General features: G+C 69.8%; 47 protein-coding genes, 1 tRNA gene, 1 other RNA gene and 2 pseudogenes. 28 read left to right on the plus strand and 23 right to left on the minus strand.

Features of this window, described 5'->3' with window-relative positions; genetic code table 11:
• The first annotated feature begins 65 nt into the window (after positions 1 to 65).
• The 3 genes from R3F55_22600 (at position 66) to R3F55_22610 (ending at position 3,079) form a co-directional block, all read left to right on the plus strand.
• Entirely contained in the window at positions 66 to 1,250 is a 1,185-nt protein-coding gene (locus R3F55_22600; GenBank protein ID MEZ5670167.1) for a serine hydrolase domain-containing protein, read from the plus strand.
• Positions 1,247 to 1,987, plus strand: coding sequence for an SDR family NAD(P)-dependent oxidoreductase (locus R3F55_22605; GenBank protein MEZ5670168.1), 741 nt, complete (start codon positions 1,247 to 1,249; stop codon positions 1,985 to 1,987). The genes R3F55_22600 and R3F55_22605 overlap by 4 nt, the downstream gene beginning before the upstream one ends.
• Before the next feature lie 102 nt (positions 1,988 to 2,089).
• Positions 2,090 to 3,079: an endonuclease/exonuclease/phosphatase family protein gene (locus R3F55_22610; GenBank protein ID MEZ5670169.1), complete on the plus strand. Its 990-nt coding sequence runs from the start codon at positions 2,090 to 2,092 to the stop codon at positions 3,077 to 3,079.
• Positions 3,080 to 3,095: 16 nt separating this feature from the next.
• Here R3F55_22610 and R3F55_22615 read toward each other — a convergent pair whose 3' ends face one another.
• Genes R3F55_22615 through R3F55_22630 form a run of 4 tightly spaced genes read right to left on the minus strand, consistent with a single transcriptional unit; the run spans position 3,096 to position 5,864 of the window.
• On the minus strand, positions 3,096 to 3,569 hold the full coding sequence (locus tag R3F55_22615; protein ID MEZ5670170.1) for a molybdenum cofactor biosynthesis protein MoaE: 474 nt from the start codon (positions 3,567 to 3,569) through the stop codon (positions 3,096 to 3,098).
• Positions 3,570 to 3,573: 4 nt separating this feature from the next.
• A complete protein-coding gene (moaD, locus tag R3F55_22620; protein ID MEZ5670171.1) occupies positions 3,574 to 3,825 on the minus strand; it encodes a molybdopterin converting factor subunit 1 in 252 nt (83 codons plus the stop codon).
• On the minus strand, positions 3,822 to 5,093 hold the full coding sequence (locus R3F55_22625) for a molybdopterin molybdotransferase MoeA (protein MEZ5670172.1): 1,272 nt from the start codon (positions 5,091 to 5,093) through the stop codon (positions 3,822 to 3,824). The genes moaD and R3F55_22625 overlap by 4 nt, the downstream gene beginning before the upstream one ends.
• 30 nt (positions 5,094 to 5,123) lie before the next feature.
• Positions 5,124 to 5,864: a type 1 glutamine amidotransferase gene (locus tag R3F55_22630; GenBank protein MEZ5670173.1), complete on the minus strand. Its 741-nt coding sequence runs from the start codon at positions 5,862 to 5,864 to the stop codon at positions 5,124 to 5,126.
• Positions 5,865 to 6,006: 142 nt separating this feature from the next.
• Between R3F55_22630 and R3F55_22635 the strand changes: the two genes are divergently transcribed.
• Entirely contained in the window at positions 6,007 to 7,119 is a 1,113-nt protein-coding gene (locus R3F55_22635; GenBank protein MEZ5670174.1) for a DUF2336 domain-containing protein, read from the plus strand.
• Positions 7,120 to 7,200: 81 nt separating this feature from the next.
• On the opposite strand, the gene R3F55_22640 is transcribed toward R3F55_22635, so the two are convergent.
• The 5 genes from R3F55_22640 to R3F55_22660 form a co-directional block, all read right to left on the minus strand.
• Positions 7,201 to 8,610 (minus strand): TRAP transporter large permease subunit, encoded by a 1,410-nt coding sequence (locus tag R3F55_22640; GenBank protein MEZ5670175.1) that lies wholly within the window; start codon positions 8,608 to 8,610, stop codon positions 7,201 to 7,203.
• A 2-nt stretch (positions 8,611 to 8,612) separates the two neighbouring features.
• A complete protein-coding gene (locus R3F55_22645) occupies positions 8,613 to 9,368 on the minus strand; it encodes a TRAP transporter small permease subunit (protein MEZ5670176.1) in 756 nt (251 codons plus the stop codon).
• A gap of 112 nt (positions 9,369 to 9,480) precedes the next feature.
• The gene (locus R3F55_22650; protein ID MEZ5670177.1) at positions 9,481 to 10,524 is read right to left on the minus strand and encodes a TRAP transporter substrate-binding protein; all 1,044 of its coding nucleotides are present in this window, start codon (positions 10,522 to 10,524) and stop codon (positions 9,481 to 9,483) included.
• A gap of 149 nt (positions 10,525 to 10,673) precedes the next feature.
• Positions 10,674 to 11,396, minus strand: a complete 723-nt coding sequence (locus R3F55_22655) for a hypothetical protein (protein MEZ5670178.1) — start codon at positions 11,394 to 11,396, stop codon at positions 10,674 to 10,676.
• Between the two features lie 185 nt (positions 11,397 to 11,581).
• A tRNA-Pro gene (locus R3F55_22660) sits at positions 11,582 to 11,658 on the minus strand.
• Positions 11,659 to 11,758: 100 nt separating this feature from the next.
• Between R3F55_22660 and R3F55_22665 the strand changes: the two genes are divergently transcribed.
• On the plus strand, positions 11,759 to 12,169 hold the full coding sequence (locus tag R3F55_22665) for a carboxymuconolactone decarboxylase family protein (protein MEZ5670179.1): 411 nt from the start codon (positions 11,759 to 11,761) through the stop codon (positions 12,167 to 12,169).
• A 4-nt stretch (positions 12,170 to 12,173) separates the two neighbouring features.
• Here R3F55_22665 and R3F55_22670 read toward each other — a convergent pair whose 3' ends face one another.
• Both R3F55_22670 and R3F55_22675 read right to left on the minus strand, forming a co-directional pair.
• Positions 12,174 to 12,473 (minus strand): DUF1330 domain-containing protein, encoded by a 300-nt coding sequence (locus R3F55_22670; protein ID MEZ5670180.1) that lies wholly within the window; start codon positions 12,471 to 12,473, stop codon positions 12,174 to 12,176.
• Positions 12,474 to 12,526: 53 nt separating this feature from the next.
• Positions 12,527 to 13,513 (minus strand): site-specific tyrosine recombinase XerD, encoded by a 987-nt coding sequence (locus R3F55_22675; protein MEZ5670181.1) that lies wholly within the window; start codon positions 13,511 to 13,513, stop codon positions 12,527 to 12,529.
• A gap of 330 nt (positions 13,514 to 13,843) precedes the next feature.
• On the opposite strand from R3F55_22675, the gene R3F55_22680 reads away from it, so the two are divergent.
• The 14 genes from R3F55_22680 (at position 13,844) to R3F55_22745 (ending at position 27,622) form a co-directional block, all read left to right on the plus strand.
• Complete coding sequence (locus R3F55_22680) at positions 13,844 to 14,446, plus strand: shikimate kinase (GenBank protein ID MEZ5670182.1); 603 nt, start codon at positions 13,844 to 13,846, stop codon at positions 14,444 to 14,446.
• A 1-nt stretch (position 14,447) separates the two neighbouring features.
• The gene (gene aroB / locus R3F55_22685) at positions 14,448 to 15,581 is read left to right on the plus strand and encodes a 3-dehydroquinate synthase (GenBank protein MEZ5670183.1); all 1,134 of its coding nucleotides are present in this window, start codon (positions 14,448 to 14,450) and stop codon (positions 15,579 to 15,581) included.
• Between the two features lie 12 nt (positions 15,582 to 15,593).
• Positions 15,594 to 16,865, plus strand: coding sequence for an HlyC/CorC family transporter (locus R3F55_22690; GenBank protein MEZ5670184.1), 1,272 nt, complete (start codon positions 15,594 to 15,596; stop codon positions 16,863 to 16,865).
• A gap of 19 nt (positions 16,866 to 16,884) precedes the next feature.
• The gene (locus R3F55_22695; GenBank protein MEZ5670185.1) at positions 16,885 to 17,784 is read left to right on the plus strand and encodes an AEC family transporter; all 900 of its coding nucleotides are present in this window, start codon (positions 16,885 to 16,887) and stop codon (positions 17,782 to 17,784) included.
• A gap of 101 nt (positions 17,785 to 17,885) precedes the next feature.
• Positions 17,886 to 18,371, plus strand: coding sequence for a hypothetical protein (locus R3F55_22700; protein ID MEZ5670186.1), 486 nt, complete (start codon positions 17,886 to 17,888; stop codon positions 18,369 to 18,371).
• 179 nt (positions 18,372 to 18,550) lie between these two features.
• Positions 18,551 to 20,902 carry a hypothetical protein gene (locus R3F55_22705; GenBank protein ID MEZ5670187.1) on the plus strand — a complete coding sequence of 784 codons (2,352 nt, stop codon included), beginning with the start codon at positions 18,551 to 18,553 and terminating at the stop codon, positions 20,900 to 20,902.
• A 107-nt stretch (positions 20,903 to 21,009) separates the two neighbouring features.
• Positions 21,010 to 21,993 (plus strand): ABC transporter ATP-binding protein, encoded by a 984-nt coding sequence (locus R3F55_22710; GenBank protein MEZ5670188.1) that lies wholly within the window; start codon positions 21,010 to 21,012, stop codon positions 21,991 to 21,993.
• Positions 21,990 to 22,991, plus strand: coding sequence for a dipeptide ABC transporter ATP-binding protein (locus R3F55_22715; GenBank protein ID MEZ5670189.1), 1,002 nt, complete (start codon positions 21,990 to 21,992; stop codon positions 22,989 to 22,991). Before R3F55_22710 ends, R3F55_22715 begins: the two co-directional genes overlap by 4 nt.
• A gap of 172 nt (positions 22,992 to 23,163) precedes the next feature.
• A complete protein-coding gene (locus R3F55_22720) occupies positions 23,164 to 23,454 on the plus strand; it encodes a DUF2282 domain-containing protein (protein MEZ5670190.1) in 291 nt (96 codons plus the stop codon).
• Between the two features lie 70 nt (positions 23,455 to 23,524).
• Positions 23,525 to 24,394: a DUF692 domain-containing protein gene (locus tag R3F55_22725; protein ID MEZ5670191.1), complete on the plus strand. Its 870-nt coding sequence runs from the start codon at positions 23,525 to 23,527 to the stop codon at positions 24,392 to 24,394.
• Positions 24,384 to 25,184: a DNA-binding domain-containing protein gene (locus tag R3F55_22730; GenBank protein ID MEZ5670192.1), complete on the plus strand. Its 801-nt coding sequence runs from the start codon at positions 24,384 to 24,386 to the stop codon at positions 25,182 to 25,184. The genes R3F55_22725 and R3F55_22730 overlap by 11 nt, the downstream gene beginning before the upstream one ends.
• A complete protein-coding gene (locus tag R3F55_22735; GenBank protein MEZ5670193.1) occupies positions 25,168 to 25,662 on the plus strand; it encodes a DoxX family protein in 495 nt (164 codons plus the stop codon). The genes R3F55_22730 and R3F55_22735 overlap by 17 nt, the downstream gene beginning before the upstream one ends.
• 132 nt (positions 25,663 to 25,794) lie before the next feature.
• A complete protein-coding gene (locus tag R3F55_22740) occupies positions 25,795 to 26,838 on the plus strand; it encodes a hypothetical protein (protein MEZ5670194.1) in 1,044 nt (347 codons plus the stop codon).
• Positions 26,839 to 26,947: 109 nt separating this feature from the next.
• Positions 26,948 to 27,622 carry a dienelactone hydrolase family protein gene (locus R3F55_22745; protein MEZ5670195.1) on the plus strand — a complete coding sequence of 225 codons (675 nt, stop codon included), beginning with the start codon at positions 26,948 to 26,950 and terminating at the stop codon, positions 27,620 to 27,622.
• A gap of 10 nt (positions 27,623 to 27,632) precedes the next feature.
• Here R3F55_22745 and R3F55_22750 read toward each other — a convergent pair whose 3' ends face one another.
• Complete coding sequence (locus R3F55_22750; protein ID MEZ5670196.1) at positions 27,633 to 28,325, minus strand: SDR family NAD(P)-dependent oxidoreductase; 693 nt, start codon at positions 28,323 to 28,325, stop codon at positions 27,633 to 27,635.
• Positions 28,326 to 28,410: 85 nt separating this feature from the next.
• On the opposite strand from R3F55_22750, the pseudogene R3F55_22755 reads away from it, so the two are divergent.
• Positions 28,411 to 29,523, plus strand: a pseudogene (locus tag R3F55_22755) (alpha-hydroxy acid oxidase).
• Positions 29,524 to 29,651: 128 nt separating this feature from the next.
• On the opposite strand, the gene rnpB reads toward R3F55_22755, so the two are convergent.
• The 6 genes from rnpB to R3F55_22785 form a co-directional block, all read right to left on the minus strand.
• Positions 29,652 to 30,069: RNase P RNA component class A (rnpB, locus tag R3F55_22760), an RNA gene on the minus strand.
• Between the two features lie 12 nt (positions 30,070 to 30,081).
• Positions 30,082 to 30,771: an N-acetylmuramoyl-L-alanine amidase gene (locus tag R3F55_22765; GenBank protein MEZ5670197.1), complete on the minus strand. Its 690-nt coding sequence runs from the start codon at positions 30,769 to 30,771 to the stop codon at positions 30,082 to 30,084.
• Positions 30,772 to 30,775: 4 nt separating this feature from the next.
• The gene (locus R3F55_22770) at positions 30,776 to 31,669 is read right to left on the minus strand and encodes an EamA family transporter (protein MEZ5670198.1); all 894 of its coding nucleotides are present in this window, start codon (positions 31,667 to 31,669) and stop codon (positions 30,776 to 30,778) included.
• The gene (locus tag R3F55_22775; protein ID MEZ5670199.1) at positions 31,669 to 33,486 is read right to left on the minus strand and encodes an ATP-binding cassette domain-containing protein; all 1,818 of its coding nucleotides are present in this window, start codon (positions 33,484 to 33,486) and stop codon (positions 31,669 to 31,671) included. The genes R3F55_22770 and R3F55_22775 overlap by 1 nt, the downstream gene beginning before the upstream one ends.
• A 3-nt stretch (positions 33,487 to 33,489) precedes the next feature.
• Complete coding sequence (locus R3F55_22780; protein ID MEZ5670200.1) at positions 33,490 to 34,278, minus strand: TerB family tellurite resistance protein; 789 nt, start codon at positions 34,276 to 34,278, stop codon at positions 33,490 to 33,492.
• A gap of 276 nt (positions 34,279 to 34,554) precedes the next feature.
• Complete coding sequence (locus tag R3F55_22785; GenBank protein ID MEZ5670201.1) at positions 34,555 to 35,145, minus strand: TetR family transcriptional regulator; 591 nt, start codon at positions 35,143 to 35,145, stop codon at positions 34,555 to 34,557.
• A gap of 208 nt (positions 35,146 to 35,353) precedes the next feature.
• Here R3F55_22785 and R3F55_22790 point away from each other — a divergent pair, with 208 nt between their 5' ends.
• The 3 genes from R3F55_22790 to R3F55_22800 all read left to right on the plus strand — a co-directional run bounded on the left by R3F55_22790 (position 35,354) and on the right by R3F55_22800 (position 37,459).
• Positions 35,354 to 35,818, plus strand: coding sequence for a DUF1348 family protein (locus R3F55_22790; protein ID MEZ5670202.1), 465 nt, complete (start codon positions 35,354 to 35,356; stop codon positions 35,816 to 35,818).
• Positions 35,819 to 35,977: 159 nt separating this feature from the next.
• Positions 35,978 to 36,745: a cysteine hydrolase gene (locus tag R3F55_22795; protein MEZ5670203.1), complete on the plus strand. Its 768-nt coding sequence runs from the start codon at positions 35,978 to 35,980 to the stop codon at positions 36,743 to 36,745.
• 207 nt (positions 36,746 to 36,952) lie between these two features.
• Positions 36,953 to 37,459 (plus strand): YHS domain-containing (seleno)protein, encoded by a 507-nt coding sequence (locus R3F55_22800; GenBank protein MEZ5670204.1) that lies wholly within the window; start codon positions 36,953 to 36,955, stop codon positions 37,457 to 37,459.
• A gap of 145 nt (positions 37,460 to 37,604) precedes the next feature.
• Here R3F55_22800 and R3F55_22805 read toward each other — a convergent pair whose 3' ends face one another.
• Both R3F55_22805 and R3F55_22810 read right to left on the minus strand, forming a co-directional pair.
• Complete coding sequence (locus tag R3F55_22805) at positions 37,605 to 38,912, minus strand: methyl-accepting chemotaxis protein (protein MEZ5670205.1); 1,308 nt, start codon at positions 38,910 to 38,912, stop codon at positions 37,605 to 37,607.
• Positions 38,887 to 39,411 (minus strand): PAS domain-containing protein, encoded by a 525-nt coding sequence (locus tag R3F55_22810; GenBank protein ID MEZ5670206.1) that lies wholly within the window; start codon positions 39,409 to 39,411, stop codon positions 38,887 to 38,889. The genes R3F55_22805 and R3F55_22810 overlap by 26 nt, the downstream gene beginning before the upstream one ends.
• A gap of 420 nt (positions 39,412 to 39,831) precedes the next feature.
• Between R3F55_22810 and R3F55_22815 the strand changes: the two are divergent.
• The 3 genes and pseudogenes from R3F55_22815 (at position 39,832) to R3F55_22825 (ending at position 45,408) form a co-directional block, all read left to right on the plus strand.
• Positions 39,832 to 43,451: pseudogene (locus R3F55_22815) on the plus strand (hydantoinase B/oxoprolinase family protein).
• Between the two features lie 136 nt (positions 43,452 to 43,587).
• Complete coding sequence (locus R3F55_22820) at positions 43,588 to 44,424, plus strand: hypothetical protein (GenBank protein ID MEZ5670207.1); 837 nt, start codon at positions 43,588 to 43,590, stop codon at positions 44,422 to 44,424.
• Between the two features lie 93 nt (positions 44,425 to 44,517).
• Entirely contained in the window at positions 44,518 to 45,408 is an 891-nt protein-coding gene (locus tag R3F55_22825) for an RNA polymerase factor sigma-32 (protein MEZ5670208.1), read from the plus strand.
• 24 nt (positions 45,409 to 45,432) lie between these two features.
• On the opposite strand, the gene R3F55_22830 is transcribed toward R3F55_22825, so the two are convergent.
• Together R3F55_22830 and R3F55_22835 are read right to left on the minus strand one after the other, a co-directional pair.
• Positions 45,433 to 46,875: a M48 family metalloprotease gene (locus R3F55_22830; GenBank protein MEZ5670209.1), complete on the minus strand. Its 1,443-nt coding sequence runs from the start codon at positions 46,873 to 46,875 to the stop codon at positions 45,433 to 45,435.
• Positions 46,872 to 47,657: a thermonuclease family protein gene (locus tag R3F55_22835; protein ID MEZ5670210.1), complete on the minus strand. Its 786-nt coding sequence runs from the start codon at positions 47,655 to 47,657 to the stop codon at positions 46,872 to 46,874. The genes R3F55_22830 and R3F55_22835 overlap by 4 nt, the downstream gene beginning before the upstream one ends.
• A gap of 91 nt (positions 47,658 to 47,748) precedes the next feature.
• Here R3F55_22835 and R3F55_22840 point away from each other — a divergent pair, with 91 nt between their 5' ends.
• Complete coding sequence (locus R3F55_22840; protein ID MEZ5670211.1) at positions 47,749 to 50,247, plus strand: ATP-dependent DNA helicase; 2,499 nt, start codon at positions 47,749 to 47,751, stop codon at positions 50,245 to 50,247.
• A complete protein-coding gene (locus tag R3F55_22845; protein ID MEZ5670212.1) occupies positions 50,228 to 50,470 on the plus strand; it encodes a helicase C-terminal domain-containing protein in 243 nt (80 codons plus the stop codon). Before R3F55_22840 ends, R3F55_22845 begins: the two co-directional genes overlap by 20 nt.
• A 246-nt stretch (positions 50,471 to 50,716) precedes the next feature.
• Here the strand turns inward: R3F55_22845 and R3F55_22850 are convergent, their stop codons facing one another.
• Positions 50,717 to 54,157 carry a hypothetical protein gene (locus tag R3F55_22850; protein MEZ5670213.1) on the minus strand — a complete coding sequence of 1,147 codons (3,441 nt, stop codon included), beginning with the start codon at positions 54,155 to 54,157 and terminating at the stop codon, positions 50,717 to 50,719.
• Positions 54,158 to 54,222: the final 65 nt, after the last annotated feature.

The following is a 54,222-nucleotide window of genomic DNA, read 5'->3' on the forward strand; positions in this document are numbered from 1 at the left end:
GATGGACGCTCGTCGCGACCTGGGCAACAATCGGGTCTATCAAGCTGCGAGGGGAGCGGAACGGCGTGGACCAGCTCAAACGGGCCTGCGATGCGGTGCTGGCGCGGGCCACTGCGGGAGCGGCGCGCGTGCCCGGCGTGGTCGCCATGGTGACCGGGCGGGACGGCACGCTCTATTCCGGCGCCGCAGGCGTGCGCCGGCTAGGCGGACCGGCGATGACCGAGGACACGGTGCTGGCCTACTACTCCGTCACCAAGGCGATCGGCGGCACGGCCGTGCTGCAATGCGTCGAGGACGGGCTGCTCGACCTCGACGCACCGACAAAGACTTACGTGCCGGAGATCGCCCGGCTGCAGGTGCTGACCGGTTTCGCAGCCGACGGCACCCCGCAGACCCGGCCGCCCCGCCGCGACATCACCACCCGCCAGTTGCTGCTGCACACGGCCGGCCTTGGCTATGACAGCTTCAATCCGATCTATCGCCGGCTCGTAGCCGAACGGGGCCAGTTGTCGGTCACCACCGGCCGCATGGCCGCCTTGCAAGTCCCGCTGCTGTTCGACCCCGGCGAACGCTGGGAATATGGCGCCAACATCGACTGGGCCTGCCTGGCGGTCGAGCGCATCCGCGGCCGGCGTCTGGGCGACGTGCTGCGCGAGCGCGTGTTCGCGCCGCTGGGCATGGCCGACATCGCCTTCACGCGTACCGCGGCGATGAAGGCGCGCACCGCCACCATCCATCGACGCGGCGCCGACGGCGCGCTCGAACCCGACGACGCATTCGGCCTGCCCGACGACCCCGAGGTCGACATGGCCGGCCATGGGCTCTACGGCACCGTCCCCGCCTACATCCGGTTCATCCGCATGTGGCTGAACGACGGGGCCGGACCGCATGGCCGAGTGCTGCAGCCGGAGACGGTGGCGATGGCGGTAACCGACGGCCTGACGCCGCCGCAGCGGGTGGCGGCGCTGCCGGCGGCGAACCCGGAGGTGACCAACGTGGCCGAGTTCTTCCCCGGCCAGCGCAAGTCCTGGGGCTACACCTTCATGATCAACGACGAGGACGCGCCGACCGGCCGACCGGCCGGCTCGGTCGGATGGGCCGGTCTCGCCAACTGCTACTACTGGATCGACCGCCGCAACGGCGTCGGCGGCTTCTGGGGCAGCCAGCTGCTGCCCTTCGCCGACACCGTCGCGCTGCCGGCCTATCTGGACTTCGAGACCGCGGTCTACGACTGGCTCGCCAGCCGATGACCGCACCGAACGCGCACATCGTCTATGACTTCTCCGGGCGCACCGCCATCGTCACCGGCGCGGCGCAAGGCATCGGTGCGGCGATCGCCGACGCGCTGTCCGGCGCCGGCGCGGCGGTGGCGCGGTGGGACCGTCAGTTGGACGACGCGCCGGCCGACGGACGGTTCCATGCCGACATCGCCGACGACGACTCGGTGGCCGCGGCGCTGTCGGCCACGCTGGCCCGCTTCGGTGCGGTCGACATTCTGGTCAACAACGCCGGTTTCGCCGGCCCGACCCAGCCCGTGGTCGAGACCGACCCGGCCGACTGGCGCCGGGTGATCGACGTCAACCTGACCGGCACCTTCACCGTGTGCCGGCTGGTCGCGCCGCACCTCGTCGCACGCGGCTGGGGCCGGATCGTCACCGTCGCCTCGCTGGCCGGCAAGGAAGGAACGCCGAACGCGGCCGGCTACAGCGCCGCCAAGGCCGGCACGATCGCGCTGACCAAGGCGCTGGGCAAGGAGCTGGCCGGCACCGGCGTACTGGTCAACGCGATCGCGCCGGCGGCGGTGCGTACCGCGATCCTCGACCAGATGACGCCCGCGCACGTCGCCACCATGGTGGCCAAGAGCCCGATGGGGCGGCTGGGCGAGCCGGCCGAAGACGCTGCCCTCGCCCTCTGGCTGGCGTCCGACGCATGCAGCTTCAGCACCGGCGCCGTCTTCGACCTCAGCGGCGGGCGCGCCACCTACTGAGCGCTGCGCCCGCTTGCGCGCGTCCCCCTTTCCCGTAAAACCGCTGGGTGCCGCATCGTGGCCGAGTCACGTGCCGGCGCACGGGCGGAAGGTGCGGGCGCGATGGGCGGATTGATCGGATTGCTGTGGCTCGGCGTCGGCGGCGGTGCGCTGGCGATCGCTGCCGCGGAGCTGGCGCCGATCTGGCCGATCGCCGACACCGCCAGCCACTTCCGGCCACATCTTGCCATCTTCGTCGGCACCTTCGCGCTGGCGGCGCTGCCGGTCGGCCGCTGGGCGATCTTCATCGTCGGCGCGCTGGCCAGCGGCTGGGCGACGCTGGCGGTGACGTCGACCGGCTCGTGCGAAGCGCCGGCCGGCGAAGGCGGCGGGCCGGCCTTCAGCGTGCTCAGCTTCAACATCCTGGCCAGCAACCTGGACCTGGAGGACATCGAACAGCGCATCCGCGAGGCGGATGCCGACGCGGTGATCCTGATCGAGTACGGGCCGGTGCACACCCCGCTGGGCACCGCGCTCGCCGACATCTATCCCGGGCAGATCGACTGCGCCCAGACCCGCGGCTGCCGCATGGCGCTGATGGCGCGCCGACCGTTCACCCTGGCGCAGACCATGGGCCGCGACCAGGGCACGCCGCCGATCGTCAGCGCCCGCTTCGCGCTTGGCGAACCCGAGGCGGACTCGGCCGCCGGCGACGGCGCGGCACCGGCCGACGAGGCGGAGCAGGCCGCTGCGGATTCCGTCGGCTTCACGCTGGTCGGCACGCACCTCAGCCGTCCGTTCGACGGCAGCGGTCGCTGGCAGGCACGCGACGTGGATTCGCTCATCGCGGCGATGGCCGGCCTGGACGGCCCGCTGGTCGTGGCCGGCGACTTCAACGCGACGCCGTGGTCGCGGTCCATGCGCACGATCCGCGAGTCGACCGGGCTGTGCGGCGCCGCCGGCTACCGGCCGACCTGGCCGGTATGGCTCGGCGCGCTCGGGTTGCCGATCGACCACATCCTGGTGTCGCCGGACCTGGCGGTGACGGCCGAGACGTTGCCGCCGGCCGGCTCGGACCACCTGCCGATCAGGGCCGTGGTGACGGCGCGTTAGCCCGGCCGGCCCGGCCTCAGCCCGCCTTTGCGGACCAACGCGCCGCCGCCGCGTCGTCGGCGGCACGCGCCTCGACCCAGCTTTCGCCGGCGGCGCCCGCCTCCAGCTTCCAGAACGGCGCCTTGGTCTTCAACCAGTCGATCAGGAAGGCGCAGCTTTCCAGGGCGGCTTGACGATGGGCCGATGCGGTGGCGACCAGCACGATGCGATCGCCCGGCTCGAGACGGCCATAGCGATGCACGATCAGGCTGGCGGCCAGCGGCCAGCGCGCCCGGGCCTCGGCCTCGACCGCCGCCAGCATCTTCTCGGTCATGCCCGGATAGTGTTCCAGCGTCATTGCCGACACGGCGTGCGTGCCGCCCTCGCCGCCGCTGATGTCGCGGACCAGGCCGACGAAGCTCGCCACGCCGCCGACCGCATGGTCGCCCGCGCTCAGCGCCGCCAGTTCCGCGCCGACGTCGAAATCCTCGCGCTGGACCCGCACCGTCATCGGCTCAGCCGCCCGTCACCGGCGGGAAGAAGGCAACCTCGTCGCCCGGCCGGACCGGCGTGTCCATGCCGGCGAACTCCTGGTTGACCGCGACGCGCACCACGTCCATCCGCGCCAGCGCGGCGGCGTGGGCCGGGCTGCGCGCGCGCAGCCAGTCGACCAGCCCCGCCACGTCGGTCACGTCGGCCGGCGGTTCGACCCGCTCCTCGCCCTGGCCCAGCTTCTGCCGCAGCCAGGCAAAATACAGCAGCTTCACGGCATCACCTCGCTCATCGGTATGAAGGGCGCGACCGCGCCGGCGTCAAGCCCGGACACGCCCTCCGCCAGTTCGACAAGACCGTCCGCCGCGACCATCGACATCAGCACGCCGGCGCCGTCGCGCGGGAATCGGCGGGCCACCGGCACGCCGTCGGCGCCGGCCGGGTCCAGCGTCGCCCGGACGAATTCGCGCCGGTTCGCCTTCTTGCGAGCGGCGAAACCGAGGCGGACCGGGAACCGGTGCGGCACATGGTCCACCGCGCCGGCCAGCCGGTCGACCAGCGCGCGGCCGAGGAACAGGAATGTCACCATCGCCGCGACCGGGTTGCCCGGCAGGCCGAGCACCGGCGTCATGCCGTCCGCGCCCGGCATCAACCCCAGTCCGACCGGACGGCCCGGCTTGATCGACAGGCGCCAGACGTCCAGTCGCCCCGCCGTCCGCAGCACCGCCGGCAGGTGATCGTGGTCGCCGGTCGACATGCCGCCGGAGGTGACGACGAGGTCGTGGGCGGCCGCCGCATCGGCCAGCGCCTCGCGCACGGCCTCGCGCCGGTCGGGGACGATCCCGCGGTCGTCGACCGCACAGCCCAACCGCCGCAGCAGGCCGGCAATGAGGCACCGGTTGGAGTCGTAGATCGCGCCCGCTGGAGCTGTCGTGCCGGGCTCGTGCACCTCGTCGCCGGTCGACATCAGCGCCACCCGCAGCGGACGACGCACGGCGACGCCGGTCGCGCCCTGCGACGCCAGCACGGCGACGTCCTGCGGGCGCAGGCGGCTGCCGGCGGCCAGCAGCGGCGCGCCGACGGTGACGTCCTCGCCGGCGAAGCGGCGATTGGCGCCCGCGCGGATGCCATGCGGGATTGTCACGCGACCGTCGGCGACGGTGCAGTCCTCCTGCATCAGCACGGTATCCGCGCCGTCCGGCATCGGCGCACCGGTGAAGATGCGGATCGCCTCGCCGGCGCCCGCCGGCCGGCCCAGCGGCCGCCCGGCAGCGGCAGAGCCGCCGACCGGCAGCGTCGTCGGCCCTGACGCCGCGAGGTCGGCGAACCGCACCGCATAGCCGTCCACGGCGGAATTGTCGGTCGGCGGCACCGCGCGGACGCCGACGGCCGCCTCGGCCAGGACGCGGCCCGGCGCATCGGCAAGGCCGACCCGCTCGGTCGCCGCCACGCACCGTACGCGGGTCCGCAACAGGGCGAGCGCGTCGTCCAGCGGCATCAGGTCGCCGCCGAAGGCAAAGCAGTCGTCCGAGAGCTGGGCCATCGTCGTGGCACGCCGCGGCGCGTGGCCGCGTCAGGCCGGCATGAGCGCCCGCTCGGTCGCGGCCATGACATTGCGGTAGAGCTGGCGCGCCGCCGCCTTGAACTGCGGCATGTTGCGCGCACAGTCCGCGCCGATGCGCGCCAGCCCGTGCGGGCCGAGCGCCCGTTCCAGCGCCGCCCGATATTCCGGAATCGCCGCCCAGTCGGCGACGGTCGTGTCGGTCAGCTCGACATGGTACTGCAGGCTGAACGCCCGCTCGCCGACCGCCATGGCCTGAACCGCGCAGGCCGGCGATTCGGCCAGGACGGCGGCCCCCGCCGGCACGCGCAATACCTCGGCGCTGTGCCACTGCAGGGCCGAGGTGCGCGGCGGAATGCCGGCCATCAGCGGGCTGGCCCGTCCGGCCTCGGTCAGCGTCACGTCCAGCACGCCGATCTCCGGCGTCGCCGCCGGCCCTACCGCGCCGCCAAGCGCCGCCGCCAGCAGCTGGTGGCCGAGGCAGAGCCCGAAATACGGCATCCGGCGCCCGACCACCGCCTGCCGGATCGCCGCCTTCTCGGCGATCAGCCAGGGATGCGCATCCTCCTGCCACACGTCCATCGGGCCGCCCATCACCCACAGGGCGTCGAAGTCGGCCAGGTTGGGAATCGGCGCGCCCTCGTCGAGCTCGACCCCGGTCCAGGCGATGCCGTCCTCGGCCATGAAATCGCGAAAGATGCCGGGGTGCTCGCAGGCGAGATGCTGGAACACCAGGATGCGCGGTCGGGCCATGTTTCACCTCCTGACGAACCCCTGCCGCCGGCTGCGGGGCTTTACGAAGACTTAAGGCGCGTCCGGCAAAGTGGCGGATCGATGGACCCGTGTCGAGGCCGCGTGCGCGAGCGCGCCGCCAACATTGACGAAGCGTGAGACGATGACCCAACGGTTGAGCGAGGACGACGTCAAGCGGCTGCTGACCGAGCGGACCGAAGAGGTTCGCGCGGAGACCGCGCACAAGCTGGCCTCCCAGTACGGCCATGCCGAGATGAGCGAAAGCGAACGCGCGATGGCGGAAGAGATCTTCCGCATCATGGTGCGCGACGCCGCGGTCCGGGTGCGCCAGGCGCTGGCCGAGCAGCTGGCCGAAAGCGGCGTGGTGCCGCACGACGTGGCCCTTTCGCTGGCGCAGGACATCGACGAGGTCGCGCTGCCGGTGTTGCAGAAGTCGTCGGTGCTGACCGACGAGGACCTGATCGAGATCGTGCGCGCCAGCGGCACCACCAAGCAGGTGGCCATCGCCCAGCGCGAGGCCGTGTCCGAGACGGTTTCGGCCGCCCTGGTCGAGACCGCCGACGAGGACGTGGTGGCCGAGTTGGTGGCCAACGACGGCGCCACGCTGTCGGAGGCCTCGCTGCACAAGGTGATCGACGACTTCGGCGACAGCGCCCGCATCCAGCAGCCGATGGTCAGCCGCGGCAGCCTGCCGGTCGGCATCTCCGAGCGGCTGGTCTCGGTGCTGTCCGACAGCCTGCGCGAGCAGCTGGTCGCCAAGCACGAGCTTTCGCCGGAAACGGCCACCGACCTGATCATCCAGTCGCGCGAGCGCGCGATCCTCGGCCTGTCCAAGGGTTCCGACATCCGCGACGTGATGGCACTCACCGCGCAGCTGCACCGCAACGGCCGGCTGACGCCGACGCTGATCCTGCGCGCCACCTGCATGGGCGACGGCCAGTTCCTGGAGGCGTCGCTCGCCACCCTGTGCGACATCCCGCTGTCCAACGCCCAGGCGCTGATCCACGACCGCGGCGGTCTCGGCCTCAAGTCGATCTACCGCCACGCCAAGCTGCCGGACGAGTTCTACCCGGCGATCAAGGTGGCCGTCGACGTGATGCGCGAGACCGACTACGACGGCAACGACCACGACCGCGAGCGCTATCGCCGCCGCGTGGTCGAGCGAATCCTGACCCAGACCGAGGACATCGCGACCGAGGACCTGGACTATCTGCTCGACCGCATGAGCGACATGGGCATGCGCGCCGCCGCCTGACCTCGCCCCGGCCCGGCAGGACGTCATCGCGCCGAACCGCCCGCGCCCCGCGCCGGGCGGTTTCGCTTTAGCGGGGCAATGCTAGCCGCCGACCGGCGCCGGCTGCGCCGAATACCACTCCGGCAGCCACAGCGCGAGGCCCGGGAACAGGATCACCGCGGCCAGCACCAGCAGCTGCAGCAGGACGAAGGGAATGATCCCCAGGTAGATGTCCTTCAACGACACCTGCGGCGGCGCCACCCCGCGCATGTAGAAAAGCGCGAAGCCGAACGGCGGCGTCAGGAACGAGGTCTGCAGGTTGACCGCGATCAGGATCGCGAACCAGTAGGTCACCGCGTTGGCCATCGGCGAATCGACATGGTGGCCGAGGTCGAGGTGGGCGATGATCGGCGTGAACACCGGCAGCACGATCAGCGTGATCTCGATCCAGTCGAAGAAGAAGCCGAGCAGGAAGACGATCAGCATCAGCACGAACAGCAGGCCCCACGGCCCGAACGCCAGATACTCGATCAGGTCGATGACCAGCTGCTCGCCGCCCAGCCGCCGGAAGATGTAGGAAAAGGCGGTCGCGCCGACGAAGATGAAGAACAGCATCGCGTTGGTCAGCGCCGAGCGCTGCACCACCTCGCACAGCGTGCGCCACTTCAGCTTGCGGTTGAACAGCGCCAGCAGCACCGCGCCGGCGGCGCCGACGCCGGACGCCTCGGTCGGCGTCGCCCAGCCGCCGAAGATCGAGCCCAGCACCAGCACGATCAGGAAGACCGGCGGGATGAAGCTGCGCAGCACCAGCAGGAACAGGTCGCGATTGGTGTCGGGCCCGACGTCGGCCGGCAGCCGCGGCGCGACCTTCGGCCGGACCATCGCCAGCACGACGATATAGACCAGATAGACCGCGGCCAGCAGCAGCCCCGGCACGATGGCCGCGACGAACAGGTTGCCCACCGTGATCGACAGCAGGTCGGCCATGATCACCAGCATGATGCTGGGCGGGATCAGGATTCCGAGCGTGCCCGACGCGGCGATGATGCCGGTCGATAGCCTGTTGGAATAGCCGCTCTGCATCATCACCGGCAGCGCCAGCAGCGTCAGCATCACCACCGAGGCGCCGATGATTCCGGTGGTCGCCGCCATGATGGTGCCGAGCAGCGAGACCGCCAGCGCGAGCCCGCCGGGCACCCGGCGCAACAGGATGTTCAGCGTGTTCAGCAGGTCGCGGGCGACGCCGCTTTTTTCCAGCATCGTTCCCATGAAGATGAACATGGGAATCGCCACCAGCACCGGGTTCTCGGCGATGCCGCCCCAGATGCGGTTGGCCAGCGCCTCGTAGTGCGCCGGCCGGAAGACGCCGAACGCCCAGCCGATCAGGCCGAAATAGACGCCGACGCCGGCCACCATCATCGCCACCGGATAGCCGGTGAACAGCAGGAAGCCGAGCGCCAGGAACATCAGCGCCGGCAGCAGCTCGTCGATGGGAACGCCCAGCAGATCCATGGTCAGTCGCCGTCCGAGCTCTGCACCAGCACGCGCTGCTCGAAGCGCTCGACCCGCACGACCAGTTCAGGACCTGCGAACAGGACCAGGAGCTTGCGGATCAGCACCGCGATCGCCGACAGCGCCGCGACCACGAGCCCGAGCGGCAGCACCGCCTTGATGATCCAGCGGTGCGACAGCCCGGTCAGCGCCGACGACACCTCGCCCTGGTCAAACGAGTTGGCGGCGTACTCGGCGAAGATGAAGAACAGCAGCCCGCAATAGGGGATCATGAACAGCAGCGCGCCGAGCAGTTCGATCCACTGCTGCGCGCGCGGCTTCAGCCGCTCGCGGACCAGGTCGACCCGGACGTGGGCGTTGGCGATATAGGCGAAGCCGAAGCCCAGCGCGAAGATCACCGTGTGCAGGTGCCATTCCATTTCCTGCAGCTTGGTGGAGGTCAGATCGGCGCCCTCCTCCATGCCGCGCTTGACCCACAGCAGTGCGTCCTGGATCCACACGCCCCAGGACCAGACCTCGCCCTCGGCGCGCCGGGTGACGACGTCGAGCAGGATGATCAGGATCAGCGGCAGGAACAGCCAGGCCGCCGCCTTGCCGGCGAACACCACCACCGCGTCGAGCCCGCGCGAGAATCGGAACAGGGCGAATTGCGAGCGCTCGCCCAGCATCAGCAGCACCAGCACGACCAGCATCGCGCCCACCCCGGCGAAGAACCAGGGGATGACGACGGCCTGATCGAGGTCGAGCGTGCGGTTCATGACTGCGCGGGCTAGACGCCGGGGCGGCGTTGGCCCGCGCTGACGCGCGGGCCGGAATGCGGATGCCGCTCAAACCCCAGCGGCACCCACGACGCCATCGGTCCGGCTGTCCCTAGTCGAGGTAGCCGAGGTCCTTCCAAACCCGGTAGTTCGCGCGGAAGGTGGAGTAGGACTCCCAGACCTTGGCGAAATTCTCGTTCTCGGCCACCAGTTCGGCCACGACCTCTTCCCAGGCCGCGTTCAGCTGGTCGAGGATATCCTGGGGCCAGCGGTGCAGCGTGACGCCGTTGGCCTGCAGCTCCTGCAGGGCGGCGAACTGGATCGCCTCGCCTTCGGCGATGCCCTCGCGCATCGCGTCGCCGCAGGCCAGCTCGAGGATCGACTGCTGCTGCTCGGTCAGGCCGTTCCAGCTGTCCAGGTTCAGCAGCAGCTCGAAGATCGTCGACTGCTGGTGCCAGCCCGGGAAGTAGTAGTGCTTGGCCACCTGGAAGAAGCCCAGGTTGAGGTCGATCGCCGGCTGCGAGAATTCGGTGGCGTCGATGGTGCCCAGCTCGAGCGCCTGATAGATCTCGCCGCCCGCCAGCAGCTGGGTCGAGACGCCGAGCTTCTCCATCACCCGGGCGCCGAGACCGAAGAACCGCATCTTCAGGCCGTTGAGCTGGTCGATCGAGGTGATCTCGTTCTTGAACCAGCCGGACGCCTCCGGCGCGATGATGCCGCACGGAATCGACTTCAGCCCGTAGCTGCCATAAAGCTCGTCCTGCAGCTCGCGGCCGCCGCCATAGTAGATCCAGGCCAGATACTCGCCCGATGCCGGGCCGAACGGCACGGCGGAGAACATGGCGAAGGTCGGGTCCTTGCCCGCCCAGTAGCCCGGGGTCGACCAGGCCGCGTCGATCGAGCCGCTGGCGACCGCGTCGAAGGTCTCCAGCGCCGGCACCAGGGCGCCAGGCTCGTAGAAGGTGATGTCGATATCGCCGCCGGAAGCGACGCGGATCTTGTCGACCAGGTGCACGCCCAGCGTGCCGAGCTGGGTCAGCGTGCTGGAATAGGTCGAGCCCATGTCCCAGCGCACGGACTGGGCCGACGCCGCGCCGGCGCCGACGGCCAGCCCGAGGGCCGTGGCCCCCGCAAGCAAGACGCTCTTCGTAATCATGTCTGCAGCCTCCCTTTGGGTTCTTGGCTCATCGATCGTGGTGGATATGTCGATGCTCGTGCCGGCGCTGCCAACGCCCGCGCGCCGGAACGGTAGTGGACGGGCGCGGAGGGCACAATGCCAATCTGGCCGGCTGCGGCGGCCGGCCGCTACTCGCAGAGGACGGCGGTCGCCTCGACATAGCCGCGCACGTCGCTGGCGGAAACCGTGAAACGGACTTCCTTCGCGCCCAACAGCACCGAGGTGTGCAACGGCAGGATGCCGGCCGATTCTACCCGCTCGCCGCCGATCACGGCGAACTCCAGCGTCACCGACTGGCCGATGTCGAACCAGCCCTGCGGCAGCCCGGCGTCGTTGCGCGCGGCGGTGCCCTGGCCGGACACGGTGACCTGACCGCCGGCGAAGCTGACCGACTGCGCCTGGCGCGCATTCGCGTCGGTGCCGAGCAGGAAGCGCTTGGCCGACGGCTCGCCGCATTCGCGCTGGGCCGCCGCCGCCTCGACGAACCGCCCGAGGCGTTCCGCCGTCACGCCCAGCGCGAGCTGACGGTCGACCAGTTCCATCAGGCTGGCGCGCTCGCCCAGCGGCACGTCGCGCTCGTAGCGGATCTCCCACTCCTGCGCGGCCGCCTGGGCGGCGGTGACCTGCTGGATCATGCCGGCACGCTCGCGCTGCAGCCGGCCGACGTCGATCTGCAGGGCGTCGCGCTCCTCCCGCAGATTCGCCACCCGGCGCTCGTCCAGCTCCTGCCCGATGCCGTAGCCGAGGATGAAGGTCGCCGCCGGCATGGCGAAGAAGGCGACGACCTGGAACATCCGCGACCAGGTCCGCCGCCGGCGCCGGCGCTCGCGCTCCTGCAAGCTGAACGACATCAGCAACCCCCGCCATCCGACCGCGGACCGCGATCGCCCGCCGCTCGGACTGTCAACCGGCACAAGGACTTAACGGCGATTCGCGCAACCATGTCGCACCGCATATCATATCGGGCGACTCCGATCACAGCCGTGAGCACGGCCCGCGGGCCAAGCCGCGCCGTTCGGCATCGATCGTGTCGGATTGGTCGGAGTGAGTGGATTCGAACCACCGGCCCCCGCCTCCCGAAGACGGTGCTCTACCAAGCTGAGCTACACTCCGACGGGCGGGCTTATAGCGCCTCGGCGCTTGCGCAGCAACCCACCATGTGATCGCCTTCGCGGCACCGATGCGACCACCCGAAACCACCGGAGGAAACCCGATGTCGCTTGCCCGCATGGTCGAGTATGAGGACGCGCCCGACGAGGTCCGCGCGGTCTATGACGACTTCATGGCGACCCGCGGAATCGACTGGGTGCCCAACTTCTGGAAGACGCTCGGCTCGCACCCGCCGCTGCTGCGCGAGGTCTGGACCGGGCTGAAGCAGACCATGCAGCCGGGCCGGCTCGACGTGTTGACCAAGGAGCTGCTGGCGATCGCGGTCAGCGCCACCAACGGCTGCACCTATTGCCTGAACTCGCACACCGCCGCTGCCCGCCGGTTGGGCATGGACGACGCGATGCTGGGCGAGGTGATGGCCGTGGTCGGCACCTTCACCCGCACCAACAAGCGGGCCGACGGCTATCAGGTCGAGGTCGACCCGCCGATCCACAAGGCCGCGCGCGGCGGCTGAGCGGTCAGGGCTGGCCGGCGACCCCCTCGACCAGGATCAGCTGCCCTTCCGACGCCGCCTGGCGCAACGGGACGATCGCCTGGTAGTCGGCGGATTCGTAGAAGCGGCGCGCGGCGGCCATGTCGTCGAATGCCAGCACGACGACGCGGCGGGTCTCCGCGGGCCCCTCCAGCGTCTCCAGAGCACCGCCGCGCACGACGAAGCGGCCGCCATATTTGGCGACCACCCCCGGCGTCCGGTCGAGATAGGGCTGATAGGCTTCGCGGTCGCGGATCGCGACGCGGGCGATGATGTAGGCGCTCATGACCGGTTCCCCATTGCGTGCGCGGGGCACCCTGCCGCCCCGTTCCGCCGGCGTCAATCCCGCCCCGATGCCGTGCGCTGCGCGCTGAGCGGGTGGGCCGATTCGACCAGCCGGCGCATCCGCTCGGCGACGACATGGGTGTAGATCTGGGTGGTCGAGATGTCGGCATGGCCCAGCAGCTGCTGCACCGCGCGCAGGTCGGCGCCGTGCTCCAGCAAATGGCTGGCGAAGGCGTGGCGCAGCACGTGCGGGCTCAGCCGGCTCGGCTCGATCGCCGCATTCGCCGCGACGGTCTTCAGCAGCTGGGCGAAGCGCTGGCGCGTCAGCGGCGCGCCGCCGCGCCGCCGCGACGGGAACAGCCACCGGTTGGCGGCGGCCGGACCGGGGCCGGCGAACGCGGCGCGCAGGGGCAGATAGGCGGCGACGGCCTGCCGCGCCGGCAGGCTCAGCGGCAGCATGCGCTCCTTGCCGCCCTTGCCGCGCACGATCAGGGTGGCGCCGTCGCGCGCCAGCGCGTCCACCGGCAGCCCGACAAGTTCCGACACGCGCAGCCCGGTGGCGTAGAGCAGTTCGAGCAGCGCGGTCATCCGCACGCCGCTCGCGCCCGGCAGCATGGCCGCGGCCGCCAGCAGACGGTCGACCTCGTCCTCGCTCAGGGTTTTCGGCAGCGCGCGCGCCCTGCGCGGGGAATCGACATCCAGCGAGGGGTCGTCGCTGCGCTCGCCCTCCGCGAGCTGGAACCGCATGAACTGGCGGATCGCCGACAGGCGGCGGGCGACAGTGGCGGCCGACAGGCCCTCGCCGTCCATCGCCGCCTGCCAGTCGCGCAGGTCGGCCGCGGTCACGCCGGCGAGCGTGCCGCCGCGGCGGCACAGGAAGGCCTGCAGCGCGTGCAGGTCGCGCCGGTAGGCGGCGAGCGTGTTGGTCGCCGCGCCGCGCTCGGCGGCAAGCATCTCCAGAAACGCCTCGATCCGATAGTCGCGGCCGGGCGCCGGCGCGGCCGGAACCGCACGGCCCGGTTCTTGCTCAGGCGGAGCCAAAGAACCGCTCGTTCGGAATGATCTTCTCGATCTGGCCCTCCGGCGGCGGTATGTCCCATTGGCTGAGGAACGCGCCGCCGCCAATGACCACGAGCAGCAGGAGAACGAGCAGGACCCGCGTAAACCGGCCCCGGCTGGAGCGCGTGTCAAATCGTTGTCGCAACGGCGAACTGACCCTATTGTGCAGCCAGCATCATGTCATCGGCTGCCTTCCGCGGCGCCCCGTCCCCAATACTGGCGAATTGCGACTCAACGCTGTAAAGATTCTAGAGACTGCGATGACCGGGTTCAACGAAAGGATCGTCGGCACCGCCGGTGCCCGAGCGCGCGATGGACGCTGACGCGCCGGACGGCGACGCGCGCCGTGTCGGCCCGATCGACCGGACGATCGTGCTGGTCGGCCTGATGGGCGCGGGCAAGACCGCCGTCGGCCGCCGGCTGGCGTCGCGGTTCGACCTGCCTTTCGTCGACGCCGACCAGGAGATCGAGGCCGCCGCGGGCTGCAGCATCTCCGACATCTTCGCCCTGCATGGCGAAAAGGCCTTCCGCGACGGCGAGCGTCGCGTGATCGCGCGCCTGCTGGACGACCCGCCGCATGTGCTGGCCACCGGCGGCGGCGCCTGGATGGATGCCGAGACCCGCGCCAAGACGGCCAGGTGCGGCCTTTCGGTCTGGCTGCGCGCCGACTTCGACGTGCTGCTGCGCCGGGTTGCCCGCCGCAACCACCGGCCGCTGCTGAACGGCAAGGACCATGGCGAGGTGCTGCGCCGGCTGCAGGCGGAGCGCTATCCCGTCTATGCCCTGGCCGACATCGTGGTCGATTCGGACGACAGCCCGCTCGACGTCACCGTCGATCGCGTGGTTGCGGCGATCGAGCGCCACCTGCAGCGCGCCATGCCGGCCCCGCAGTCGGCCTCGCAGGGAGTGGGCTGAGGTGAGCACCGAAGCCCCGGCGGACGAACGCCTGACCGTCGCGCTCGACGCGCGGTCCTATGACATCGTCATCGGCAGCGGCCTGATCGGCCGCGCCGGCGCCCTGATGCGCCCTGTGCTGGCCGGCCCGCGGGTCGTGGTCGTCACCGACACCGCGGTCGGCCCGCTTTACGGCGACGCCCTGGCCGCGAGCCTGTCGGCCGCCGGCCTTGCCCACGAGACGGTGACGGTTCCGGCCGGCGAGGCCAGCAAGGATTTCGTCACGCTGGCCGGCGTGGTCGACAGCCTGCTCGCGAGCCGGGTCGAGCGTTCGACCACCCTGGTGGCGCTGGGCGGCGGCGTGATCGGCGACCTGACCGGCTTCGCCGCCTCGATCCTGCTGCGCGGCATCGACTTCGTGCAGGTGCCGACCACCCTGCTGGCCCAGGTCGACAGCTCGGTCGGCGGCAAGACCGGCATCAACACCCCGCGCGGCAAGAACCTGGTCGGCGCCTTCCACCAGCCGCGGCTGGTGTTGGCCGACGTCGCCGCGCTCGACAGCCTGCCGCGCCGTGAATTGCTGGCCGGCTATGCCGAGGTGGTGAAATACGGCCTGCTCGGCGATGCGCCCTTTTTCGACTGGCTCGAGCAAAACGGCGCGGCGTTGCTGGCCGGCGACTTGCGGCTGCGCGTCGAGGCGGTGCGCCGGTCCTGCGCCGCCAAGGCGGCCATCGTCGCCGAGGACGAACGCGAGACCGGGCAACGCGCCCTGCTGAACCTGGGGCATACCTTTGGCCACGCGCTGGAGGCCGAGGTCGGCTATGACGGCCGCCTGCTGCACGGCGAGGCGGTCGCGATCGGCATGGCGATGGCGTTCGCCCTGTCGGCACGGCTTGGGCTTGGGCCCGATGCCGCGGCGGTGGCGCGCATCCGCCGCCATCTCGCCGGCGTCGGGCTGCCGACGTCGCCTCCGGCGCTGGCCGGCGTGAGCTGGGACCCCGACCGGCTGATCGACCACATGACGCGGGACAAGAAGGTGCGCGACGGGCGCATCACCTTCATCCTGGCGCGCGCCATCGGCCAGGCCGAGGTCCGCAGCGACGTGTCGGTCGAGGCGGTGCGTGCCGTCCTAGAGGACAGCGCGGAGGCGGCCTGACCGCAGCGGCACATGGCCTACATCATCATCGCCATTTTCGTGCTGCTGGTGCTGTCCGCCTTCTTCTCGGCGTCCGAGACGGCGATGACCGCGGCGTCGCGCGCCCGCATGCACCGGCTGGCCCAGCAGGGCAGCAAGGCGGCCCGGGCGGTCAACGAGTTGCTGGCGCGCAAGGAGCGGATGATCGGTGCGGTGCTGCTGGGCAACAACCTGGTCAACATCCTGGCGTCGGCGCTGGCGACCAGCGTGCTGATCGGTGCGTTCGGCGAGCCGGGCGTGGCCTACGCCACCGTGGTGATGACCCTGCTGGTGCTGATCTTCGCCGAGGTGATGCCGAAGAGCTATGCGATCAACCATGCCGACCGGCTGGCGCTGATGGTCGCGCCGGTGCTGCTGGTGATCGTCAACGTGCTCGGCCCCGCCGTGATCACGATTCAGGCGGTGGTGCGCGCCACGCTCAGCGCGTTCGGCGTCACCATCTCGCGCACCATGACCTCGTCGGAGATCGAGGAGGAGCTGCGCGGTGTGATCGAGCTGCACGGCGCCCACGCCGCGGCCGACGACAAGCAGGCGATGCTGCGCGGCATCATGGACCTGGCCGAGCTCGACGTCTCCGACGTGATGACCCACCGCAGCGACGTGGTCACCATCGATGCCGACCTGGACCCGGACCGCATCATCGATCTGGTGCTCGGCAGCCCCTATTCGCGCCTGCCGCTGTGGCGCGACGAACCTGACAACATCATCGGCGTGATCCACGCCAAGGACCTGCTGCGGCTGGTCCGCCAGGCCGAGGGCACGGTCGGCCGCGAGCAGATCGAGGCGGTCGCCGGCAAGCCCTGGTTCATCCCGGAATCGACCTCGCTGTTCCATCAGCTGCAGATGTTCCGCCGCCGGCGCGAGCATTTCGCGCTGGTGGTCGACGAATACGGTTCGCTGATGGGTGTGGTGACGCTGGAGGACATCATCGAGGAGATCGTCGGCGAGATCGACGACGAGCACGACCCGCATGTGACCGGCGTGCGCGCGCAACCCGACGGCAGCTTCATCGTCGCCGGCACCACCACCGTGCGCGACCTGAATCGCGAGTTCGGCTGGTCGCTGCCCGACGAGGAGGCATCGACCATCGCCGGACTGCTGATGCACGTCGCCCGGCGCATTCCCAAGCCGGGCCAGCGCTTCGACGTCGAGGGATTCGCGGTGGAGGTGCTGCGCCGGCAGCACAACCGCATCACCCTGTTGCGCCTGGTGCCGCCGCCGGCGGCCGCCCCGGCGGGCAAGTAGGCGAGCCCGGCCGCCCCCGATGTCCGCCGAAATCTTCGCGATCATCGCGCCGGTCCTGATCTGCGCCGGCATCGGCTTCGGCTGGGTCAAGCTGAAGGTGCCCTACGACACCGGCTTCGTCACCAACCTGGCGACGACACTGGGCGCGCCGGCGCTGATCTTCTCGACCCTGATCGGCCAGGCCGAAGGCGTGTCCGGCCTGATCGACCGGATGGCCGATATGGCGCTGGCCAGCATCGCCGCGATCGGGGCGATGCTGGCGGTCGGCGCGATCGTGCTGTACGCCCTGCGCCTGCCGTTTTCGTCGTACCTGCCGTCGCTCGCCTTCTCCAACTCCGGCAACATGGGCCTGCCGCTGTGCCTGTTCGCCTTCGGCCAGGAAGGGCTGGCGCTCGCCATCGCCTATTTCGCCGTCGCCGCCATCCTGAACTTCACCGTCGGCGTCGCGCTGGCCTCGGGCACCTGGTCCGTCGGCAGGCTGTTGCGGACGCCGATCATCTGGGCGGTGGCGGCCAGCGTCGCGGTGATCGCCACCGGCACGGACCTGCCGCTGTGGGCGACGCGGACCATCGGGCTGGTCGGCCAGGTCACCATCCCGCTGATGCTGATCACGCTCGGCGTCTCGCTGGCCAGCCTGGGTTTGCGCAACCTGCCGCGCAGCGTGCTGCTGGCCCTCCTCAGGCTCGTCATCGGTTTCGGGGTCGGCCTCGCCATCGCCTGGGCCTTCGACCTGGGCTATCGCGAGGGCGGCGTGCTGATCATCGAGACGACGATGCCGGTCGCCGTGTTCAACTACCTTTTCGCGCAGCGCTATGCGCGGGCGCCGGAGGACGTGGCCGGAATGGTGCTGATCTCGACCATCGTGTCCTTCGCCTCGCTGCCGCTGCTGCTCGCCTACGTGCTGGAGCGGGCGGGATGATGTTGCCCCCGCCGGGCGGCTTTGCCACACTGGACGCCGGATCGGCCCATCGGCGCGCCCGCCCGGCGCGCGACCGGCTCGAAGCATGTTTCGGGGGAATCATGACGCGTCGTCACCTGTCCATCGGCCTGGCCGTCCTGTTGGCCGCCTGCAACACCACCGGCACCGACGCCGATCAGGTGCCGAGCGCGGCCGCGCCGGCTCAGGTCGAGACCCTGGAACCGGCCGCCGGCACCGATGCGGCACCGGCAGCCGCCGTGGCGCCCGCACCGGCGGACGCTGCGGCAAGCGCGGCGGCGGCACCGGCCCTGGCGACGGCGGAAGCCGACACCGGCGAGGCCGACCAGAAGGCGCAGACCTATCTGAACTGCGTCGTCGGCCGCGCGGCGCAGTCGGCCGAGGCGGGCACCGCCCACGACGAGGCGGTCGAGGTCGGCATCGACGCCTGCCGCAACCAGTTCCGCGAGGCGCGCTGGGCCTATCTGGCGACGGGCGTCACCGAAACGCAGGCCGACCGCTATGGCGTCAACCTGCTGGCCTTCGTGCGCACCGAGGCCCGCAGTTTCCTCGACAACCAGGGACAGTAGGCCAAAGTCCCTGACGAACCGAGATACCTCAAATTCGAACAATTTCTCGCCGGGCGCGTTAACCGACTTAACCCGACCCTAAGCCGGCTCCGCTAGCGTAGGAGTCGGCGCCCCAGGAAGGCGGCACCGACCGGGCACGGCCAGAACGGCCGCTGCCGCCGTTCAGGGGAAACAGGACGTTGGCCGTCTTAGCGCGCAAACTGAACGACACCTTCGTCAATGCGGCGCCCCCTTCGCTGCTGCGCGGCGGCGTCTACGTCCCCTTCTCGTCGCCGCACCTGATGATCGCCCGGCTGCGGCTGGACGATGAAGGACGGCCGACGGCGCTGGTGCCGGCGCTGTCCGGCGGCCACGGCTACTATGTGGTGCCGTGGCCGATGCTGCCGGACCTGATCAACATGACGGTCTATGACCGCGCGTTGCACGAATCCCTGGCCAGCATCCTGCACACCGACCCGATCATCGTGCGGCAGAAGGCTCTGGAAGTGCGGCAGCTTGGCCTGTGCGGCCCCGGCGCCGCCGAACAGGCGGTCAAGGACGCCGCGGCCGACACACGCCGGCGGCAGGCCATCTTCTGTCACCTGGTCCAAACCGTGGCGATCAAGATCGGCCGCCCGATCGAGGGACTCACGCCCGAAAGCCTGCACGACGAGGCCAACCTTGCCGCGCTGCGCGGGCTCGCCGAGCGGATCGATCTGGCGCCCGATGCCTTGATCGAATGCCTCGACGCCTGGGCGTCGCAGCTCTGCCTGCTCGGCACCAGCGAGAAAGACCTGCGCGGCCCGGTCCGCCAGCAGCTGAGCGAGTTGCGCGCCATGCTGTCGGTGATGGGCGAATGGGCCAGCAACGACCATCCGGAATATGTCGGCTCGGCGAAGCGGTGCCTGGCGGCCGGCGATGCGATCATGGACCTGATCCGGTCTCAGATCGGGCGGATCGACAACGAATGCGGCGACGCGTTGACTGTGGTGCGATCCTGGCAGACCAGCGCGCCGCGCCTGCGCCAGGTGGCCGCCTTCGCCACGACCGCAGTGCAGATCTGGTATGCGGCGACGGTCAGCTGGCGTGCCGCGGCCGCACTGCGCGACCGGCACGAGATGCGGGCGCGGATCGGTTTCATCGAATCGCTGCTGCCGGTGCTCGCACCCAGCGACATGCTGAAATTCCAGCGCAACAGGGTCGCCAACGATGCCGGCGCGAATGCGGCGCGACCCGCTCGACTGCGGTCCAAGATCGCGCGGTTGCAGCCGAGCAACCCTGCTGGGGGCCTGCGCGAAGCCATCGTCGAGACGGACGACGAGGCTGCCGTCCTGGTGCGCATCCTGTGCTGGCCGTTTCGCAAGCTGGTGCGCGAGGCCGGCCAGGCGGCAGGCCCGGGCGAGATCGCGCACGAGACCGCCCACGACCTGGCCCGCTATCTGCGCAGGACCTGGTCGGCACGCGATGTGGCCCGGTTCGAGGCTGTACTCGCTGCGGTCGACGACCCGGAGCAGTTCGAGGTCGAGATCTTCGAGCTGCGCAAGACGGTGCACCTGATGCTGGTGGAATGGCTGCGCTGGAACCGGGAAGGACGCGGTGACGACGACATGCCGGTTCCGGTCGACGTGCCGGAGTTCGACGCGGCGCAGACCTATGCGGCGACGCTGATGGTGATGATACCGCAGATCTATGCGCTGATGGGCGCGCTGCCGCGGCCACCGATCACCTGGCTGACCATCGACAACATGCGCGCCATCGGCGCCAGCCTGGAAGAGATGGCCAGGTCGGGCTATCCGTTGGCGGCCGTCGGCGCGCTGCACCTGGTGATGCAGAACCTGACCGAGCCCTGCGAGATCGTGCAGACGCTGCGCCACCTGACGGCCCATCACGGTCCGTCGGTGACCGACCAGGACGAGATGCGCAGCATCGTCGATGCCTTGCTGGTGCGGGTTGGCAAGCTCGGCGCCGCGATCGTTGAGGCCGCGGATAGCTTCGACGGTTCGCCGGCACTGTCCAATGCGATCGACCGCTACGTCGATGCCATCGACTGCGGCATCCTATCGCTGCCGCTGCGCCAGGACGGCGGCGTCACCATGCGCGTGAGCCAGATCAATCGCGAGGTGGCGGAGGCGATCCGCACCGGCGTGCTGGAGCGGCTGGACAGTTTCGTGGCCGATGCGTTCCCCAGCTGCGCAGACCCGTTCACCAAGGACGCGCAGGGGATGATCACGAATCTCAATGCCGCGCCCAGCCTGAAGGCATTGCGGCGGATCGAGGTGGTCGTCGACCTGTCGAGCTCGCTGCGCGACAAACAACGGCTGTTCGGTCTCAACGGCGCGCTGGATGCCTGCAAGCTGCGCGCCTCGACCGCGGCCGGGCGCAGCGCGGAGCGGCTGCGCGAGGCGGTCTCGCGCACAGGCGCGGCGCAGTCGCCCTATGTGCTCCAGCACATCATGAGTACGGTCTGGGCGGTGGAGCAGACGCTGGGCTCCGACCAGGCCGACCGGCTGCGCATGAGCGCGACCTCCGCTGTGCGGGTCGAGGGCGTCTGAGCGCGGCCGCGACACGGTTGTTCCCACCGCCGCGCGGGCAACGGCCGGACCGGCCGGCACGGATAGCGCGCTAGCCAACCGCGTCGGGCCTGGGCTAGCGTGCCGCCATGGCGTTGCTGGAAATCAGGAATCTGTCGGTCCGCTTCCCGTTCGCAGACGGCGTGTTCGCCGCGGTCGAGGGCGTCGACCTCGACGTCGAGACCGGCGAGGTGCTGGGCGTGGTCGGCGAGAGCGGGTCCGGAAAGTCGGTGACGATGCTGGCGGTAATGGGACTGATCCCGTTTCCCGGCGAGGTCACCGCCGACCGGCTGACCTTCGACGGCATCGACCTGCGCGGGCTGTCGCCCCGCCGTCGCCGACGCATCGTCGGCAAGGACGTGGCGATGATCTTCCAGGAGCCGATGACCAGCCTCAATCCATGCTTCACGGTCGGCTTCCAGCTGACCGAGGCGCTGAAGGCGCATATCGGCGGCACGCGGCGCTGGCGGCGCGAGCGGGCGACGGAACTGTTGGACCAGGTCGGCATTCCGGCGGCCGGGGAGCGCCTGCGCGCGTTTCCGCATCAGCTTTCCGGCGGCATGTGCCAGCGGGTGATGATCGCGATGGCGATTGCGTGCAGCCCGCGCCTGCTGATCGCGGACGAGCCCACCACCGCGCTCGATGTCACCATCCAGGCCCAGATCATCGACCTGCTGCGGCGGCTGCAGGCCGCCGGCGACATGGCGCTGGTGCTGATCACGCACGACATGGGCGTGGTCGCCGAGGCGGCGGACCGCGTCGCGGTGATGTATGCCGGACAGGTGGTGGAGGTGGCCGGGGCCCGGCAGCTGTTCGACGGCCCGCGCCATCCCTATGCCGCCGCCCTGCTGGAGGCGCTGCCCGAGCGCAGCGCCGGCCGCGACCGGCTGCCGACCATTCCCGGCGTCGTCCCCGGCGCTTACGACCGGCCAGACGGCTGCCTGTTCAGTCCGCGCTGCAGCCGCGTCGATGCCGCATGCCGCGCCGCCCGGCCGCCGATGGCGCACGGCGACGGCCCCGCCGCGCGTCACGTGCGCTGTTTCCATCCCGTGCCGGCACCGTTGGCGGCATGACGGCGGCGATGGCGGAGGCGCCGGCGGCCGGCATGCTGGTCAGCGCACGCGGTCTCTGCCGTCACTATCCGGTCGGCGGCGGCGTGTTCAGCCGCGCCGGCCTGTTGAAGGCGGTCGACGGCGTCGACTTCGACCTCGCCGCCGGACGCACGCTGGCGGTGGTCGGAGAGAGCGGGTCGGGCAAGTCCACCCTCGCCCGTCTGGTCACCCGCATCGAGCCGCCGACGTCCGGCAGCCTGGCGATCGACGGTATCGACGCCGTGCGCCCCACCCTGCAGCAGGCGGCGGACATCCGCCGCAAGGTGCAGATGGTGTTCCAGAACCCGTTCGGCTCGCTCAACCCGCGCCGCAAGGTCGGTGCCGCGCTGGAGGAGGTGCTGGTCATCAACACCGACTGGCCGGCGGCAAGGCGGCGGGAGCGGGCAATCGAGATCATGGGCAAGGTCGGACTGCGCCCGGAGCACCACGCCCGCTATCCCCACATGTTCTCCGGCGGCCAGCGCCAGCGGATCGCGATCGCCCGCGCGTTGATGCTGGAGCCCAAGCTGGTGGTCGCCGACGAGCCCGTTTCCGCCCTCGACGTCTCGGTGCAGGCGCAGGTGCTCAACCTGATGAAGGACGTCCAGGAGGAATTCGGCCTGGCCTATCTGTTCATCAGCCACGATCTCAGCGTCGTCCGCCACGTCGCCCATGAGGTGCTGGTGCTCTATCTCGGCCGCACCGTCGAGCAGGGTCCGGCGCGCACCGTGTTCGCGCGCCCGCTGCATCCCTACACCCGTGCGCTGCTTGCCGCGACGCCCGCCGTCGACCCGGAGAACCGGGCCGAACGCGTGCCGCTGACCGGCGAGCTGCCGTCGCCGCTCGACCCGCCCTCGGGCTGCGTGTTCCGCACCCGCTGTCCGCTCGCCGCCGCCGTGTGCGCCGAGGAACAGCCGGCGCTGCGCGAGGTTTCCGGCCGCCGCGTCGCCTGCCACTTCGCCGAGCGGGCCGACGCCTGACCCCGCCTGCGCGGCACCGCGGCGACGTCACGCCGGACTCACACCGTTGTTATGCAACGTGCGCCGAATTGCGGTGCATTCGTTAGCTATGGGAACAAATACTGTGCAACGGGCCGGCAGCAAAGAACGGTCCATGATCGATTACTCGAACGACCGCACAGGAGACAGATCGATGACCAAGGCAAAGACCAGCGCGCTGGCTCTGGCCGCCCTCGCCAGCGGCGCCTTCGCCGCGGCAACGTTCGTCGCGCCCGCGCAGGCCGAGACGGTGAAGTGCTACGGCATCGCCAAGGCGGGCGAGAACGACTGCGCCAACGTCGCGGGCACCCACAGCTGCGCCGGCCAGTCGACCGTCGACTATTCCTTCGACGAGTGGAAGACCGCCGAGCAGGGCGACTGCCTGGCGATGGGCGGCAGCCTCGAAGGCGGCGACGGCATCAACGAAAAGATGATCGAGAGCTGAGCCGACTGCGCGGGCGGCGTGCCGCATTCTTCGGCATGCCACCTGTCCCGCCACCGGCGCGGACGGCCCAGTGACACCTTCCACCATCCCTGCCGCGGCGGGCGTGGGCCTGCGGCACGTGCACCTGGAGGCGTTCGCCCAGACCGCGCCCGCGGTTTCCTGGGTCGAAGTCCACTCCGAGAACTTTTTCGGCGACGGCGGGGCGCCGCTGCGTCTGCTCGACCGCGTCCGGCGCAACCATCCGGTCAGCCTGCACGGCGTCGGCCTGTCGCTGGGCTCGGCCGAGCGGCCTGACCCTGGCCACCTGCGCAAGGTCGCGGCCGTTGCTGAGCGCTACCAGCCGGGCCTGGTCTCGGAGCACGCCGCCTGGGCGGGCAGCGGCGGCGTCTATCTGAACGACCTGCTGCCGCTGCCCTACACCGAGGAGGCGCTTGACGTTCTGTGCCGCAACATCGCGATCGCGCAGGATGCCTTGGGTCGGCCGCTGCTGATGGAGAATCCGTCGACCTATCTGCGCTTCGCGGAGTCGACCATTCCCGAGTGGGAGTTCATGGCCGAGCTGCCGCGGCGCACCGGCTGCGGATTGCTGCTCGACGTCAACAACATCGTCGTGTCCTGCCTGAATCACGGCTATGACGCCGCCGCTTATCTCGATGCGATCGACCCGGCGACGGTCGGCGAGATCCACATCGCCGGCCACAGCACGCTCGAGATAGACGGCGCCGCGTTGCGCATCGACGATCACGCGTCGGCGCCGCCGACCGCGGTCTGGGACCTGCTCGACCGCGCGCTGCGGCGCTGCGGCCCGGTTCCGGTGCTGCTGGAATGGGACCAGGCGATCCCGCCGCTGCAGCGGCTTGTCGACGAGGCCGCCGGCGCCCAGGCCGCGATCGACCGCCTCGCCCGGGCAGCGACCCGGGAGGTCCGCCATGTTGCGTGAGTTGCAACGCGACTTCGCCGCCGGCCTGTTTGCGCCCGGCGGATCGCCTGTGCTGGAGCGGATCGTCGCCGACGGCATCGCGCCGGACCGCCGCCTGTTCGTCCACTTCAACACGGTCGCCCGCTCGCTGACCCAGGTGCTGGCAAACGCCTATCCCGCCCTGCACGGTCTGCTGGGCCCGGACGCCTTCCGCAGCGCCGCGCTGGACCATGTTCGCGCCCGGCCGCCGGCCGGCGCCGCGCTGCTTGCATATGGCGACGGGTTCGGCGCGGCGGCGGCCGCCGCGGCCCCGGATCTCGACCCGCAGCTGGTCGAGGCCGTCGCCGCGATCGAATGGGCACAGAAGCAGGCGTTCCATGCGGCCGATGCGCCGGTGCTGACGGCGGCAGCGCTGCAGGCGGTGCCGGCGGCGCAGCTGCCCGGACTCGTGCTGCGGCCGCATCCGGCGCTGCGGCTCTGCGCTGCGCCGACGGCCGGCTTTGCCGTCTGGTCGCGCGCGATCCAGGACGGGCCCGCGGCGCGCCGACTGGCGTCGACGGCCGAAGGGCCGAGCCATACGCTGATCGCGCGTCCGGAAAGTTCTGCAACGGTCACACCGGTGTCGCCGGGCCAGTATGCCCTGGTCGCCGCGCTGGCCGCCGGCCGGTGCCTCGGCGAAGCGGTCGAGGAAGCCGTCGCGGCCGATGACGGCCTCGACCTCGGCCGGGCCCTGCGCGAGCTGCCGGGACTGGCCGCCTTCTCGCACATCCACGCACACCCTGGGGAACAAGAAGATGGCGACAACGACTGAGGCCGGCCGCGCACGCGGCCGGCACGACGGCGGCCTGGCCGCTCTCTACCGGCGGGTCGACGATCTGGTCGGCGCAATTGCGGAGCCGGTGATCCTGCTCGGCCTTCGCGTTTACGTCTTCTACATTTTCTTCCGCTCCGGCCTGGCCAAGATCGACAATTTCGGCGGCACGGTGGACCTGTTCGCCAACGACGAATGGGGCTACGGGCCGGTGTCGTTCCTGCCGCCGGAAATCATGGCCTTCCTCGCCACCGCCTTCGAGCTGATCTGCCCGGTGCTGATCCTGATCGGCCTGCTGACGCGGCTGGCCAGCGTGCCGTTGCTGGCCATGACGATCCTGATCCAGTTCGTGCTGGCCGCCGCGATCCGCGACTATCACAACATCGAGCACTTCGTGTTCATGGCCGCGCTGGCGATCCTGCTTCGCTTCGGCCCCGGCCTCGTCTCGATCGACCACTGGTTGCGTCGGCGCGCCTGAGCCGGATCGCTGCAGATCGCCGCCGCCCGCCCTGCCGGGGCAGCCCGGCAGGGCCGATCGACCGCGCGGTTAACCGCGTCGCAACGCTCCCCCGCTATCGTTCCGGGCGAATATTTGCTTGGAGTGCACGCGATGTCTGGACTGGACGAACTGCGCAAGCGGGTTGAGGCTGCCGAGGAGCAGTTCGGGTTGATCGCGGCCCAGAGCAGGACCTACAGCGAGCGGCTGACCGGCCTGGTCAGCAAGATGGAACTGGTCCACACCGACCAGCAGCGCGAGATCGCCGCGCTGAACGGGCGTCTGGGCCAGTACGAGCAAGAGAACGGCAACCTGAAGTCGATGCTGCACAGCCTGTTGCACGCCATCGAGGCCGGCAGCCAGAGCGTGATGGGCCAGACCATGCGCGACCTGGAAGGGCGCGTCGGCCGGCTGATGGGCGACAAGCCCGCTCCGGCCGCCGGCGATGCGGACGACGCGGACGTTATGCTCGCGGAGGCCGACGAGGCCGAATGCGATGTCGCCGCGGCGGCCGACAATGCAGACGCCGCGGACGTTATGCTCGCGGCCGATGCCGACGATGCGGAGCTCGCGGCGGATTCGATGGCCGACGACGAGCCGGAGGCGGGCGAAGAGCTCGTCGCCGACGGCATGGACGACGCGGCGGCGGCGATGGCCGAGGACGAAGACCCGGCCGCCGAGATCGCCGACGCCGCCGACGAGGACAGCGCAGCCTTCGGCGAGGACGCCGAGGCGCTGGACCTGGCAGACGAGGCCGAAGAGGATTCGCTACTGGCGCACGGCGGCGACGTGATGATCGAGGAGCCGGCCGGCGCGGACGACGAGACGATCGAGTTCGAAGACGACGACGCGGCCGGCAGCCCTGCGCTGCAGTCCGCGAACATCGTCGAGCTGGACGACGCGCCCGACGAGACCGAGGCCGAGATCGAGCCCAGCTCGCCCAGCGACCTGCTGCAGCGCGTCGAGGCTGCGGCCAACGCGTTGCTGGCGGCCGGCCTGGATGCCGAAGCCGGCGGCGACGACGAGGACATCTCCGACGAGATCTCCGCCCTGCTGCAGGACGTGATCGACGTCGACGAGGACGAGCTGTTGCTGATGGACGAGGCAGCAGCCGGCGACGATGCCGCTTTGGAGGAGCCGGAAGAGGCCGCCGCCTGACCCGGGCGACGGCAGCCGATAGGCCCGCCGGACGTCGCGCGACAGACCGCTTGACCTGCGCGCAGGCGCGCGCACACTGCGCCTCCTGGCAGCGCAGGAGGGGCGGGCAATGGGCAAGACGGTCAACCTGACGGCGGGCGACGGCCATGGCTTCCAGGCCTATCTGGCCGAGCCGACCGGCACCCCGCGCTTCGGCCTGGTGGTGGTGCAGGAGATCTTCGGCGTCAATCCGCACATCCGCGGCCTGTGCGACGGCTTCGCCGCCGACGGCATACTGGCCGTGGCGCCGGCGCTGTTCGACCGGGTCGAGCGTGAGGTCGAGCTGGGCTACGACGCCGAGGGCGTAGCGGCCGGGCGCGCCCTGCGCGGGCAGATCGGCTGGGACGACCCGCTGCGCGACATCGCGGCCGCGGCGCACATCGCCGCCATCGGCGGGCGCGTCGGCATCGTCGGCTATTGCTGGGGCGGATCGCTTGCCTGGCTCACCGCCTGCCGCATGGGCGGCACCGTCGCAGCGGCGGTCGGCTACTACGGCGGCCAGATCCACGATTTCAGGGCCGAGACGCCGCAGGTGCCGGTGATGCTGCACTTCGGCGAGAAGGACGCGATGATTCCGCCGGACCACGTGGCGGCGATCGCCGCCGCCCATCCCGACGTGCCGGTGCACAGCTATCCCGCCGGCCATGGTTTCGGCTGCGACGCCCGGGCCGACTATCACGCCGACAGCGCGCGAACGGCGCGCGCCCGCACGCTGGACTTCTTCGTGCGTCACCTGGCCGGTTGAGGCGGCCGGCTCAGAATTTCTCGACCCAGGGCCGCAGTTCGATCTCCCAGGTCCAGGCGCTGCGCGGCTGGGTCGCCACCGCCCAGTAGGTCCGCGCGATCGCGTCCGGGTCGAGCGTGCTGTCGGGCTGGTCGCCGATGGTCTGCAGCCGCGGCGACCGGATCGCGCCGTCGATGACGAAATGAGCGACATGGATGTTGTGCGGCGCCAGCTCGCGCGCCAATGCCTGGGCCAGCCCGCGCTGGCCGAACTTGCCCATGGCGAAGGACGACGAGTTGGCGAAGCCCTTCACGCTGGCGCTGGCGCCGGTGAACAGCAGCGCGCCGTGTCCGCGCTGCAGCATCGCCCGCGTCGCCGCCTGCGCCACCAGGAAGCTGCCGAACGCCGTGATCTGCAGCGCATCCCACACCGCGCCCGGATCGAGGTCCGTCACCGCGCCGCGCACCCTGCCGCTGGCGTTGAACACCACCAGGTCGGGCGCACCCAGGGCCTCGGTGTGCGACGCGAACAGCGCCTCGACCGATTCCGCCTCGGAGACGTCGCAGACGAAGGCGCGCGCGCCGGTCTCGGCACAGAGGTCGGCCAGCTTGTCGGTATGGCGCGCCGCCAGTCCGACCCTCAGGCCTTCCGCGGCGAACAGGCGGGCCAGCGAGGCGCTGAGCCCCGGGCCGGCGCCGACGATCAGGGCGGATTCGAATTGCATGTCAGGGCTCCAAGCTGCGGCCGATCGCCGATCCGACGAAGGCGGGTGGCGGCGGCGATTGCCAGCGATGCGATAGCCGCCGAGAATGACGTTCCAGGCCAACATAGGGCGAAACCGGAGAATTGACGTGGATCTGACGCGCGCCGCTTCGATCGAGGACCTCAGGCTGCTCGCGCGGCGGCGCGTCCCGCGTTTCGCCTTCGATTTCATCGACGGCGGCGCGGAGGGGGAAGACGGGCTCCGGCGCAACAGCGCGGCATTCACCGACATTCGCCTGACGCCGCGCTATCTGGTCGACGTGTCGGCGCGCCGGCTGGAGACGACGCTGTTCGGCCGCAGCTATGCCGCGCCGTTCGGCATCGCGCCGATGGGTCTGCTCAACCTGATGTGGCCGGGCACCGACCTGGCGTTGGCCCGGTTGGCGGCGCGCGAGCGCATCCCCTACGGCACCAGCACCAACGCCTCGACGGAACTGGAGGCGCTGGCCGAGGCGGCTGAAGGCTATGGCTGGCTGCAACTCTACATTGCCGACCAGTCGACGATGACCGACGATCTGATCGCCCGCGGCAAGGCCGCCGGCTTCGAGGTCATGCTGCTGACCGTCGACGTGCCGGTGCGCGCCAAGCGCGACCGCGACCAGCGCAACGGCTTCAAGGTGCCGTTCCGGATGACGCCCGACATCGTCGCCCAGCTGGTCAGCCGGCCCGGCTGGTCGCTGGCGACGCGCCGGGCCGGCCCGCCCAATTTCGAGAGCCTGAAGCGCTACCACGGCGCCACCGACGTGCAGGCGCTGGCCCAGTTCCAGGCCGGCATCATCACCGGCCGCTTCGCCTGGGACGACCTGAAGCGGCTGCGCGACCGCTGGCCGGGCAAGCTGGTGGTCAAGGGTATCCAGGCGCCGGAGGACGCGGTGCGCTGCGTCGAGGCAGGCTGCGACGGCGTGATGGTGTCCAACCACGGCGGCCGGCAGGCGGCCTACGCCCCCGGCTCGATCGAATCGCTGCCGCTTGTGGCGGCCGCGATCGGCGGCAAGGTGCCGCTGCTGATCGACAGCGGCCTGCGCCGCGGCGAGGACGTCATCCGCGCCCGCGCGCTGGGTGCGACGATGGCGCTGTTCGGCCGCGCCTTCGCCTATGGCGCCGGTGCCGGCTGCGACACGGGGGTGGCGCGCGCGTTCGACATCCTGCGGCGCGAGCTGGACCTGGCGCTGGGCCAGCTCGGCGTGCCCGACATCGCCGCCGTCGGGCCCGACATGGTGATGGGCGCTTCGATCCCCGCCGCCGGATCGGCCCCGGCCCGCAAGCCCGCGTCGAAACGGAAGCCAAAAGCGCCAGACGGTCTGTAAGCCGGGTTCTGTCCGCCCGCCCCGAGGGACGGGGGGATGGCCATTCATCTGGGACGCACGTTGCCGTGCGCCTCGCGCGACCTACCCGGGTGTCGACGCGGAGACCCGCCTGGACGGAAGCGGGTCTCCCCGCCGGCCCGTCCGCCGCACCCCTATCTGGTCTTGCTCCCGGTGGGGTTTACCATGCCGTCCCCGTCGCCGGGGCCGCGGTGGGCTCTTACCCCACCCTTTCACCCTTGCCGCGCGGGCCTGAGCCGGCGCGGCGGTTTGCTTTCTGTGGCACTTTCCCTGGGGTCGCCCCCGCCGGGCGTTACCCGGCACCGTGTCTCCATGGAGCCCGGACTTTCCTCCCCGCCGCGGGTTGCCCCATTGCGGCAAGGCGACCATCCGACCGTCTGGCGCAGTCCCTATCTAGGGAGCGGTGCGTGCCAAGTGCAAGACCTGTGCGGCAAGCCGCGCGGTCTGCGCATCGACCAGTCCGTCGATGCGCGCCGGGCGCCAGCGGCGCTGGAACGCGCGCAAGCACGGCTCGAAGCCGTATTCGCCGACGCCGTAGCCGATCTCGACCAGGGCATCGGCGACCTCGACGCCGGGAGCCGGCGCCTCGGGGCCCGGCCAGAGGCCGACTCCGGCGGCGGCGAGCCGGCGCCAGGGAAACAGCTCGCCCGGGTCGGCCTTGCGGTTCGGCGCGATATCGGAATGGGCAACCACCTGCCGCGCCTGGATCGCATGACGTGCCAGGATCCCGCGGCTAAGCGCGATCACCGCCGCGATCTGACCGGCGGGGAACGGCGCCAGGCCCCAGTCGTGGCCGGTGTTGACGATCTCGATCCCGATCGAGCGGCTGTTCACGTCGGGCCGCCCGCGCCAGTGCGAGGGGCCGGCCTGCCACGCCCGGCGTTCCTCCGCCACATGCGCGTGGACCGTGCCGTCCATGTCGACGGTGTAGTGCGCGCTGACCTCGGCGACGGGATCGCACAGCCGCGCCAGGGCGCCCGCGCCGGTCTGCATCCCGGTGTAGTGCAACACCAGCATGTCGATCGCCACCCCGTCGGGGCGGGGGCCGTGGTTGGGCGACGGAGTCTCGACGATGCGCATCATCCGGTCAGGCGGTGGTGGTCGGCATCGGCGCGGTGGTGCGCGGCCGGCGGATCAGGATCACCGCGACGCCGACGATAATCAACCCGCCGCCGACCAGCGTGCGCCAGGTGATCGCCTCGCCCAGGAAAATCACCCCGGTGGTGATGCTGACCACCGGCACCAGCAGCATGGTCGGCATGACCTGGTTCAGCGCATAGCGGCCCAGCATGCGGTACCAGTAGCCGTAGCCGACGATGACGACCGCGACGGCCATGTAGACGGCCGCGAACCAGCCGCGCCAGTCGGGCGCGGTCAGCGCCTGCCACTGGCCGTCCTCCAGCAGCAGCGAGATCGCCAGCATCTGCGGCAGGGCGAAGACCGCGATCCAGCAGTTCAGCGTCTGGCCGGCGATCGGCTCGCCGCTGCGCAGCGCCATCCGCTTGATCTGGAAGGCACCCAGCGCCCAGGACAGCGATGCCGCCAGCACCAGCGCGACGTGGAACAGGTTGCCGGCCACCTCCGGCGCGCCGCCGATCACCAACAGCCCGGCGAAGGCGACCGCCATGCCGGCGGCCCGGCGCCAGCCGATCCGGTCGTCCAGGAACACCGCCGCCAGCACGGCGGAGAACGGAACCTGGAACTGGGTCAGCAGCGACGCGGTGCCGGCCTCGACATGGGTGACGCCATAGAACATGCAGCCGAAGTGAAAGCTGCCCAGCGTCACCGAGAGGATCAGGATCGGACGCAGATGCCGGCGCGGCAGCCGGTAGAACGGGACCAGCAGCGCGGCGACCAGCGCGAAGCGCAGCGTCATCAGCAGCAGCGGCGGAAAGACGGCGAAGCCGATCTTGGCGACGGCGAAGTTGCTGCCCCAGATCACGATCACGCCGAGCAGGAACAGAAGGTCGACCGGACGCACTAGCCCCCCGCCCGCTCGGCGGCCAGCCGCTCGCGCTTTTCCTCCAGCTCCACCCAGCGCGTCTCGCTGCGCTGCAGCGCCTCGCCGGTCGCGGTCATGGCGTCCACCAGTGTGCGATAGCGGGCCTGGTCGCGGCCGAACAGAGCCGGGTCGGCCATCTCCTGCTGCAGGGCGGCCAGCTTGGCCGTCAGCGCATCGATCTGCTCCGGCAGGCCGTCCAGCTCGCGCTGTTCCTTGTACGACAGTTTGGCCGCAGCCTGACGCGGGCGCGTCTCCTCCGCCTTCGGCCTGCCCGTGGCGACAGCAAGCGGCACGGCCGCCTGCCGCTGGCTCAGATAGTCGGTGTAGCCGCCGGGATACTCGTCGATCCGGCCGTCGCCTTCGACCGCAATGGTCGAGGTGACCAGCCGGTCGAGGAAATCGCGGTCGTGGCTGACCAGAATCAGGGTGCCGGCATAGTCGGCCAGCGCCTCCTCAAGCACGTCCAGCGTCTCCATGTCGAGGTCGTTGGTCGGCTCGTCGAGCACCAGCAGGTCGGCCGGCGCGGCCAGCTTGCGCGCCAGCAGCAGCCGGGCGCGCTCGCCGCCGGACAGGGTCGAGACCTGGGCGTTGGCGACGCGCTCGTCGAACAGATAATCTTTGAGGTAGGACACGACGTGCTTCGGCTTGCCAGCGACGAACACGGTGTCGCCGCCGTCGGGGCACAGCACCTTCCACGGCGTGGCACGCGGGTCGAGCTGCTCGCGCCGCTGATCGAAATAGGCGATCTTCAGCCCTTCGGCACGGCGCACCGTGCCGGCGTCCGGCCGCTCCTCGCCGATCAGCAGCCGCACCAGCGTGGTCTTGCCGGCGCCGTTGGCACCGATCACCCCGACCCTGTCGCCGCGCAGGATGCGGGTGGAGAAGCCGCGGGCGATCACCACGTCGCCCTGCGCCCCCGCAAAGCGCTTGTCCAGAGCTTCCGCCTCGACGACCAGCTTCGGCCCGGCGCCGGTGGCCGTGGCCGCGATCGTGGTCCTGGTGCCGAGCCCGCTGCGCCTTGCGGCAACGGCGGCACGCAGCTCGGCCAACAGGGCGAGCCGGCGCTGATTGCGTCGCCGCCGCGCGGTCACCCCGCGCAGGCGATAGCGCTCCTCCGCCTTCAGATGCTGGTCCATGCGGGCGGCTTCGGCTTCGCGCGCCTGCGCCACCTCTTCCTGCCAGTCCTCGAACGCGACGAAGCCGCGGTCGGTCACGAACAGCTGGCGGCTGTCGATCCAGACCATCCGGTTGGTCACGGCGCGCAGGAAAGTGCGGTCGTGGCTGACCACCAGCAGGGCGCCGCGATACGCCTTCAGCGTCTGCTCCAGCCATTCGATGGTGGCGATGTCCAGGTGGTTGGTCGGCTCGTCGAGCAGCAGCACGTCGGCGCCTTCGACCAGGGCACGCGCCAGTGCTGCGCGCCGCAGTTCGCCGCCGGACAGCGCGTTCGCCAGCCGATCCGGATCGAGCCCGAGGCCGTGCAGTGCGGCCTCGACCTCGTGCGGCTCCGCGACCTCGCCGGCGCCGGCGTAGCCGGCGACGGTCTGCAGCCCGGGCGACGGCGGCTCCTGCGACAGCACGCCGATTCGCACGCCCGGCCGCGCGAAACGATCGCCGGCGTCCGGCGCCAGCGCGCCGGTAAGCAGGCGGAACAACGTGGTCTTGCCGGCGCCGTTGCGGCCGACCAGCGCCGCCTTGTCGCCCGGCTGCAGGTGCAGGTCGACGCCGGCGAACAGGCGGCTGTCGCCCAGCGTCAGCGAAACGCCGCGCAGGGAAAGCAGGGGGGGCGGGGCCATCGGCTAGCTCAAGCCCCGTTCCTTGCGGATGCGGTCGTAGGCGTCGTTGATCTTCGCCAGCGTCTCGTTCGCCAGCGCGATGAAGTCTTCCGGCATGCCCTGGGCGACCAGCTTGTCGGGGTGGTTCTCGCGCACCAGTCGGCGATAGGCGCTCTTGATCGCGTCGTCGGCGGCGTCCGGCTTGACGCCGAGCACGGCATAGGGGTCGTCGGCCGGCACGCCGAGCCAGGCGGCACGAATGCGCTCGAACCGGCTCGGTTCGAAGCCGAAGATGGTGGCCACGCAACGCAGGAAGTGCAGCTCCTCGTCGCCGACCACGCCGTCCGCCTTGGCGATGTGGAACAGCGCGTTCAACAATTCTTCCAGCACCGCCGGGCTGTCGTGGAACATGCGCGCGATCTGGCGCGCATAGGGCTCGTAGCCGCGCGCATCGCGGCGGGCGAGGTTGAACAGGCGGCCGACGTTCTTGGCCTCGGCCGGCGGGACGTGGAACACCTGCTTGAAGGCGGCGACCTCGTCACGGGTGACCAGGCCGTCGGCCTTGGCCAGCTTGGCGCCCAGCGCGATCACGGCGATGGTGAAGGCGACGGGGCGCGCCGCCCTGCGGCCGTCATAGCCGTGCGCCACACGCGGCGGCGCCTCGGCCTCGGCGAAGCGGGTGTCGCCGCCCTGCCCGCCGGGGCGCTGCAACCCGTCGGCGACATGGCCGGCCACGCCCCCGAACAGGGCGCCGAGCGGGCCGCCGATGGCGAAGCCGGCGGCCGCGCCGAATAATTTGCCCCAGATGCTCAAAATCGTGTTCCGCGCCAGGCGATTTGCATCGAACGCCGCGACGGCCATTGCCGGCGGCAGCGGCGCACAAACAATCATTGCGCCCCGCGCCCGTCAATGCGCGCACGCCGCGACCGGCGGATCGTCATTTCGGCCTTACCGCATCCATGCCCGCTGGCCGCCGCGCGGAGGGATGGACCGGCTGCCGGCCCGCACCCCTGCCGCAGCCCCATGTCGCAGGCCCAAATCGGACAACGGCACCTCCGTCCGGTCCCGCGGCGGCGGCCACGAATACGCTCAGCCCGACGGGGTATCCCGCCCGTGCGCGTGGCGGCATTGGGCGGCCAGCAGCGCGGCGGCGACCGCCTTTGCGTCGCCCGCGGGATCGGTTTCGTGGCCGAGGTGGGCCGTGACGATCGCCCCTTCCTTCAGCAGCAGCAGCGCCCGCGCCAGCGTCGCCGGATCCTCGGCGCCGGATTCGGCGGCAATCTCGCGCACCTGCCGGTACAGCAACCGCTTGTGCTCGGCGGCCTGCGCATGGATGGGATGGTCCGGCTCGGGATATTCCGAGGCCGCCTTGATGAACATGCAGGACCGGAAATCCGGTGCGGCGAACCACTCCGCCAGCGCGTCGAACATCGCCAGCAACTGGGCCCGGGGCGGCCCCGCCTGCTCCATCCGGCGGAAAAGCCAGCTGCGGAAGTCCTGGTCGCGCAGCCGCAGCGCAGCGAGGATCAATTCCTCCTTGGTGCGGAAGTGCTTGAACATGGTGGTCTTCGAAATGCCGGTCTCGGCGGCCAGGAGGTCCATGCCCGTGGCATGGAACCCGTCCCGGTAGAAGACGACGAGCGCCTTGCGCACCAGCTCGTCTCGCTTGCTCGGACGCACGCAACCTCCTTCATGAACCGATCAGTATATGCAGGCTGGACACCGATCCGGCAAGAGTGAGCTGATTCTTACAGCAAAATCAATTCCCTCACGCGATGGACGCAAGATTCTTCGCGCAGGGCGTCATTTTTTTGCTTGCGTATATGAACAGATCGGTTTAGTTACCAGACATCAAAGCGAACAGATCGGTTCATATAGGAGAACCCCGATGACGCGACCACCCCTGCCGCCGTTCGATCGGGCAGCCGCCGCCGCCAAGGTGCGGGCCGCCGAGGACGCATGGAACAGCCGCGATCCCATCCGGGTCGCCGCTGCCTATACGGCGGACACGGCCTGGCGGAACCGCGTCGCCTTCCTCAACGGCCGGGCCGAGGTGGAAGCATTTCTCACCCGCAAGTGGCAGGAGGAGCTCGACTACCGGCTCATCAAGGAGCTGTGGGCGTTCGGCGGCGCGCGGATCGCGGTGCGCTTCGCCTACGAGGCGCGGCGACCGGACGGCGGATGGTTCCGCGCCTACGGCAACGAGAACTGGGAGTTCGCCCCCGACGGCCTGATGGCCGTGCGACGCGCCTCGATCAACGACCTTTCGATCGCCGAGAGCGACCGCCTTTTCCGCTGGCCGCTGGGACCGCGGCCGGCGGACCACCCCGGTCTCTCCGATCTCCAACTCTGAATCCTCGGAGAGACGGAGCCGACCAACTTCCACCCAACCGGGCCGTGTGCCCCTGAGACAGGAGACCGACCGATGACCACCTGCACCCATCGCCACCACGACGACAGCCCCGCCGACGGCCTGGGCCGGCGCGGATTCCTGACAGCGAGCGCGACCGGGATGGCGGTTGGCGCAGCCGCCACCGCCGTCGGCCTGGCCGCGCGGCGGGCCGACGCGGCCGGCCTCGACGCCTATGCCGAGCCGGCAGACCCGGCGCTGCCGTCGGCGACGATGGAACTGGAAAAGGGTCGCGCCGCGCTGTTGGTCGTCGACCCGCAGATCGACTTCCTCAGCCCGAACGGCGTGGCCTGGGGCGCGGTTGGCGAGAGTGTCATGGAGCACAACGTCGTCGCCAACATTGGCCGGCTGTTCCGCGCCGCCAAGGCCGCCGAAATGCCGGTGGTGATCTCGCCCCACTACTATTACCCGCACGACCACCGCTGGGGCTTCGAAGGCGCACTCGAGAAGGTGATGCACGCGATCGGCATGTTCGACCGCCCGGGCCCGCTGGACACCACGGGTCTGGAAGGTTCCGGTGCCGACTTCATGGCCGAGTACAAGGACTACATCCTCGACGGCCGCACGATCGTGGCATCGCCGCACAAGATCTATGGGCCGGAGCAGAACGACGCCGGGCTGCAGTTGCGCAAGCTCAGGGTCGACCAGATCGTGCTCGCCGGAATGTCCGCCAATCTCTGCGTCGAGGCCCACATGCGCGAATTCATCGAGCAGGGCTTCGAGGTCGCCGTGGTGCGCGATGCAACCGCAGGCGCCAAGGTGCCGGAGGGCGACGGCTACCTCGCCGCTCTGATCAACTTCCGGATGATGGCCAATGCCGTCTGGGCGACCGACGAGGCGGTGGCCCGGATGACCGCGCTCGCCGCCTGACCGCCACTCCCGACCCCACATCGGCCTGGCCGCACCGCGGCCGGCCGCCCGGTTCGGAAACGCGGCCCAAGGGTCCTGGACCCGACTGCGTTCCGAAGCCGCCGGTATCGCCGGCGGATCGCCACCCGCGCGCCCAGGGCCCGCGGGAACCGCCAAACCTGCCCGCGGTGCCAGACGCCCGCGGGCGCAAGAGAAGGACCGACGAAAATGAAGACATTCACCACCCTGTTCGCCGCCGCAGCCGCTACCGTCGCGATCGCCACCGCGGGCTTCGCCGCCGACGAATACAATGTGTCGACGGGCACCACGCTGAGCGGCGCAGGCGTCGCGCTGCGCGGTGTCGATGCGGTTGCACTGGCCACCGGACCGGCGGTGACCGCGGGCGACGCGGCCTACACCTTAGAGCATGACGGCGTCGCCTACTACTTCGCGTCGGCGGAGTCGCTCGCACAATTCGCCGCGGAGCCGCAAGCCTACATGCCCGCATATGGCGGGTTCTGCGCCTTCGGCGTGGCCATCGGCCTGAAGCTCGACGCCGATCCGCATTTCGCCGATATCGTCGACGGCAAGCTCTACGTGTTCCTGAACGCCGTCGCGTTCGGGAAGTACCTGGACGACAAGGAAGGAACGCTCGCCCGGGCCGAAGCGAACTGGCCGGCGCTGCACCACGTCGCCGTCCCGGAGATCAACCGCAGTTCCGCCGTTGGTGGCTGAGCAGCCGTCCGACAGCATGTCGCCGGCGAAGCGCTGACGGAGGCCGGTCCTCCGTCAGCGGATGGCCGGCAGCGGTCGCGGCGCGCATCGGCCGGGAAGAAAGCCGCAGGCGCACGGCAGTCGGTGTGCGGTGGCGGCGCGGCCCTCAGGCGGCGCGGATTTCCTGCAGGAAGCGGCCCATCTCGCCGCTCACCGCGATCGCCTGCTCCGACATTCCGGCTGCGGCTTCCGCCACCTCCTGGGCCGCGCGACTGGTCTGCGCCGCCGTCTCGGTGACGTCGAGGATGTTCGTGGTGACCGCCTGGGTACCTTCGGCCGCGGCCTCGACATTGGACGCGATCTCGCTGGTGGCGGCGGCCTGCTGCTCGACCGCTGCGGCGATCGCCGCCGCGATCTCGTTGACCTGCCTGACGATGGCCGAGACGCCGGAGACGCCGTCCACGGTCAGGCGGGTCGCATCCTGGATGCTGGCGACGTGCGCGACGATCTCGTCGGTGGCCCGGGCGGTCTGGCTGGCCAGCGCCTTCACCTCGCCGGCGACGACGGCGAAGCCCTTGCCGGCCTCGCCGGCCCGTGCCGCCTCGATCGTCGCGTTGAGCGCAAGCAGGTTGGTCTGGGCGGCGATCTCCGAGATGATGCCAACCACCTCGCCGATCCGCTGGGCCGCCTCGGCCAGCCCGCGCACATGCTCGCTGGTGCGCTCGGTATCGTCGGTCGCCTGGGCGGTCGCGTCGGCGGAACGCCCCGCCTGCTCGCCGATTTCGCGGATCGCCGCGCGCAGCTGCTCGGCCGCCGCCGCGACGGTGTGGACGTTCTGCGCCGAGCTGTCGGCCGCACCGGCGACCAGACCGGCCTTTTCGCTGGTCTTGCCCGCGTTGCTCTTCATCGTCGCAGCGGTGTCGTTCAGCTGCATCGATGCGGTCTCGACCGTCGTCGACATGTCGCGCAACGCGGTCTCGAACCGGACCATCACGCCGTCGAACTGCCGGACCTTGCGGTGCATGGCGTCGGTCGCGCCATTCATGATCCGCGCACCGTTGGCGAACGCGCCGCTCATGCCGGTCTCGATGATGCGGCGGAAATACTTGTTGCGGCTGACATACTCCATCGATGCCGCGCTCTCGCGGACGAAGGCGTCGGCACGGTCGACCAGTTCGTTCACCGTCCACATCAGGTCGCCGAGCTCGCCACGCTGGTCGACATGGATCAGGCGCGCCTCGAAGTCGCCCTCGGCCGCCGCCCGGCCGACCCCGACCGTCCGCCGGATGGCCGTACGGGCCGCGCCGACGAACCGCAAACCCAGCGCCGCGACGGCGAGCAGGCTCAGCCCGCAGGCCGAGCCGACGCCGAGCAGGGGACCGAATACCGCCGCGTCGCCGATCAGGATGACCCCGACCGCGCCCGCGAGCGCGAAGGCCGCCTGCGCCCTAAAGAGAGAAGATGAGTTCGTCATAGCCGATGCCCTTCTCGGCCAGCAGGCCGGCCAGCATGCGATAGGAAGCGGCCATGCCCGCCTTGCGGTCGGCATGCCGATCCTCTTCCGCCTTCAACTGCGCATAGAGCGGCATGATCGTCCCCTCGACGATGCCGCGGTCCGGCACGCGCCGACTGGAGTGGTAGCCCACCACGCTGCCGGCGCCGTCCACGCTTGGCGTGACGTGCGCGAAGACCCAGTAGTGATCGCCGTTCTTGGTCAGGTTCACCACATAGGCGAAGATCTCGTGCCGCTCGGCCAGGGTGTCCCACAGCAGCTTGAAGACACAGCGCGGCATGTCGGGATGCCGCAGGATGCTGTGCGGCGCCCCGATCAGTTCCGCCTCGGTGAAGCCCGCCACCTCGATGAACGTCCGGTTCGCATAGGTGATGTGCCCGGTGAGGTTGGTCTTGCTGACGATGATCGAGCCGGCGTCGAAAAACCGTTCGACCCCGGTCGGCTTCACCGTCCGGCTGATCTTGCGTGCCGCGGGACGTGTCCCGGCTTGTCCGTGCAGACGAGTAATCAGCGACATCCGTCGTTCACCCTGTACCGCTCAGGTCCAAACGTCGATCATATCACACACGATCCACGTAGAAATTGCGATGCCCTGGACCATCATTCCAATTGGCGAAGATATCGCCAATGCGTTAAGGCGCGCTTTACTTGGTCTGAATTCATGCGCACCGAAAGTTGCTCTTCTCGTATCGGGTCGATACTTTTTTCGTGCCGCATTCCGTGATGCGTTTCCTGCGCTGTTTCCGGCACGCCCCCGGCAATTGCCGGGCAACGGCCGGCCGACCCGCCGCGGCTGTTGCCCGAGGCCCCGGCGCTGCTATACCTCGGCCATGGCCATCCCCTGCGCACCCGAGACCGGAAACGCCCGCGTGACCGCATCATGAACCGACCCGAGTCCGTCGACGACAGGCGGTGGCAGTTCTGGATCGACAGGGGCGGGACCTTCACCGACATCGTCGCCCGGCGGCCCGACGGCAGCCTGGTCAGTCACAAGCTGTTGTCCGAGAACCCGGAGCGCTACCGCGATGCGGCGCTGCAGGGAATCCGCGACCTGCTCGGGATCGGCCCGGACGAAGCCATCCCGGCGGCCCGGATCGCGGCCGTGAAGATGGGCACCACGGTCGCCACCAACGCGCTGCTGGAACGCAAGGGCGACCGCACCCTGCTGGTCACGACCCGCGGCTTCGCCGATGCGCTGCGCATCGGCTACCAGAACCGACCCGACCTGTTCGCCCGCCACATCGTGCTGCCGGAATTGCTGTACGAGCGGGTCGCCGAGGTCGACGAGCGGGTTTCCGCCGCCGGCGCGGTGCTGGTGCCGCTGGATGAGGCCGGCGCGCGAGCCGCGCTCGCGGCCGCCCATGCCGAGGGCATACGCGCGGTGGCGATCCTGTTCATGCACGGCTACCGCTATCCCGACCACGAGCGGCGCGTCGCCGCCCTGGCCCGCGCGGCCGGATTTACCCAGGTCTCCGCCAGCCATGCGGTCAGCCCGCTGATCAAGCTGGTCTCGCGCGGCGACACGACGGTGGTCGACGCCTATCTGTCGCCGATCCTGCGCCGCTATGTCGACCGGGTCGCGGCGGAGCTGGGGGGCACCCGGCTGATGTTCATGCAGTCCAACGGCGGGCTCAACGATGCCGCGCTGTTCCAGGGCAAGGACGCCATCCTCTCCGGCCCCGCCGGCGGCGTGGTCGGCATCGCGGAGACCGCCCGCCGCGCCGGCTTCGACAAGGTGATCGGCTTCGACATGGGCGGCACCTCGACCGACGTGTCCCATTTCGACGGCAGCTTCGAGCGCACCTTCGAGACCTTGGTGGCCGGCGTGCGCATGCGCGCGCCGATGATGCGCATCCATACCGTCGCGGCCGGCGGCGGCTCGCTCCTGCAGTTCGACGGATCGCGCTACCGGGTCGGGCCGGCCAGCGCCGGCGCCGACCCGGGCCCGGCCTGCTATCGCCGCGGCGGCCCGCTGACGGTCACCGACGCCAACGTGATGCTGGGACGCGTCCAGCCCGCGTTCTTCCCCGCCGTCTTCGGCTCCGGCGGCGACCAGCCGCTCGACACGGACCGCGTCGGCACCGCATTCGCCGCGTTGGCCGATCAGATCCAGGCGGCCACGGGCGACGCGCGCGACCCGTTCGCGGTCGCCGAGGGTTTCCTGCGCATCGCGGTCGAGAACATGGCCAACGCGATCAAACAGATCTCGATCCAGCGCGGATACGACGTCACCGAATACGCGCTGGGCTGCTTCGGCGGCGCCGGCGGCCAGCACGCCTGCCAGGTTGCCGACGCACTGGGCATGACGACGGTGTTCATCCACCCGCTGGCCGGCGTGCTGTCGGCCTACGGCATGGGCCTGGCCGACATCCGCGCGCTGCGCGAGGCGACGGTGGAAGCGCCGCTGGTGGAGGCGCCTGCGGCGATGGCGGCGCGGCTGGACGCGATGGCGGCGGATGCCGTCGGCGAGTTGCATGCCCAGGGCGTCGCCGACCGCCAGATCGGCGTCGAACGCCGCGTCCATGTCAAATACGAGGGCACCGACACCGCGCTGGTCGTGCCGTTCGGCGAGCCCGCCGCGATGAGCGCCGCGTTCGAAAGCGCCTATCGCCGGCAGTACGGCTTCGTGATGGAAGGCCGCCGGCTGGTTGCCGACGCCGTTTCGGTGGAGGCCGTCGGCGCGATGGAGATGCCGGCGGAGGCGTTCGCAGCAGGGGACGGCCCCGGCGGCAGCGGTGCGCCGGCCACGCATGCCCCGGTCTATCGCGACGGCGCCATGCAGGCGACGCCGGTTTTCCGACGCGCGGCCCTGCGCCCCGGCGACACCGTCGAAGGCCCGGCGATCGTGGTGGAGGACACCGCCACGACCGTGGTCGAGGACGGCTGGCGCGCGTCGCTCGACACGCGCGGCAGCCTGGTGCTGCGCCGGGTGCGGCCGCTGACCCGCACCGTCGCCGTCGGCACCGCGGTCGACCCGGTGATGCTGGAGGTGTTCAACAACCTGTTCATGTCGATCGCGGAGCAGATGGGCTCGGCGCTGCAGAACACCGCCTATTCGGTGAACATCAAGGAGCGGCTGGACTTCTCCTGTGCCGTCTTCGCGGCCGACGGGGCGCTGATCGCCAATGCGCCGCACATGCCCGTCCACCTCGGCTCGATGTCGGAAAGCGTGCGCGCTGTGATCGCGGCCCGCGGCGACACGATGAACCCGGGCGACGTCTACGTGCTGAACGCGCCCTACAACGGCGGCACCCACCTGCCCGACATCACCGTCGTGACCCCGGTGTTCGACCAGACCGACGGCACGCTGCTGTTCTTCGTCGGCAGCCGCGGTCACCACGCCGACGTCGGCGGCCTCACCCCCGGCTCGATGCCGCCCGACAGTCGCACGGTCGAGGACGAGGGCGTGCTGATCGACAACCGCCTGCTGGTCGACCGCGGCCGCTTCCTGGAAGCGGAGATGCGCGACCTGCTGGCGTCCGGCCCGCATCCGGCGCGCAACATCGACCAGAACATCGCCGACCTGCGCGCGCAGATCGCCGCCTGCGAAAAGGGCGTGCAGGAGTTGCGCCGCATGGTCGCGCACTACGGGCTGGCGGTCGTGCGCGCCTATATGGGCCATGTCCAGGACAATGCCGAGGAGCAGGTGCGCCGCGTGCTGGACGTGCTGAAGGACGGCAGCTTCGCCTGCCCGATGGACAATGGCGCCGAGATCCGCGTGGCGATCCGCATCGACCGGGCCGCACGGCGTGCAGTGGTCGATTTCACCGGCACGTCGGCGCAGCGCCCGGACAACTTCAACGCCCCGCGGGCGGTCTGCCGCGCGGCGGTGCTCTACGTGTTCCGCACCCTGGTCGACGACGCCATCCCGATGAACGAGGGCTGCCTGAAGCCGATCGAGATCGTCACGCCCGCCGGCTCGATGCTGAACCCGGTCTATCCGGCCGCCGTCGTCGCCGGCAACGTCGAGACCAGCCAGATGATCGCCGATGCGCTGTATGGCGCGCTGGGCGTGCTGGCCGGCGCCCAGGGCACGATGAACAATGTGACATTCGGCAATGCGCGCCATCAGTATTATGAAACGTTGTGCGGCGGCGCCGGCGCGGGCCCCGGCTTCGACGGGGCTTCGGCCGTGCACACGCACATGACCAATTCGCGCCTGACCGACCCGGAGGTGCTGGAATGGCGCTTCCCGGTGGTGCTGGAGAGCTTCGCGATCCGGCGCGGCAGCGGCGGCGCCGGACGCTGGCGCGGGGGCGACGGCGTGGTGCGCCGGATTCGGTTCGGCGAGGCGATGCAGGCGTCGATCCTGTCGGGCCATCGGCACATTCCGCCGCACGGCCTGGATGGCGGCGCGCCCGGCCAGTGCGGATGCAACCGGGTATTGCGCCGGGACGGCGGCGCTGAGACACTGGCGGGCGCCGATGGCGCGCGATGGAAGCGGGCGACGTGCTGGAGATCGCCACCCCGGGCGGTGGCGGCTTCGGGTCGGCGCGTTGACGAGTCCAAGTCCGGCGGGGAAACGGGCGGACAGATGATACTGGGCAGACAATCGCGGCAACGACACGAATCGAATGCCCGGGCGGACTCCGCCGCGCCGGAACGGACCGATGCCGGCGTGCCGGGGCGCAGGCGCGTGCGCGGCTCCGACGCGACCCATGCGTCCAGCATCACCGCGCCCGACGCCGCTTTCGCGGAGATGCCCGATGCGCGCCGGATGTGGGCGATCGGCGCGATCTTCGCCGACCACCATCGCCTGCTCGGCCTGCACCGGCAGCTGTGGCAGCGGCTGCAGCGCGACGACCGCGTGATCTATCTCGGCAACATGATCGGGCGCGGGCCGGCGATCCTGGAGACGATCGACCAGCTGCTGCAGTTCCGCATCGCCTTCCTGGCCAGGCCGCATGCCACGCCCGAGCACCTGATCTTCCTGCGCGGCGCGCAGGAGGAGATGTGGCAGAAGCTGCTGCAGCTGCAATTCGCGCCGGACCCGCCCGAGGTCATGCGCTACCTGCTCGGCAACGGCGTCGCACCCACGATCCGGTCCTATGGCGGCGAGCCGGAACGCGCCATGATGATCGCGCGCGAAGGCGCGGTCTCGCTGACCCGCTGGACCAACCTGTTGCGCATGGCGGTGCGCTCGCGGCCGGGCCACGAGCCGTTCTTCGCCGCGTTGCGGCGCGCCGCCTATAACCGGACCGACGGCGTGCTGTTCGTCAGCTCCGGCCTCGATCCCGAACGCCCGTTGCGCCTGCAGCGCGACCGCTTCTGGTGGGACACCGACGGATTCCGCCGCATCGAGGGGCCGTATGAGGACTTCGCCCGCATCGTGCGCGGCTACGATCCGGACCATGGCGGCGTCGACCATGGCGACGTCACCACCACCGTCGACGGCGGTTGCGGCCATGACGGCACGCTTGTGGCCGCCTGCTTCGGACCCGACGGCTCGATCCTTGACGTGATCGAGGTCTGAGTCGGCGCGAAATCCGGCCTGGGAGGGGGAACGTATCACCGAGTGTAGGGGTTGTTCCGGCGAACCCCGTGGCACCAGCCCCAGGAGACGGCGATGGCCCACCTCGACGACGACGCAACCCAGCGCGCCAACCTCACCTTCATCCGGCGCGCGATGAGCGCGCCGATCCTCAGCCGGGACAACGAACAGGATCTCGCCCGCCGCTGGCGCGACCGGGGCGACGAGCGCGCCCTGCACGACCTGATCAACGCCTATGAGCGGCTGGTGGTCAGCATCGCCACCAAATTCCGCAACTACGGACTGCCGCTTGGCGACCTGATCCAGGAGGGCAACATCGGGCTGTTGCAGGCGGCCAACCGGTTCGACCCGGATCGCGAGGTCCGGTTCTCGACCTATGCCGCCTGGTGGATCCGCGCGGCGGTGCAGGACTTCGTGCTGCGCAACTGGTCGATCGTGCGCACCGGCACCACCGCGGCGCAGAAATCGCTGTTCTTCAACCTGCGCCGCCTGCGCGCGCGCATCGAGGGCGACAACGGCGCCACGATGACCGATGCCGGCCGGCATCGGGTGGCGACCGAGCTGCGGGTGCCGGTCGGCGAGGTCGAGGCGATGGAGATGCGCATCAGCGGCCACGACCAGTCGCTGAACGCCCCGGTCGGGCAGGAAGGCGAGACCGAGATGCAGCACCTGCTGGCCGACAACCGGCCCAGCCCGGAGGACGTGGTGATCGGGCTGCGCGATGCGGAGTCGCGCTCGCGCTGGCTCAACGCCGCGCTGACCCAGCTGAGCGAACGCGAGCGCCGGATCATCCGCGAACGCCGGCTGACCGAGCGCGGCGTCACGCTCGAGCATCTCGGCAATGCGCTCGGCGTCAGCAAGGAGCGGGTCCGCCAGCTGGAGAACAGGGCGCTGTGCAAGCTGCGCAACGCCCTGGAACAGCACGCGGCCGATCCGCGCGACCTGCTGTTCGAGGTGCCGGCCTGACCGGTCCGCCGGCTAAGGGACCGGCTACAGGATCAGCTTGATCCGCTGGCCGGCGGTCAGCTGCGCGTCGTCGTCGAGGCCGTTGATGGCGCGCAGCAGATCCTCGGCGAAATCCGCCGGCATGTCGCCCATGTTCATGCGCCGGGCGAGGCTCGCCGCCGTCTCGCCGCGCTGCACCGCCACCACGGCGATGCGTTGCGACGCGCTGTCGCCGACCGCGCCGATGTCGCGCAGGCCGCCGATCACCGCTTCGAATGCCTGCCGTACCGCCGGCTGGCCGGTGGCGGGGCCATAGGCCAGCACGCGCATCAGGGCATTCTCGCGCAGTCCGACGGTGGCGACGATCAGATACCAGTCGCGTCCGTCCTCGGCGAAGCTGAACGCCATCTCCGCACCCGGATAGCCGCCCATCGTCTGCGTCGCCGACGGCTCGGTGTCGAAGCGCGCGAAATTGCGGTTGAGGAAGGCGGCCGGCGTGGTCGACGGATCGCGCGCGACGAAGTCGATCGACAGGATGCCCTCGCCCGGGCCGCTGCCCGACAGCACGCCGCCCGACGCCGCCAGGGCGTAGCCGGCCGGCCGGTCGAAGCCGATGCCCGCGCGCGGCTGGATCACGCGGTCGCCGACCACCCGCCAGTCGTCGGCATTGAGGCCGAACGGCACCCCTTCGATCGCCTCCTGATAGGCGACGCGCCGGTCGTCGCCGCCGGCCCGGAACTCGTCCATCGCCGTCAGCGTGGCGATGCGGTCGTCGGACGCCGGGTGGGAGTCCAGCAGGCCGGGGGTGGAGGTGTCCTCGCCCGGGAAGCCGCGCAGCAGCCGCCCCAGCCGGGAATCGGCCAGGAACTGTTCGTGGCTCGAAACCGCCGCGGCGCCGGGATAGCCGGCGGCGACGAGATAGCGCAGGCCGATCCGGTCCGCCTCCAGCTCCTGCTCGCGGCTGTAGCGGAAGAGCGCCTGCATCGCGTCCTCGTCGAGGCCGAGCAGGCCCTGGGTCATCGCGCGGCGTTCGGCGTCGCGGGCGGCCTGCCGCTGCAGCGCCGAATGGTTCTCGCTCAGGTGCGCCGCCTCGTGGGCGATCACCGCGGCCAGCTCCGCCTCGCTGTTCAGCCAGGTCAGCATGCCGCGGGTGATGAAGATGCGGCGCCCCGGGATGACCAGGGCATTGATCACGTCGGTATCGAGCAGCACGAAGTCGACGCTGGCCGGATCGATCGTGGTCTGCGCCAGCACCCGCCTTCCGACCGCGGTGACATAGGCGCGCAGCGCCGGGTTGCGATACTCGCCGCCATAGCGGGCGAGCATGTCGGCCGTCGCACTTTCGGTGGCGTAGGCCGGCGGCTCGCTGGCCGGCGCGGCGCGCTGCTGCGCGGTCTGGCAGCCGGACAGGCCGACGGCGAGGGCACAGCCCACCGCCGCGGCCAGGCGGCGCCAGCGCGGAGGCAACACGGCGACGGACACGCTCATGGCAGCTCGATCTGCTCCGGATGGGTCACATCGATCATCGGCCCGTTGAACATCTCGACCCAGCCCCGCACCCGCACCCGCCGGCCGTCGAGATCCTCGAGGACATAGGCCGCATCGTCGAACGCGTCCAGGTTGTCGTCGTCGATGACGATGGTGAAGTCGGTGCGGTAGTCGATGCCGAAGTTGAGAAACACCCGGTCGCGCACGAAGGCGACGTCGACCACCTCGCCCTCGACCAACTGGAAGGTGTCCTCGGCGTCGTCGAGGTCCTCGGGGTCGCGGATCGCGTAATAGTCGAGCGACCAGATGCCGCGGCGCGCGGCGCGGGCAGCCCGTTCCTCGGCCAGCAGTTCGTCGACCATCGACCTGTTGTCGGGAAAGGTGTAGACCCGCGCCATCCCGGTGGCGAGCATCGTGCCCTGGACCCAGGCGCCGTCGTCGAGTCGGAACAGGTGGGCCAGGACGCGGCCGTGCCGATCCATCGGCTGGCCCCCGTAGCCGAGGGCAACCTCATGACCCAGCACCAGGTCTTCCAGGGCCTCCTTCGAGTCCTCGGCCAGCGGCCAGGTCGGGAAGTTCGGCCGGCCCAGCGGCAGCTTCGGCGCCTGGGTGCCGACCAGCCGCACCTCGCGCCCGTCGTCCAGCACCACCGTGTCGCCGTCGATCACCTCGACGACCCGCGCCGTGCCGCCGGGCTCCAGCGCCGCGGGCACCACCTGCGCCGGCGCCGCCGCCGGCAGCAGCAGCAACAGCAGTGCCGCAAGGCATGACCGTATCGCCATCGTCGTCATCCGTCCGTCCGGTTCCGTGCTCGTCGCGACAACCCTGCCGGCAGGATAGCGCCGCGCGCCGGTTTGAACAGGGCAAAGCCCCGTGAACGGGCCGGCGCTCGTCTTCCTCAGCGCCGGCCAGGCCGGCTGCGGCGTTGCCGACGGCGACGGCCCGCGCCGGCTGGCACCGGCCGCCGCCCGCTCGCTGCTGGCCGCCGGCCTGGCCGACGCGCCGCCCAACGTCGTGGTGTGCCACCGGCCCAGCGCGGTGGCGCTGCTGGGACCCGACGCCGAACAGGCGCTCGACATTTTGGAGCTCTATGCCTTCGTGCGGCCGGCGGAGGCGCTGGTGCCGTCGCCGCGCGGCATCGCCGCCGCGCTCGGCCTGCCGCGGCCCGACACGCCGGCGGCCGAGGCGGCCACCCTGCGCGACGCCACCGCGCTGCTGCTCGACGGCCTCGCCGGCGACCGCACCGCCGACTGGCCGGGGATCGCACAGGTGATGGCGCGCGGCGGCTGGCGCTGGGCCGCGCTGCTGCCGCTGCCGGGCGACGGCCGGGCCCGCCGCGGCATCGACGCGCTGGCGGTGTGGCGGCGGCTGCCGCAATGGGAATTCGAGGGCCCGGACGACCCGCCCGGCGACGCCGGCGTCACCCCCAACGAGGCCCGGCACCGGCTGGCCGAGATCCTGCACGCCGAGGCGGAGCCGCGGCCGCAGCAGGCCGCCTATGCCTCCGCCGTCAGCGCCGCCTTCCAGCCGCGGCACGAGACCGGCTCGGCCACCGTCGTGATCGCCGAGGCCGGCACCGGCACCGGCAAGACCCTGGGCTATGTCGCGCCGGCCAGCCTGTGGGCCGAGCGCAACGGCGCGCCGGTGTGGATCAGCACCTTCACCCGCAACCTGCAGCGCCAGATCGACCAGGAGCTGGCCCGGCTGTACCCCGACGAGCGCGAACGGGCGCAGCGCGTGGTGACCCGCAAGGGCCGCGAGAACTATCTGTGCCTGCTGAGCTTCGAGGAGGCGGCGGCGACCGCGGCCAACCCCGCCAATGCCGTCGCGCTGGGCCTGATCGCGCGCTGGGCGGCGACGACGCGCGACGGCGACATGGTCGGCGGCGACCTGCCGGGCTGGCTGCCGGCGCTGCTCGGCCGCAACCGCGTGCTCGGCCTCGCCGACCGCCGCGGCGAGTGCATCTATTCCGCCTGCCCGCACTACGGCCGCTGCTTCATCGAGCGCTCGGTGCGCCGGGCGCGGCGCGCCGACCTGGTGATCGCCAACCACGCCCTGGTGATGGCCCAGGCCGCCCTCGGCGGCATCGACGACGGCCGGCTGCCGACCCGGCTGGTGTTCGACGAGGGCCACCATCTCTACGACGCCGCCGACAGCGTCTTCGCCGCCTATCTGTCCGGGCAGGAGACGGCCGAGCTGCGCCGCTGGCTGCGCGGCGGCGACACGGCGCGGACGCGCGGGCGGATGCGCGGGCTGGTCAACCGCTACGGCGAGCTGACCGACGGCGACGCCGAGGCCGACCTGGCGCTGCACGAGGCGATGCGCGCCGCCGTCGCCCTGCCCGGCGAGGGCTGGCAGAACCGGCTGCGCGAGGGCCGGCCGGACGGCCCGGCCGAGGCGTTCCTGGCCCATGTGCGCGAGCAGGTCTACGCGCGGGCCGGCGACGACGGCCCCTACAGCCTGGAGGCCGATTTGCGCCCGGCCGCGCCGGCGATGGCCGATGCCGCCGTCCGGCTCGATGCGGCGCTGGAGGACCTCGCCCGGCCGCTGCAGCAGCTCGCCCAGCGCTTCGCCCGCAAGCTGGACATGGAGGCCGACGCCCTCGACAGCGCCACCCGCCACCGGCTGGAGGCGGCGATCCGCGCGCTCGGCCGCCGGGCCGAGATCGCCATCCCGGCCTGGCGCGGCCTGTTGCAGACCATCGAGACCGAGACCCCGCCGCGCTTCGTCGACTGGCTGACGGTGGAGCGGATCGACGGCCGCGACGTCGACGTCGGCGCGCGCCGCCACTGGATCGACCCGACCGTCCCGCTGGCGGGCGAGGTGCTGAGCCCGTGCCACGGCGCCGTCGTCACCTCGGCGACGCTGACCGACGGTTCCGGCGACCTGGAACGCGACTGGGCCTCGGCCGAGGCCCGCACCGGCGCCATCCACCTGGAGACCGCCGCGATCCGCGCCCAGGTCTCGTCGCCCTTCGACTATCCGGCCCAGACCCGGGTGCTGATCGTCACCGACGTCGGCCGCGACGGCCCGGAGCAGGTCGCCGCCGCCTATCGCACCCTGTTCCTGGCCGCCGGCGGCGGCGCGCTCGGCCTGTTCACCGCCATCGCGCGGCTGCGCGCGGTGCAGAAGCGCATCGTCGGCCCGCTGGCCGAGGCCGGCATCCCGCTCTACGCCCAGCATGTCGACCCGATGGACCCGGCCACCCTGGTCGACATGTTCCGGTTCGAGACCGACGCCTGCCTGCTCGGCACCGACGCGGTGCGCGACGGCGTCGACGTGCCCGGCCGCTCGCTCAGGCTGGTGGTGTTCGACCGGGTGCCGTGGTCGCAGCCCCGGCATCCTGCACCGGGTGCGCCGCCAGGCCTATGAGGCCGCCGGCGGCGACCGCCGCGACTACGACGACATCGCCACCCGGCTGCGGCTGAAGCAGGCCTACGGCCGCCTGGTCCGCCGCGCCGACGACAGGGGCGTGTTCGTCCTGCTCGACCCCCGCACCCCCACCCGCCTGCTCACCGCCTTCCCCCCCGGCGTGCCGGTGGAGCGGGTCGGCCTGGTCGAGGCGCTGGAGGCGGTGCAGGGGTTCTTGGGGTGAGGGGGTTGGCGGGTCCGATTGGGGCCTTTGCCAGGGTCAACGCGGATGTCCGGTTGCAGGGACGAATGGGCCCTGCGTTGTCGATCCGGTATCGTCGCGGATGCGCCAGAAGCGGTCGATCACAAGATCAACCCAACCTGCTCACATTGCTCCTGCGACTATTCGGATCACGGCCAGAGCTCTGCCACCCGAAGAACCAGCAGCCCGGCGCACCGAGCCACGGCTAGGGCGAACGCGTGACATCAATCACCGCAACGACTGGCTGGGGTGCACACGGCCCTCCGACGAGATGGACCGAGCCATGTCTGCGAGGTGAGAAACGACTTGTTCGAACCTCAACCATCCGCCCTCCGGTCCCTCCCACCCTCGTGATCGTCTCTTTTTGTGGACGATGAGTAAGATACCATGTCGATGCTCACGGTCGCGCAGATACCGCCCGACAAGTTGAGCTCTCAACGCATCCTCAAGCTGGCTCAGGGACCAACACTCCGCGACCTTGACTTCCAGGGCTAAACTGGCGTCTGTCGCCGTCGCCCGGAAGCGGATATCTGGCTCCTTCTCATCTGCAACGTGCGGCTCCCTCTCAACCGAGTAGCCGCGTCCCTGCTCGCTTCTGAATCGATCAGCCAACCAGTTCTGAACGTCGACCTCCTTTGGTAGGAGGGCGAGCGTTGAACCTTGTGCGAAGTCGGAATGGATCAGACTGTGCTGCCAGTCAGCTATCTTATTGCTGATCAATCGCTGAAGATCGAATGCGTTCCTCGGGGTCGTCGTGAAGTCATGCTCAAACGCATAGACCTCTCCTGAGGTCCAACTCGCGTACTCGGCGTCCTTTTCCGCACGCTCGCGAGCGATCTGAGACAACCGCTCTCGCCTTATTGGGATATCCGGATTCTCTGCGAGTCTATTGATGGCGGCGAAGGTAGCGGCGCCTGGCGTTTCAAAAAGCGCCTTAAACAGCCTGCCTCGGGCGTCCTCGGCATGCTCGCGAGCGCCCGGTGAATAGACTTCTCCATCGGCGTGGTCCACATCTTCCTCGACGCGCACAGTCCGAAACGCAATGATCACTAACCGCTCCAATGTATCAAACTGAAGCTGGTCCGCCCGCATGATCGCGTTGTCGGCCCATTGTCCCCCAAACAATTCAGGCAGTGTTTCTAGCACAAGAAGCGTCTGCTCTGATTGCGACAGCGCCTTCAGTTTTCTGTCCAAACTAGCAATCGCTCCGCCTGGATCGAGTTGGAAAAGCGACGAAAGGCAAGTCGCCGCACCCTCAATCTCATGCGCTTGGTCGAATCGTTGCTCCAGCAAGGAGGCCAGCGCTCCACTATCCCGGGTGTAGGACACCAAAATCGCCAAAGCCGGCCTGAGTACTGAAGTTGGCAAACTATCGTGGTCCGTCAAATACTCAAACAGATAGTTAACGAGGAGACATCCAATTGATCGATCTGCCCGTGAGATGTCCTCAAGTTCACGACAACGACCGTCCTCGCTACCTGTGGCCAATTCAGGTGCAACGGCGCGTTCGAGTACGCCGCGAACTGCATCTGGCTGCACTCGAGCAAGCGTCGGAAACCAAGAAGGGTACCCATTCAGTTCTAACGTCGCCAAAATGGCCGCTTTTGTTGCGTCGTCAGGGGTTAGATTTGCGGCCCACTCCGGATCGTGTGACGCCTCGAGTGTGACGCCTACGATCGCAATGCAATCAAGCTCGCGTGTCTTGTTTCGCTCCTCCTCCGGCCTCTCATTCCGAAGCGTAGGTTGGACTTGGCGCCAATACGAAACAAAAGCGCTTCTCAATTCGGATGCGACATTTGACCCAAACATCTGTTCTATCGGAGAAAGATCGCTAATCGCAAACGTGTTTCTGTTTTCTCCGAGTCCATGGAGAAAAGCCCACAGGTGATACAGTCTACTATCAATTCCCCCTTCTGATAAGGGTAGCAACGATCGGAACTGTTTCGGGTCAGCGCGAAGCTTCGCTGCAAAGTCGAGCCACGATCTATGAAGTTGTGCGGCTCTTGCTTCGTCCCGCCGCTCTCGCTGGCGCCTCCTTCGTTCATATTCCAATTCGCGGTCCGACGGTTCGCGCGTTAGCCACTCATCAATTACCTTCTTCGTGTCCGGGTGCGTCGTGCCGGCGGCTCGGATTCGCGTTAGAATCTCTGGCTCTTCACCGCCCTGCTTCCAAAGCCGCATAGCAGCGTTGACGGCGATCTGACGTTCGGCTGCAGTTGGACGTTCAACAATGTCCTGCTCAAGCCACTTTAGGTCTTCTGCCCTCAACTGAAGCGGGAAGCCGAAGTGTTCGACTTGCCAGACTTCAGTGATGGATTTACCATTCAGTTGCGCGGCACCGTTCAGTCGATCAGTCGCTTGCCACAAAGCCATTCGTCGGCGCTCGGCTGTCGCAGTGAGGAGTGAGAACAAGTCTTCGGCCTCATCGCGGGCTCGTGCCGGACGCCTGTACCGGCGGCTTTCGCGCAACCGAATTGCTGCTTCGGTCGCTGCGATCGGGACTTGCGTTTGCGGAACCAACTCCAGAAGCCTTCGGCCTCCTGCCTCCAGTGTCGACATAAGGGGTTCGTCTTCAGGGAACGGTTCGTCATCAGGATTGAGCTTCTGGCGAAGTCTCTCGCGGATGCACGAAAGGAAGCTCTCGACCTCCTCAATCGTGGAGAGCCGGTCCGCTAGCTCGGGGCCAATATATTCAATGCCCATATGGTCGCGGCGGTCCCTGATATTTATGGTTGTCAGAATTGCGGATAGATCGTTAGTTGTTAGTTGAGTCGGAAATAACGTCTCGACTGCATCCCAAACTAGCACGCCTGCAACGGAACCTGCATTCTGACACAAATACTGAACGTACCGTACTTTCTCCGGGTTGGGTGCCGCAGCCATGATGGCTCGTCCAGCAAACACCTGTGTATACCGGTCCTCATGTGTTCCAAACGATGCGTCAATTGCAAGGTCAACGCATCCTGTCAGTTCGCCCAGCCATATCACACGCAGCAGTAATTCGCGCACCTCTGGCACATCTGCGTACCGCTGCCAGTTGGCGCGTACGCACTCGGCTAGGTCTGACCCGGAAAAGCGCCTAAGACTGTCCCTGTCCAGGATGCCTATTTCCTGGCCACTGAGCGTCCTCTGTATCACCGAATCCAGTACACGGCGCCGAGTGGTCAGCGATAAGCTTGCTGGATCTCCCGCACCCATTAACAGTAACGGTTCCCGATCAATTACCTCGTTTGCAATGTCAGGCTGAGATATAGAAAGCCACGCTGCAGTGCCCTTCAACGAAGGTATCACCAAGTGGAGCCCGTAGATGTCTGCAAAGAGCAAGTTGCGAACGGCGCTCATCGGGCAGCCTGCGCGTATCAGTCGGTCAAGCCATAGCGCGGCGAGGTAACTCCGAACTACTCCTTGATTGTCGTTATGAAGACGAACATGGCCTGCGCCGGCGGGATCGAAGACCGGTCTGGATAAGAGCCTAGAGCGTTGCTCACCCGACCAATCAGGTAAGATACTGCCAATATCCAGTGCTGCCTTGCCATCCGTCATATCCAAGTCGCTGTCGGGCACCGCAATTTCGGTCAAGCGCTGCAAAACCAATGCTGCGCCAAGTCGTTCCAACGCAGCAAATGCACGATCTGCGGGGATCGGGTCGTGTCGGTTCAGGTAGGCCACCCTCTCTGCCAAGCGCTCACGGAGGCTGAGTTCGAGCGTCTCTGTGAAGGATCCGAACTCGCCGC

The sequence above is a fragment of the Alphaproteobacteria bacterium genome (assembly GCA_041396705.1).
Lineage (GTDB): Bacteria > Pseudomonadota > Alphaproteobacteria > CALKHQ01 > CALKHQ01 > CALKHQ01.

Coding starts and splice junctions, on each gene's coding strand:
- R3F55_22605 (MEZ5670168.1), top strand. CDS start 1,247: ATGACCGCACCGAACGCGCACATCGTCTATGACTTCTCCGGGCGCACC.
- R3F55_22610 (MEZ5670169.1), top strand. CDS start 2,090: ATGGGCGGATTGATCGGATTGCTGTGGCTCGGCGTCGGCGGCGGTGCG.
- R3F55_22615 (MEZ5670170.1), bottom strand. CDS start 3,569: ATGACGGTGCGGGTCCAGCGCGAGGATTTCGACGTCGGCGCGGAACTG.
- R3F55_22625 (MEZ5670172.1), bottom strand. CDS start 5,093: ATGGCCCAGCTCTCGGACGACTGCTTTGCCTTCGGCGGCGACCTGATG.
- R3F55_22630 (MEZ5670173.1), bottom strand. CDS start 5,864: ATGGCCCGACCGCGCATCCTGGTGTTCCAGCATCTCGCCTGCGAGCAC.
- R3F55_22635 (MEZ5670174.1), top strand. CDS start 6,007: ATGACCCAACGGTTGAGCGAGGACGACGTCAAGCGGCTGCTGACCGAG.
- R3F55_22640 (MEZ5670175.1), bottom strand. CDS start 8,610: ATGGATCTGCTGGGCGTTCCCATCGACGAGCTGCTGCCGGCGCTGATG.
- R3F55_22645 (MEZ5670176.1), bottom strand. CDS start 9,368: ATGAACCGCACGCTCGACCTCGATCAGGCCGTCGTCATCCCCTGGTTC.
- R3F55_22650 (MEZ5670177.1), bottom strand. CDS start 10,524: ATGATTACGAAGAGCGTCTTGCTTGCGGGGGCCACGGCCCTCGGGCTG.
- R3F55_22655 (MEZ5670178.1), bottom strand. CDS start 11,396: ATGTCGTTCAGCTTGCAGGAGCGCGAGCGCCGGCGCCGGCGGCGGACC.
- R3F55_22665 (MEZ5670179.1), top strand. CDS start 11,759: ATGTCGCTTGCCCGCATGGTCGAGTATGAGGACGCGCCCGACGAGGTC.
- R3F55_22670 (MEZ5670180.1), bottom strand. CDS start 12,473: ATGAGCGCCTACATCATCGCCCGCGTCGCGATCCGCGACCGCGAAGCC.
- R3F55_22680 (MEZ5670182.1), top strand. CDS start 13,844: ATGGACGCTGACGCGCCGGACGGCGACGCGCGCCGTGTCGGCCCGATC.
- R3F55_22690 (MEZ5670184.1), top strand. CDS start 15,594: ATGGCCTACATCATCATCGCCATTTTCGTGCTGCTGGTGCTGTCCGCC.
- R3F55_22695 (MEZ5670185.1), top strand. CDS start 16,885: ATGTCCGCCGAAATCTTCGCGATCATCGCGCCGGTCCTGATCTGCGCC.
- R3F55_22700 (MEZ5670186.1), top strand. CDS start 17,886: ATGACGCGTCGTCACCTGTCCATCGGCCTGGCCGTCCTGTTGGCCGCC.
- R3F55_22710 (MEZ5670188.1), top strand. CDS start 21,010: ATGGCGTTGCTGGAAATCAGGAATCTGTCGGTCCGCTTCCCGTTCGCA.
- R3F55_22715 (MEZ5670189.1), top strand. CDS start 21,990: ATGACGGCGGCGATGGCGGAGGCGCCGGCGGCCGGCATGCTGGTCAGC.
- R3F55_22720 (MEZ5670190.1), top strand. CDS start 23,164: ATGACCAAGGCAAAGACCAGCGCGCTGGCTCTGGCCGCCCTCGCCAGC.
- R3F55_22730 (MEZ5670192.1), top strand. CDS start 24,384: ATGTTGCGTGAGTTGCAACGCGACTTCGCCGCCGGCCTGTTTGCGCCC.
- R3F55_22735 (MEZ5670193.1), top strand. CDS start 25,168: ATGGCGACAACGACTGAGGCCGGCCGCGCACGCGGCCGGCACGACGGC.
- R3F55_22740 (MEZ5670194.1), top strand. CDS start 25,795: ATGTCTGGACTGGACGAACTGCGCAAGCGGGTTGAGGCTGCCGAGGAG.
- R3F55_22745 (MEZ5670195.1), top strand. CDS start 26,948: ATGGGCAAGACGGTCAACCTGACGGCGGGCGACGGCCATGGCTTCCAG.
- R3F55_22750 (MEZ5670196.1), bottom strand. CDS start 28,325: ATGCAATTCGAATCCGCCCTGATCGTCGGCGCCGGCCCGGGGCTCAGC.
- R3F55_22765 (MEZ5670197.1), bottom strand. CDS start 30,771: ATGATGCGCATCGTCGAGACTCCGTCGCCCAACCACGGCCCCCGCCCC.
- R3F55_22775 (MEZ5670199.1), bottom strand. CDS start 33,486: ATGGCCCCGCCCCCCCTGCTTTCCCTGCGCGGCGTTTCGCTGACGCTG.
- R3F55_22790 (MEZ5670202.1), top strand. CDS start 35,354: ATGACGCGACCACCCCTGCCGCCGTTCGATCGGGCAGCCGCCGCCGCC.
- R3F55_22795 (MEZ5670203.1), top strand. CDS start 35,978: ATGGCGGTTGGCGCAGCCGCCACCGCCGTCGGCCTGGCCGCGCGGCGG.
- R3F55_22800 (MEZ5670204.1), top strand. CDS start 36,953: ATGAAGACATTCACCACCCTGTTCGCCGCCGCAGCCGCTACCGTCGCG.
- R3F55_22805 (MEZ5670205.1), bottom strand. CDS start 38,912: ATGACGAACTCATCTTCTCTCTTTAGGGCGCAGGCGGCCTTCGCGCTC.
- R3F55_22825 (MEZ5670208.1), top strand. CDS start 44,518: ATGGCCCACCTCGACGACGACGCAACCCAGCGCGCCAACCTCACCTTC.
- R3F55_22830 (MEZ5670209.1), bottom strand. CDS start 46,875: ATGAGCGTGTCCGTCGCCGTGTTGCCTCCGCGCTGGCGCCGCCTGGCC.
- R3F55_22835 (MEZ5670210.1), bottom strand. CDS start 47,657: ATGGCGATACGGTCATGCCTTGCGGCACTGCTGTTGCTGCTGCTGCCG.